Here is a 56,340-nt window from a genome sequence, read left to right on the forward strand (position 1 = left end):
GACCTGTGGACTCGCCATGGCGGAAGCAGAGCGTTATCTTCCTTCTCTGGTCGATAAACTCGAAATAATGCTTGAAGAGCAGGGATTGCGGGATGAAGATATTATTATCCGCATGACGGGCTGTCCAAATGGCTGTGCCCGTTCAGCGCTTGGAGAAATTGGCTTTATCGGAAAAGCACCTGGAAAATACAATATGTATTTAGGCGCAAGCTTTACCGGAGACCGCCTGAGTAAGCTTTACAGGGAAAACATTGGGGAAGAGGAAATTTTAAGTGAACTTGAACCGATGATTGCCCGTTTTGCGAAGGAGCGTTACGAGGGAGAGCATTTCGGGGACTTTGTTATCCGCGCAGACTACGTTAAAGCAACTACAGATGGAACAAATTTTCACGACTGATAACAACGGGGGCACGCATAAGCGGCTCCCGTTTTTCTATGAATTTAAAAGGGATATTTTTTCCTAGGTGCTTTTGCTTTCAGGGTTGTATCCTGTTTCTATGTGCCATATGATGAAATATAGTGCGATAAAACAATTATAAGCAAGGTAATAGAACTATGCAGGAGGCCATCATGAGTATAAGAATACGAACCGTAGAAGCAGAAGATATCCCCAGTCTCGCAGAAGCTATGCAGACATATATTGTGGATCATTACGAGCATCCGGATCCCGGCATCGGCAAATTAAAAACGTTAATTAAAAAGCTTCTCGCGCAGCCGGAAATCGGTATCCAGTTTATTGTGGAGCATTACGGCGACTTGATCGGCTTTGCTACCTTGTATCAGACATTCAGCACCCTTCAGGTTAAAAAAACAGCGATCTTAAACGATCTGTATATTTATCCCGAATTCCAGGGCCAGCATTACGGGAAAGAACTTCTCGAATTTGTCCTTTCTTACGTGCAGTCTGAGGATTTTGCCGGCATGGTGCTTGAAACAGATCGGACCAATAAAAAAGCGCGCAGACTTTATGAATCTCTCGGCGGGGCTAAAAGCGCATGGACTCATTACGAATGGGAATTTTAAATGAAGCAAAACATTTTACTCTGATAAAGTTTGAGCAGACTAAAGGATCTATGCTAAAATCTTCTTTGTGCGTTTAATTTACATAGTTGTACGTAAACGATAAAAGAAGAGAAACGAGGGAAACAAAGTGGAGTACGCAGTTATAGTTTCAGTCCTGGTGTTGATTGTGCTCAGCCTTTTCCGGCTGAATGTCATTCTGGCACTGATGGGAGCAGCAGTGACGGCAGGACTGCTGGCCGGCCTGTCATTCACCGATACCATTGAAATGCTCGTATCCGGTATGGGCGGGAGGGCTGATACCGCACTCAGCTACATTCTGCTTGGTGTTTTTGCAGTTATGATTGGTTATTCGGGTATTACAGGATTTTTAGTGACGAATCTGGTGAAGCTGTTAAAAAATAAACGGGCGGCTTTGCTTCTGACAATTGCGGGAGTGGCCTGTTTATCACAGAACCTTATTCCGGTACATATTGCTTTTATTCCAATACTTATACCGCCGCTTCTGCATTTGTTTGATCATATGAAAATCAACCGGAGAGCTGTGGCCGTGAGTTTGACCTTCGGTTTAAAAGCGCCGTATATCCTGATTCCTGCAGGCTATGGGTTAATTTTTCACAATATTATTTTTGAAAGCATGAACGAAAATGGCATGGATATTGATTTCGGTCAGATCTGGCAGGCAATGATTATTCCAGTAGGCGGGATGGTGGTCGGTCTGCTGATAGCTGTATTCGTGACGTACCGAAAGGACAAAGAAATGGACACCGGAAGCGTAGATATTACCGAAGCAGAGGCTTCCCTGAAGGATACGAAAAAATTTCAGCTGTCGCACTTGTTAACGCTGATAGCGATTGTATTGGCGCTGCTGGTACAGGTATGGACAGAATCCCTGGTGATTGGTGCATTGATGGGTATTGCAGCTATGTTTATCTTCCGGATCGTTCCGGTGAAAGAGGCCGATCAGACGGTGAACGATGGAGTTCGCATGATGGGAATGATCGCCTTTGTAATGCTGCTTGCCTCCGGGTATGCAACTGTGCTGCAGGACACCGGAGCAGTAGAGCAGTTAGTAACAGTTACATCGGATGTTCTTGGAGGAAGCCAAATGCTCGGGGCTTTGGTGATGCTTTTAACAGGACTGCTGATTACCATGGGTATTGGCTCTTCATTCGGGACGATTCCAATTCTTGCGGCGTTGTTTGTACCGCTGAGTGCCACACTCGGCTTCTCCCCGCTCGCCACTGCAGCTTTAATCGGCACCGCGGGGGCGATTGGGGATGCAGGTTCTCCGGCTTCTGACAGCACGCTTGGTCCAACTGCAGGCTTAAATGCTGATGGACGCCATGATCATATATGGGACACATGTGTACCGACATTTCTACACTTCAATATTCCGCTGTTTATCTGCGGACTGGCTGCAGCGTTTCTTCTGTAGGAGTCCTGCAGCAAATGGATTGCAAAATTAGTCCAAAACAGGTAAAGTAAAACATGAATAAACAATGTATGTTTTATACGAACGATAGAAATTTTTAGACAATAGGGCTGAAAATAAGTCGTTACACTGACAGGAAATGAAACCCCGGGAGTCGTCTCAGGCGGCTCCCTGTAAAATTTAATAAACAGTAAATGATGCAGGATCGTTAGACAGTTGAGCTAAACGGTAAGCTACAAAGGATATTTTTCCTCTGTGGCTTTTTTTATGCTTTTATAAGCCTGCGTTTCTTCAGTGAAGACCGTGATAGGGCGAAGGCAAAACAAAATGATGTTTGGAAGAAAAGGAGAAGAATGTGATGTCAGAAGTAAAGGAAGTACAATCAGCGATAGCTGGATATATTGGAAAGGTTTTGAGGGAAAGCTTTGGAAAAGGTCCGATCTCTGTACATACTACGTGGGCTCCGCCTTATTTTTGTGTCCATATCCGTGATTTTTTAGTGCCAATGGAACAAATTTTAATTCAAAAAAACGAAGGCAGGAAAGTGGAAGAATTAAGAGAGATGCTGATGAGCGTTCTCTATGCAGATATAAAATCAGAACTCGAAGCGGTTACTGGAAAGGAAATACTCGATATTTATACAAACTGGAACCTCGATCAACGTTCCGGGATAATTTTCGGTACAGTTGACGCGCCTGCGGATTCTGGCACTGTGGAAAAGTGGCAGGAGGATTTAAACAGCGTCGTTAAAAAAGCAGGAGAAAACAAAGAAGGTCTGTCTGCTTCGGTAAATACAAAACCTTTAAATCACCGCGTAGTGCTGATTGAACGAACGAATGTATTGACTCCGGTAGAACGCCAGCTTCTTGAAGAAGGATATGCAGAGAAAGTTGAAGCAGCAAAAACGTCCCTCGTAAAAGGCATTATCGAAGAAACAGATTTACTGGCACGGATGCCGCGGGAAGTGATCGATCCATTTATTATCTGGGACGTGGATAAGGACATTAATTATTTAATATTTGTCTGCAGCAGCAAGGAGCCTGAGACAAAATAAAGCCGCTCTTTTGATTAAAAGAGCGGCACCGGTATTAAAGGGAAGTAGGCTTTACGACAATTTCGTCTTTTTGGGCAGCGTATTCATGATACAAATGCTTCAAAGGATGTTTAGTGTTTGGCTGCCAGGGTTTTTCCGGACCGGTAAAATGAATAACCGCCGGCTTTTCGGCAGCGCTCATCACCTTTTCCCCCTGACGGGTATCAGGCACAGCCTTCAAAAACATATCGGTCATTGTATTCCATTTAGGATGAAGCTCGAACCAATGGTTGTAAAGCACAGCGTTTAAGCCGTCCTGATCGTGATAAAGCATCCGGCTCTCATGCTTTTGGATAAACTGGACGACCTGGTCAGTCACCTGTTGTTTTTTCCAATTCGGTACCTGAATCATCATAACGCCGGAATTGAAATACTTAGCATCCGGCGGCATGAATAAATCGTCGTTGCGGTAAAATCCGCCGAAGTTTTCTACTGCGGCAATAACCTGGCGCCGCAAAGGAATCTTCCATAAAATTGTAATGTCTTCCTGAAGGATAGTATCACAGTCGATATACAATACTTTGTCTACATCCGTAAACAAGTACGGAATGGACAACCGGTAATAAGCAGCATTGGTAATATGATAGGAATATTTGTGATTTGCCTGAAAAAGATTTTTATATTTGTTTGTGTCGATGGCGTGAAAAACGACACGGGATTTAAAATGGGCTCCGAGCTGCTCGAGCATTTGCTTTTGATAGCTGCTCCACCCGGTTTCAATAACATGAAATTCGATTCTTTCCGGCCTGGCTGTGTTCGTAAGCAGCGAAGTCAGGGAAACGGCTGTATGCTCCGCATAATTGGCGTCAGCTACAGTCGTAACAATATAGGGAGAAGAATAAGACATAACAAGCACTCCTTCGTGGGGTAATAGTAATAATCTGTTTTAGTCACAGAAGCACCCGATGCATGCCTGGAACTAAAAAGAATCAGCTGGCAGGCTTTTTCTTTTCAGCTTATGATTAGCTCCCAATGGTCTAACTCATTGCTGCTGAAGCGGATTTTATTCACTTTAAAAAACAGCATAAAAATATGCAGGTAACTATACATATATCCTTCATGCATCTTTTTAAAACAAAATAACAGCGAATGAACAAAAAATAAGCTTTTGGAACTAGGGTGAAAGCAGGTTGAATGGAAGTTGCCTAAAAGAAGATGGCAAAAATCATGTATCAGGGGAATGGCTGCATGTTAAAGTGAAGGAGAACAGAATAAGGAAGGGGACAAAATAATGGAAATGAGTGAAGTCACCGCTAAGCTGATAGAAGCAAAAAACAGGAAGCGAGCTACTTATCAGGATCTAGCGGAAGCCGTAGGCCGCAATAAAACCTGGGTTGCTGCTGTAATTCAGGGCCAGGCATCAATGGACGAAAAAGAAGCAGACGCGCTCATTAACTACCTCGAAGTTCCTTTTGAAGAAATTAAGCATGAACTGATGGCTGTACCGTACAAAGGTTCTCTAAGCGAAGGCGTTCCGACAGATCCGCTTATTTACCGTTTTCATGAGATTACTCAGGTATACGGAACGACACTAAAGGAAATCATTCATGAGGAATTTGGTGATGGTATTATGAGCGCCATTGACTTTAAAATGGATGTAGAACGTGAGGAAGACCCAAAAGGGGACCGGGTAGTTGTCACGTTGAACGGCAAATTTCTTCCATATACTAAGTGGTAAACGAGTAAATACAATAGAGCCGCCTTTCCAATTTGATGGAGAGGCGGCTCTATATTTATAAAAGCTTATAAGTAGATTAATCTACTACGGTTACTTCCACGCTTCGACGGCCGAAGGAATAAGCTTCGGACTTACTTGGAACGTGAACGTCAATACGGTTTCCGTGTATCGCTCCGCCGGTATCCGCTGCCGTATAAGTACCCATACCTTCAATTTGTACTTCAGAGCCAAGTGGAATAACGTCAGGGTCTACAGCTATTACTTTCGCATAACGGTTGGTATTTAAATTTACACCGGTAGCTGTAATGCCGCTGCAGCCTGCGCAGTCTGCCGTATAAGCAGTGGCTTCGACTGTCATGGACTCTCCGCCGGAGGTATCTTCAGAGCTGCTGCTTTCGGAAGTGGAGGCAGATTCTACAGCTTCATTATCACTGTCGTCCGCTTCAGAGCTTTCTTCAGTACCGTTATCACTGGAGCTGCTGGAGCTTTCTCCGTACAGCGCTGCTTTTGTATTCGGGCCAATAATGCCGTCGACCGTAAGGCCTTCATCAGCCTGGAAATCCCGGACAGCTGCTGCCGTAATCGAACCAAAAATCCCGTCTACTTCATAATCATAATATCCTTTATCATCGAGTACAGATTGGGCTTCGGATACAGAGTCATTGGAGTCTCCCTGGACCAGCAGACTGTCTGATGCATCACTTACCGCTGGTGCTGCAAAAGCTAAAGCTGTACCAAGAACTGCGCCGCCGATCCAATGTGAAGCTTTCGTAGATTTCATCATGGTTGAAAAATTCCTCCTCGGAGAGTATAAAAATTTTTTTATTTAGTTAGCATTAAGGGCGAATAAACGTAAACAAATTAGTATTGGATGCGTATGTGAAAACAACCTATCGCACGTTTGTAAATTTAACTTGAAGAAGAAGAACTTTCAAGCGAATAGGACGAATGTAATGCAAACGTAACAAGATTAAGCTTTGTGAAATATATGAGAAATTATGTGTAATATTTATAAAATCCCTTTAAATTAAGGTTTTAAGGCGATTTAATTTAAGATTTCAATGAAAAAACGAACGTAATATTACAAGTGAAAAACGTGAGAAAAATAACCTAATTTTGATGTTTCGTGAGGAATGAACTAATCTATAAAAATCAGTAAAGCCATAATATGCTGCAGAAGAAAAAGGGGAACAGGGCGGGGAGAAAACACTCCGCAGTACAACAAAAAACCCCCTGAATTATCAGGAGGCTCTTAGAAAGCTATGTGGAATACAATAAATCGTGAGATATTAGTTGTGCGTCAGTCGTTGCTTAAATGCTGATAAAGGGTGATTTTAAGTAAATCTGTCAGGACAGTTAGAGGAATATTGGACATCGACCATCCTTTTTCTATGGCTTTTTCCTTTGTTTTGTTCCAAATATTGTCGTCTTCGGCAACGTCAATGAAATCATGGCCGGCAAATGTAATTTTAATATTATGGTAGCTTGTCACCTGCTTACTCAAGGTTTTATGTCGGGTAGCCTCGATCAGGCCTCCGTCGGTGAGCAGATACATGTAGTAATCGGTTTCTTCGTTTTTAGATGTGAGGCTGAAGCCGGGCTTTTGCTCTTTCAGGTCAATCAAAAGCTTCCTGATTGATTCCATGTCTCGTTCCATAACCATTTTATCTTCCACCTTTTTTATACTTACTGAAATTATAATATTGGGACTGGCTTAAATGCCAGAAAAGATTTACCTGCTCTGGTGTTTTGATAAGGAGTATTCTCGTACGCCCCTGTTAAAAAAGAAGCCGGGAAACGCCGGCTTCTTTTTCCGAATGCTTATTTCCAGACGTCTTCGGCAAGAGAAACGACGTGGCGCACTTTCGCCCATTGCTCTTCTTCAGTGAGAATATTGCCTTCTTCGGTAGAAGCAAAGCCGCATTGAGGGCTTAAACCAAGTTGTTCAAGTGGTACATATTTTTCCGCTTCCTGCAGCCTGGATTTAATTAAATCCGTATCTTCAAGTTCAGGGAATTTCGAAGTGATTAAACCGAGAACCACCTGCAGATCGCTGCGGTTCACATACTTTAATGGTTCAAAGCCTCCGGAGCGCTCGTCATCAAATTCCAGCAGGAGGGCGTCGACGTTTAATTTGCTGAACATATATTCTGAAACGGCGTCGTAGCTGCCGCTGGATGCATAGGTGGACTTGTAGTTGCCGCGGCAGACATGCATATAGATCCGCATATCTTCAGGTTTATCAGCGATCGCTTCATTGACGGTGTTTACAAACATGTCCAGCGTTTCTTTCGGGTCCAGGCCGCGTGCTTCAAGCAGGCCGCCGGAAAGTACGAGGTCCTTGTCCTTTTCAGCGCCGAGAAATAAAGACCAGGTCGTATCATCAAACTGAAGATGGCGGCAGCCAGCCTTATAAAGAGCCTGTATCGTATCCTTATACACCTGCACGAGATCTGAAAACAGCTCAGCTTCCGACTGATAAACATTTTTTTCTTCTTCGGTTACAGTCCGGAAAATAAACATGCTTGGACTTGGAACTGTCACGCGGGCGGCGTGCCCCCCTTTCAGGCTGTGCAGGAATTCGTACTCACGGACAACAGGGTGGTCGCGAAAAGCTAATTTATTAACAACTTTAACCCCTTCGGCTTTTGTTTCTGTATTATCGCTGAATACAAGGCCGTGGTCCAATTTAATAAATTCTGCCCCTTCGACCTCCTGCATAAAATCGAGATGGAACCATGCTCGGCGGAATTCACCATCTGTAACAACCGGGAGACCAGCTTCTTTTTGCTTTTCAACAAGAGCAGTAATTTCTTCATTTTCAATGTCCCATAGCGCCTCAGCGCTTAATTCTCTCTTTGTATACTGCTGCCGGGCTTTTTTGAGTCGCTCCGGACGAAGAAAGCTTCCTACGTGTTCTGCGCGAAACGGTGCTTTTGTCAAACCATCCACTCCTCTGTAATATGTAATGATTCAAAAATACCTGTATGTTTTTCCTACTAATAGTATATGGAAGCCGATGACGGTTTGTCTACAGAAACCATCAGAAGCAGGACGTATCCCCAGGAAAATGAAAAGCGGATGGGGGCTTCTTTCGTACACGGTCCATTAAAGGCGCCGCTGAAAGACAATTACCGGCTCCCCGAGGTCATTTGTATGATAAACAGCATTGTAAGCGGAAAATAAACGGTAAAGGCCGTTAAAGCCTTTCAATTTGATGACAAATGCAATGTCTTTCATACTCAGTTTTTCCCCGGTGAGGGCATAAATCGTTTTTTTGGGACGGAAGCTGTTGTCCATTTTGTCAGCAGTCTGCTTATCGATTTGCTGAAAAACGAGAATAGCTTTAAGCTGACGGGCAAACTCGCCTTCTGCCTTCATGGCGGGGGCTTTTTTCTTTCTCGCCCGGTTTAGCGCAGACGGTTTTTCTACGGGGGTCATTATAAAATTCCTCCTGACAATAGTTTGGCTGCTTTTCTCTCCATACCCCGGAAGCTGTATCATTCAACCCGACTGTTTAAAACACTTTGGAGGAAGTTTATGAAAAAAGAAAACCGTGAATAAAATAATCATCTCCCGCAGAAAGAAGGAACGGCCTTTGATTGAAATTTTGATTGAACATGTACCGAGTACACTACTGCACCTGCTAACCGGTGCAGCAGTAATGTATATATTTTACGGAAGTCGGAATTTAACTGTTTCGCGGCGCTTGAAGGTGATGGCGTTCGGTGTGATGGTGCTTGTACCGGATATCCCGAAGCTGTTTGGCAACTATATTTTTCATACGCTGCTGACAATGCCATTTATTGCGGCAGCGTTCGCCCCGGTTGTCCACCGCGTGCTCGGGGGAGGATTCCCAAAGGCCTGGGCAGCTGCATTTTTTACGCTGGCCATCGGCTCTATGCTGATTGATTTTCTGGGAAACGGTACCCAGTTTTTATTCCCATTAACCTCAAAGAATTTTTCGTACCCTCTGCTTTATCAGGAGTGGTGGGCGATTGTGCCGCTTGCGGGTGTCCTGGGAGCGCTGGCTTTGTGTGGAAGAAAAAATATTTCGCCCCGTCAGTCATAGAAAATGCATGAAAACCTCTTCAATTCCAATGAATATATTAGTAAACTTATAGTATATTTAGACTAGGAATTCTATTTAAAAGAAAAGAGGACGTCATGCGAAAACTTTATTATGGATTAGCGTGCGGGGTTTTCCTTTTGAGTGGCTGCAGCAGTGCCGGGGAATCAACCGGGGAAAATGAAAATTCTGGGACACAGAATGAAAACTCAGAGGCGCAGAATGAAAATTCAGAAGCACAGACAAAAGAAGATTCTGAAAATCAGAAGCAGGAAGATGAAAGCGTTACGATTGGCGCGGCCGGAGACGTTTTGCTGCACGGGCGTGTATATAAAAGAATGGAAGAAGACGGGGAGTACGATTTCACCCCGGCGCTGAAGGCAGTTGCTCCGATGCTTGAAGAACCGGATTACACGATTGTGAACCAGGAATCAATACCCGGCGGCGAAGAGCTTGGTTTATCAGCTTATCCTTCCTTTAACAGTCCATATGCAATCGTAGACGACCTTCAGGATGCCGGAGTGGACATGCTCTCCGGGGCCAATAACCATACGCTTGACCGCGGAATGGATGCTGTAAACAATGCGATTAATCATTATGAACAGACAGGTATGGATTACGTAGGGGTTTATAAGGACGAAGAAGATGCAGAGCGGCAGCGTATTGTGGATGTGAAAGACGTGGATGTAGGCTTCCTCTCTTATACTTACGGCCTGAACGGCATCGAGGTGCCGGAGGGGCATGAATATGTCGTGCAGGAAATTGACAAGGAACAAATACAGGAAGACGTCGAAGCGATGAGAGATGAAGCGGACGCCGTGGTCGTAAATATGCACTGGGGGGATGAATACGAACGCCTTCCGAATGAAGAACAGAAAGAATTGGCCCAATTTCTTGCAGACCTGGAAGTGGACGTAGTCATCGGTCATCATCCTCACGTGCTTCAGCCGATGGAATGGGTGGAGGGTGAAGGAGGAAATGAAACGCTTGTTTATTATTCTCTCGGTAATTTCTATTCCGGGCAGGATCAAGAACATACCGATACAGGCGGCATTGCTACATTCGATGTGGAAAAAGACGGAGAAGACGTGAAGATTACAAAGCCTAACGTTGATTTTACCCAGGTCGTTCCAGGTCCTGAAGACCAGTATACTGTAAAGCCGATGGCCGAAGCAGACCATCCGGCTGAAGGCGGTGAAACCGAAGAGGAGCTGCGCGAGCATGTGTACCAATGGATCGAAGAAAACGATTAAGGTACTAACCGTCTGAAGCCCGGCGGGAAGCCTTAATAATTTCAATTACTTTATCAAGATACTAAAAGACCTCTGATTTTAAACAGAGGTCTTTTTACTTATTATGCGCCGAACCCATTAATGAACGGATTGGAGTCCATTTCGGCTCCAATATCGGTGAAGGGGCCGTGGCCGCAGGCTACTACCGTATTTTCCGGGAGCTCAAGCAGCTGCTCGTGAATGGAGGTTAACAGCGTATCCATGTTGCCTCCGTAGAGATCGGTACGGCCGACACCGCCTGAAAACAATACATCGCCGGAGAAGACTGTATTGGTTTCTTTATGCCAGTAGGAAACACTTCCCGGCGAATGGCCCGGCGTATGAAGCCATTGGAATTCAAAGGCGCCGAATTGAAGCGTTCCTTCAGACTGCAGCAGATGATCCGCGGGCTTAGCAGTAAACGCAGCCTCCGGCATCATGCGTCCGGATCCATTTTTTTGGGCATCCCCAGGCCAGTCACTTTCCTGCTCATGAAGATAAACAGGGATATCGTAGGCTTCCCGCACGGCATCAAGCGCACCGATATGATCAAAATGGGCATGGGTTAACAGAATGACGACAGGACGCATCTCGTTTTCCTGAAGATAGGTGATCAGTTTATCGGCATCTCCGGCCGGGTCAATAATCACGGCGTTTTTATCATTATCGTACAGAACATAGCAGTTTGTCTGCAGTGGTCCCAGTGGAAGCTGTTTCCAGTTCATAGTTTCCCTCCAATTTTTATGCTGATTTTAGTATAAACAATATTTCAGTGAGAAGAAATAACCGATCCAAAGTGATGAACGAATGATAATGGGGAAATTTTCAGGAATGTTCGGATTAATTTTTTTCAGCATTGGTTTTTAACTGAATTAGTGATAGAATATGAGCAAATAAAGGTGTACATATAATGCGCGGATGATGGTAAGGGGAGAGACTGCCAGGCAGCGCCGAAGGAGCAAGCCGTAACAGGTGAATCTCTCAGGCAAACAGACTCTTACTGGACGCTCCTCTGGAGAGCGCTTCTTTTAGAAGCCACCCACGAAGACACTCTTTCCGTACGAGGGAAAGGAGAAACTTTCTGGTTATAGGACAGAGCTTCCATAGTTTATGGAGTTCTGTCTTTTTTATGCTTTTTCCTGTTTTGATTTTTCAGAAAATAATGAATGAGGTGATTTTCTTGGCAGAATTAAAACGAACTCCCCTGTACCCTGTGTATGAGAAATACGGAGCAAAAACCGTCGATTTTGGCGGGTGGGAGATGGCTGTTCAGTTTTCTGGCATCAAAAACGAACACGAGGCGGTTCGTACTAAGGCTGGTCTGTTCGACGTTTCCCATATGGGCGAGGCGATCGTAGAAGGAAAGGGTGCTGCTGAATTTCTGCAGTATATGCTCACAAACAACATAAAAAATGCAGAACCCGGAAAGGCGCTTTATACCGCCATGTGCTATGAAGATGGGGGTACGGTTGATGATCTGCTCGTGTACCAGCTCGAAAAGGAAAAATACATGCTCGTTTTAAACGCATCCAATATTAAAAAAGATTTGGAATGGCTCCGCCGCCACGTAACGAAAAATGTAAGTATTACTGATATTTCGGAGGATACAGCGTTAATTGCTGTACAGGGTCCGGCGGCAGAAACGACGCTGCAGAAAGTAACCGATGCTTCTCTTGCAGAGATTCTGCCATTTCGTTTTGCTGCCGGTGCTTCAGTCGGAAAAGCGGAAAACATTATCATCTCAAGAACCGGCTATACCGGAGAAGACGGCTTTGAATTATATTGCCGGGCTGAAGAGGCCATCCGCTGCTGGGAGACAATTATAGAAGCAGGAGAAGCAGAAGGACTCATTCCGTGCGGTCTTGGCGCGCGGGATACCTTGAGGTTTGAAGCAAAGCTGCCGCTTTACGGTCAGGAGCTGAGCGCAGATATTACACCGCTTGAAGCAGGCATCGGATTTTGCGTAAAGCTGAAGCAGGAGGACGATTTTATTGGTAAAGAAGCTTTAAAAAAACAAAAAGAAACGGGCTTAAAACGTAAGCTTGTCGGGATCGAAATGGTGGATAAAGCCATACCCCGCCCAGGTTATATGGTACACAATGATGATGGGGAGGAAATCGGCTGGGTAACTACAGGTACTCAGTCGCCGACGCTGAAAACAAACGTGGGACTTGCACTTCTGAATATTGAATGGACGAATCTCGGTCAAGCTGTCGAAGTGGATGTGCGGGGCAAAGCCAAGCGGGCAAAAGTGGCAGCTGTACCTTTTTATAAAAGGGAAAAATAAACAGAGGAGGCATCAGGTATGGATTATCGCTATCTGCCGGTAACAGGCGAGGATAAAAAAGAAATGCTTAAAACAATTGGCGTGGAGTCGGTCGGTGAACTGTTTGAGGACGTGCCGGAAAATATACGCTTTTCCGGAGAAATGAACCTGCCGAAAGCTCTTGGGGAAACGGACCTTCTAAAGGAAATGAAGCGCCTCAGCGACAGAAATACTAATGTACAGGAGTGCGTCTCCTATCTAGGGGCAGGTGTGTACGAGCATTATATACCGACAGTCGTCGATCACGTGCTCCGGCGCTCGGAATTTTACACGGCGTATACTCCGTACCAGCCGGAAATTTCGCAGGGCGAGCTGCAGGCAATCTTTGAATTTCAAACGATGATCAGTGAACTTACAGGAATGGATATCGCTAATTCGTCTATGTATGACGGGCCGACAGCGCTCGCAGAAGCAGCGCTGATGGCCGCAAGTGAAAACAGGGGAAAGCGCCGTACCATCGTCGTTTCTGGAACCGTTCACCCTGAAGCGCTCGATGTATTGAAAACATACGCTGCTGGTCCCGGACTTACAGTGAAAATCGTTCCCGAAAAGGAGGGGCGTACCGACATAGGTAAGCTTGAAGACATGATTGATGCTGATACCGCAGGAGTGATCGTGCAGTACCCAAACTTTTACGGAACTATTGAAGATTTAGCTGCTGTAAGGCAGGCAGCCGATAAGGAAAACTCGCTGATGATTGTGTCGGCAAACCCCCTCGCGCTCGGCGTCCTGACGCCGCCGGGACGTTTCGGGGCGGATATTGTGGCAGGAGACGCTCAGCCGCTTGGTATTCCAATGCAGTTTGGCGGACCTCACTGCGGATTTTTTGCCACCACTAAAAAGCATATTCGGAAGGTTCCCGGGCGTCTTGTCGGACAGACGGAGGATGAAGATGGAAGCCGGGGTTATGTACTGACGCTGCAGGCAAGAGAGCAGCATATCCGACGGGACAAAGCGACATCCAACATTTGTTCAAACCAGGCTCTGAACGCGCTGGCTGCTTCTGTCGCAATGACGGCTCTCGGTAAAAAAGGGCTGAAAGAAACGGCCGAACAAAATGTTAAAAGTGCTCATTTCTTTAAACAGCTGCTCAAACAAAAAGGCATCGAGCTTGTCCATGAGTCACCATCGTTTAATGAGTTTGTAGTTGATCTCGGTCGTCCCGTGGCAGAAGTGAATGAACAGCTATTCAGACAGGGGATCATCGGCGGGTATGATTTAAGCGAGGTTTCAGCGGATAAAAACGGGCAGATGCTCGTATGTGTGACCGAACTTCGCACAAGAGAACAGCTGGAAAACTTTGCCAAACATTTGGAGGTGCTTGTACATGAAACAGCCTAACCAGCCGTTAATTTTCGAACAAAGCAAACCAGGTAGGGTGGCGTATTCCCTTCCTGAGACAAATATACCTGAACAAAGCCTGAGTGACATTTTGCCCGGGGCTAATATCCGGGAAGAAGAGCCGGCGCTGCCGGAAGTATCTGAACTGCAGTTGATGCGCCACTATACGGCGCTTTCGAATCGAAATTACGGAGTGGATTCAGGCTTTTACCCCCTCGGGTCCTGCACGATGAAATACAATCCGAAAATCAATGAAGAAACGGCTCGCATGGCCGGTTTTGCCGCGACGCATCCGTACCAGCCGGAAGCACAGGTGCAGGGGAATCTCGAAATGATGTACGACCTTCAGCAGGCGCTTGCTGAAATAACCGGTATGGATGAAGTGACGCTGCAGCCGGCGGCCGGTGCCCAGGGAGAGTGGACCGGCTTGATGCTGATACGGGCGCTTCACGAAGCGAATGGAGAAACGGAACGTACGGAGGTGATCGTGCCCGACTCTGCGCACGGAACAAACCCTGCTTCGGCAACAGTGGCAGGATTCGATCATGTAACGGTCCGGACCGATGCACGCGGGCTGGTGGACCTTGAGCATCTAAAAGAAGTAACGGGCGAAAAAACGGCTGCCCTTATGCTCACGAATCCGAACACCCTCGGTTTGTTTGAGGAAGATATTATGGAAATGGCCGATACAATCCATCAGGCTGGCGGCCGGCTCTATTATGACGGGGCAAATTCCAATGCCATTATGGGCATCACAAGACCTGGGGACATGGGATTTGATGTCGTTCACCTGAACCTGCATAAAACTTTCACCGGCCCTCACGGAGGCGGAGGACCCGGCAGTGGACCGGTTGGCGTGAAAAAAGAGCTGATTCCTTATCTGCCTGGGCCGGTGCTTGCAAAAGAAAATGATAAGTACTACTGGGATAAAGACCGGCCGTATTCCATCGGCCGCGTGAAGCCGTATTACGGTAATTTTGGCATCAACGTGCGTGCCTACACGTATATCCGTACGATGGGTGCAGAGGGACTTAAAAAAGTATCAGAGTATGCTGTATTAAACGCCAATTATCTAATGAGACGGCTTGAGCCGTATTTTGACCTCCCCTACGGCCGTCACTGCAAGCACGAATTTGTGATTTCGGGCCGCCGCCAGAAGAAGCTCGGCGTACGTACGCTCGATATGGCTAAACGCCTGCTTGATTATGGTTACCATCCGCCGACCATTTATTTTCCGATCAACGTCGAAGAGTGCATGATGATCGAACCGACAGAAACCGAAGCGAAAGAAACGCTTGATGCGTTCGCAGACGCCATGATCGGAATTGCCAAAGAAGCAGAAGAAGATCCGGAAATGGTGCAGGAAGCGCCTCACACTACTGTAGTCGGAAGGCTGGATGAGACGCTGGCGGCACGTAAACCTGTGCTGACATATAATACTGAAACGTCGCTCAAGTCCATGAAATAAATAAGCCAATGAGGTCTTCGGGCTTCAAAAATTACAAAAAAGGAAGAGCATCTTCGCTCTTCCTTTTAATTATGCGCTTTTTTTCTTTTTGCTGATCTTACCTGTCCAGCGCTTGAAGCCGCCTTTGAGGTGATAAATATCACGGTTTCCCTTATGCTTTTTGATCAATTTTGCAGCTTGCTTTGAACGCATGCCGGATTGGCAGTATAAATAAACAGGCTGGTCTTCCCGGATCTCCACCATCCGCTGCTTCATCTGGGAAACAGGAATGTTCCGGGCCCCGAGGATGTGGCCGCCGTCATATTCCTTCGGCTCACGCACATCGATGAGCTGGGCTTTGCGATAGCCTTTAATAAAATCTTCCTGTGGTAATGCAGTTAAGTCCTTCGGGCCGACAAATCGGCGTACAATAAGAAAAACTAATACCGCAATAAGCACTACCCATAACCATTCAAATATCATATATATTATTTCACCTCTTTCCAGGTCGATTGCAAATTAATTATAACGCATAACCCTGTTGTTTTGCTAGATTTCTAATTAACGGGCGGTCATTTTTATATATGGAAAGCAGCGATCTCTGCTACAATGGAAAGGGAAAAATCGAGAAAGAGAGATGAGCATTAATGGCAAAAGATACTTGGCTTTTTATAGATTCAGGCAACCAATCCCCGGCCTATAATATGGCGCTCGATGAAAAACTGCTGCAATGGCACAGTGAAGGACAGATTCCGCCGGTGATCAGATTTTACGGATGGAATCCGCCGACGCTGTCGGTCGGTTACTTCCAAAAGGCGAAGAAAGATATTGATATGGACGCAGTGGAAAAGCACGGCGTAGGTTTTGTGCGCCGGCCGACGGGAGGCCGGGCCGTTCTGCATGATCAGGAGCTGACCTACAGCATCATCGTGTCAGAAGATCATCCGGAAATGCCGGAAACGGTGACGGATGCCTACCGCGTGCTGTCAGAAGGGATTCTGCAGGGATTTTTAAAGCTCGGTCTGGATGCTTATTTTTCCGTGCCGAAAACGAAGGAAGAAGAAGATTCTTTGAAAAATCCCCGTTCGGCTAACTGTTTTGATGCCTCGTCGTGGTATGAGCTGGTGGTGGAGGACCGGAAAATTGCCGGAAGTGCCCAGACGAGACAGCGCGGCGTTATCCTGCAGCACGGTTCGATTATACTGGATCTTGATGAGGATAAATTGTTCGATTTGTTTAAATATCCGAGCGAGCGCGTGCGGGAGAGAATGCAGAAAACATTTAAAAACAAAGCTGTAGCAATTAATGAGCTGACGGATAAACCATTTACCCTTGGCGATCTTCGCGAAGCATTTAAGGAAGGGTTTGCCGAAGGTCTGAATGCCGGCCTTGAAGAATATGAGCTGACCACTGCGCAGGAACAAGAGGTGCAGAAGCTGGCCGCAGAGCGCTACCAGTCAGAGGAATGGAATTTCAGGCGATGATAAAGTGCATAAATAACGGCATCAAAATACAAAAGACCGCTCCGGAGCGGTCTTTTGTTGATTACGCATATAAATACTCAATTATAGGTGACAAGCGGCTGTGTGTCCCCTGCTTCGAATAGTTCGACCTCCCGGCGGAATTCTCCAAGCAGCTCTCTTGTTACTGGAGAATTTCCATACCTGGCTTCAAATGAGCCCTGAATGGATCGCACAGGCACAATTTCAATCGAAGTGCTTGTCATAAACATTTCGTCAGCCTCCTGGGCCTCCCCGATAGTAAACGGACGTTGTTCAACGGGGATATTCAGCTGCTTTGCAAGCTGAAGCACATAGCGTTTAGTGATACCTTCGAGAATATAATTGCTCTGCGGATGGGTAATAATCGTTTCATTCTTAACAATAAAGGCGTTAGTAGAAGAGCCTTCCGTAATAACGTCCCCGCGGTGTTGGAGGGCCTCTGCGCAGTGGTGGTCTTCCGCGGCCCGTTTAGCGAGCACGTTTCCGAGCAGGTTAATAGTTTTTATGTCACAGCGAAGCCAGCGGATGTCTTCAGCGGCATACACATTAATACCGTCGGCCTGCTTAGCAAACGGCACCTCAGCCGCTTTTGTAAAACCAGTTAATACAGGCGCATTGCCGCGTTCATACAAATGATCCCGGGCCTGGATACCTCTGGTGAGCTGAAAGTAAATGTAGCCCGTGGTGAGCCCGTTTTTATCAATCAACCGGCGGAGAAGCGATTTTATAGTATCGGGAGAATACGGAACTGTCAGGTCAAGTTTAGAAGCACTGTCCTGAAAACGCTCAAGATGACCTTCCTGGAGGAATAATTTTCCGTTGTATACCCGGATCACTTCATAAATACCGTCACCGAAATAATAACCGCGGTCTTCAAATGAAATAGCGGCTTCCTCTTTTGGGATGATGGATTCGTTATACATCACATAGCTCATGAATGCTGCCTCCTTCAATACTTTATATTGTACAAGATTGCAGATGCGAAAAAAAGAAAAGCTCTTCAAATGGGAAAGAATTATTCAGAAAACAAAAAAGTTTCCCAGAGGCAATTTTAAAATAGGGGTTAATAATAAGAAAAAGAAGGTTTGTTTTTTAGAAATAGTTTCGTTAAAATGAAGAAAGCCAATTTTTTTGTGTGACGGTTTTTATCATATTTATTGGAGGGTCTCGATGCCGACTCCTAGTATGGAAGATTATTTAGAGCGGATTTATCAACTAATTGAATCAAAAGGATACGCGCGGGTCTCGGACATTGCAGAGACGCTGGAAGTGCATCCTTCCTCAGTAACAAAAATGGTCCAAAAACTCGATAAAATGGAATATCTGATTTATGAACGGTATCGGGGACTTGTGCTGACTTCAAAAGGAAATAAAATAGGAAAGCGTCTGGTTTACAGGCATGAGCTGCTTGAGAAGTTTTTACATATTATCGGTGTGGAAGAGGACAAAATATATGCCGATGTGGAAGGGATTGAACATCATCTCAGCTGGGATGCGATTGACCGTATTGGAGATGTTCTTCAGTATTTTGAAGAGGATGATGAACGTGTGCAGGCGCTGCGCGACATTCAGCGTTCGTACGAATAAAAAAGATCGGGCGTTTATTTTACGCCCGATCTTTTTTTCGGTTTTTGTTCCCCTGAATTACTTTCAGGTTTGCATCGTTCCGTCGTTTACTGGAGTTTTTAGCGGATTTTTTCTTCTGCTGCTTCTGGGCCTGTTTAAAATTTTTCGCCTGAGTTCCTTTCGTTGCCCCGGGTCGTCCCGAAGCAGCATTAGAGCCGGCTTGGTATTGGTTCATCATCGCACGTTTCATGATAACTTTTGTGAAAAGGAAATATAATCCAACAGCGATAGCTGCACCAATAACAAGATAGAGAAGCAGACCGAGCGGGTCTGTTACGAGCCGGTAACCCACCCCTAAAATGGCAAGTCCCAGCACAACAGTGGCAATGGGATTTTTCAGCGCTTGCTGCATGGAACACACCTCTCGTTTCGTTAAAATTTTCATGCGTTATCAGCGGGCAGGGACAGTTTTATCGAAAATTGATCAAATAGTATAGTGGATTAAATAGTAAAAATTACAAATACCCTGATATCCTTCTTAGCGGAGCGAACAGCTTCCTGTGAGAAGATTTACTTCCATACCCGCTGGGTGAGGCGGTAAAACTTTCTGCAGAGGCATAAGGTGTTAGGGGATAGAGTGTTAATAGAAATAGTACTTAAATTTTACAATAAAGATTTGAAATGCGCTACTTTTAAACATTCTCTCACGGTAATATTAATATTCCCATATTCTAACGAAAATACACGTGATATATAAATGAAGCTCTTCACCCTCCTAATGCCTGTTTCCCTTCCGGGCGTTGTGTTACGATAAACAGGGAAGCAAAGTTAATCGAAAAAGAGGTGTCGGTAATGCAAGAGATCACAGCACGTATTCGGGAAGACCTTGAACATAAAAAGCTCGACGCTCTAGTGATCCAAAGCCCTTACAATCGCCGTTATGTGAGTGGTTTTACCGGTTCGGCCGGTACGCTGGTTATCACAAAAAAATCGGCCCGGCTGATCACGGATTTTCGTTATGTGGAGCAGGCTAATGATGAAGCTCTTGATTTCGAGGTGGTCGAGCAGAAGGGCTCGGCATGGGATATGGTCGAAGAGATCGCCCAAAGTGAAGAAGTGACCTCCATCGGATTTGAAAAACAGCATGTAACCTATGAACAGTTTGAAGATATGAGAGAAAAATTAAGCGTATCCCTTTCTCCGGTATCGGGAATCGTGGAAAAGCAGCGGGCGTACAAATCTAAAGAAGAAGTGGAAAAGCTGCAGACAGCGGTCAATATTGCTGAGGATGCGTTTGAACACATTAAATCGATTATCGCCCCGAACATGACCGAGCTCGATGTAAGTAACGAGCTGGAATTTTACATGAGAAAAAACGGGGCCTCGGGATCTTCATTTGATATTATCGTTGCTTCGGGGTGGAGAGGCGCTCTTCCTCACGGTATCGCTTCCGATAAAGTGATAGAGGATGGGGAGCTGGTGACGCTTGATTTTGGGGCTTACGTGGACGGATACTGCTCGGATATTACAAGAACCCTCGCTGTCGGTGAACCGAATGACGACCTGAAAAAAATATATCAAACTGTATATGAAGCCCAGGTGAAAGCCGTGGAGCAGATTGGGCCGGGGATGACGGGAAAAGAAGCAGATGCGATCGCGCGGGAGCATATTAATAAAGAAGGGTTCGGCGAGCGCTTTGGCCATAGCCTCGGGCATGGACTCGGTATGGAAGTGCATGAACAGCCGGGAGTTTCTCCGAAAAGCGATGTGCAGCTCGAGCCGGGCATGGTGATTACCATTGAACCGGGGATTTATGTACCGGAGCTTGGCGGCGTTCGAATAGAAGATGACGTTCTTATTACCGAATCAGGCGTCCGGAAGCTCAGCTACTCCGCAAAAGAGCTGACGATTGTCGGCAATTAACCGGGAGCGCGTATAAAAAAACGCACAGCTGTGATATAGTAATAATCGATCAATTGAAGAGTGGAGGAACGTTTATGGTTTCAGTTAACGATTTTAAAACAGGACTCACCATTGAAACAGACGGCGATATCTGGACAGTGGTCGAATTCCAGCACGTAAAGCCTGGAAAAGGGGCAGCATTTGTCCGCTCCAAACTCCGCAGTCTGCGTACGGGTAACATTCAGGAAAAAACATTCCGAGCTGGTGAAAAAGTAAATAATGCCCATATCGAACGCCGGAAAATGCAGTATTTGTATGCGAGCGGTGATGTGCATACATTTATGGACATGGAGACGTTTGACCAAATGGAATTGACGAGCGACCAGCTGAAGTATGAATTAAACTTTCTGAAAGAAAACATGGAAGTGTCCATCACCAGTTACGGGACAGAAACACTTGGTGTGGAAGTGCCTAACACGGTAGAGCTTGAAGTCAAAGAAACAGACCCAAGTATTAAAGGTAACACTCAGTCCGGAGGATCCAAGCCGGCAGTGGTGGAGACCGGCTATCGTCTGCAGGTCCCTATTTTCATCGAAGAAGGCGAACGGATCGTCGTCGATACAAGGACCGGCGCATACGCTTCCCGTGCCTAAAATAAACGGCCTGCCATAGGGGAGGCCGTTTTTTCTTGAACAAATAGACGCAGGCGGCTTCGGACCGGTGAAATTGCAGAATCACCGTGATATAATGGAATGGAATTTTGAGCGGTAATACGGAAAGAGAGGCTATTATATGGAATGGAATGATTTAACGGAAGGCGCAAAAGCGGTACTCGAACAGACCCGCAATATGAAAAGTGACCAAATACAGATCGTGGAATTTGAAATAGGGTTTGAGCACCAGTACGGAGAACCCGGCCATGAATATACGGTATCGATTCAGGAAGAAGATTACCAAAGCATTAAACAGTTTGCTGAAGAAAACGAGTACGGAGAAAAGTATCATATGGCCCGGAATAAGGATATTGTCAAATTGATTCTGCTTGAAAAAGGAAAAATCCCTGATAATCTTTCTGAATATCCTGTATTCCGCCAATATAAATACGAATACGTACAAAAGCAGAAAGAAGCGGAAGAAAAAGAAAGAGCAGAAGCAGAGGCGGAGCAGGACGAATAAAATCATGCTGCATAGAAAGCGGGGAGCGCTGTGAGCGAATACACGCTGCTTACGATAGGTGAAGAAAAAGAAAGCCTGGGAAATATTGAGATCGCCCGGGACGTGATTGAAGTAGTGGCAAGCATTGCCGCGCTCGAAGTCGAAGGGGTATACGACCTGCAGGGCAGCATCGCAGATGATGTAGCCGAGCGTCTCGGTCGGAAATCATACGGCAAAGGTGTGAAGATAGACTTGACCGAAAACGGTGCGGTGGTAACGATCAGTATGCTGATTCATTACGGAAGCTCTGTGCCCGTCACGGCTAAGCAGGTACAGGAAAACATACAGCAGACCGTACGGGGGATGACAGATATTCACATCGATGCGGTGAACGTACACATTATCGGCCTGCAGTTCCCTGAAGCAGAGCAGCCGTTACAGGAACAGGAAAAATGAACAGGGGGGCTCTCCCGCAACCGTTTTTCGGGGCAGCCGTCCTTCTTTCATTTACGAATACGGCTCCGGGTACATAGGAGAAAAGGAGAACACGAAATGAATCGACGTTTAGCCAGGCTTCGGTCCGTACAAGCACTGTACCAGATGGATATTACAGATGTTGATGCGGACCAGGCAATAAAAAATTCCATGCTCGAGGATGAAGAAGCAGATGAATTTCTGATTTCTGCGGTGCATGGCGTATGGGAACACCTAGTAGAAATTGATGAACGGCTCGTAGATCAGCTTGAACACTGGACTCTTGAACGGGTTGGAAATGTGGACCGGGCTATTTTAAGAGAGTGCGTTCATGAGATGTTATATGTGCCTGATATTCCGCTGCATGTCAGCGTCAATGAAGCCATTGAACTGGCCAAGGCATTCGGTGGTGTAGAGGCAGGGAAATTTGTCAACGGCGTGTTGTCGAATATTTTAAGCGATTGTGAGCGGGAAGGGAGAGAGAGCGAATGAGTGCCCAGCTGATCAGCGGCAAAGAAGTAGCAGCTTCATTGCGTGAGGAAATCAAGCAGGAGATCGCCTCCTGGAATAACGGAGAGCAAATACCGGGACTTGCCGTGGTTTTAGTAGGAGATAATCCGGCTTCGAGATCGTACGTCAAAGGAAAGCAGAAGGCATCTAAAGAAGTCGGTATCCATTCAGAATTAAAAGAACTGCCGGAATCGGTTACTGAAGAAGAACTTTTACAGATTGTAAAAGATTATAACGACAATGAAGATATCCACGGAATTTTGGTGCAGCTGCCGCTGCCGGATCACATTTCGGATAAAAAAGTGATTGAAACCATTTCGCCTGATAAAGATGTAGATGGCTTTCATCCCATCAACATCGGCCGGATGATGACCGGTCAGGAGGCGTTTCTCCCTTGTACTCCGTATGGCATTATTAAAATGCTTGAATACACCGGGGTTTCAATTGAAGGCAAACATGCTGTCGTTCTCGGACGAAGCAATATCGTCGGCAAACCGATGGGTCAGCTGCTTTTAAATAAAAATGCTACGGTTACCCACTGCCACTCACGCACGAAAGACCTGGCGTCGTACATGCAGTCGGCAGATATTTTGATCGCGGCCATAGGCCGGCAGGAATTCGTAAAAGGGAAAAATGTTAAACCGGGAGCTGTTGTGATAGACGTCGGGATGAACCGCAAGGATGACGGTAAGCTGTGCGGAGACGTTGATTTTGAAGAAGTGAGCGAGAAAGCCTCGTACCTCACGCCGGTACCGGGAGGCGTCGGTCCGATGACGATTACGATGCTCCTGTACAACACACTGCAATCTGCTAAACGTTTTCACCGGCAGGAGGCATGAGGGCATGCAGTCACCTGCAGATAAATGGCTCTCCGTTTCCCAGCTGACGGGTGCGATCAAGCGTTCTATCGAACAGAACCCGGGGCTTCAGAAAGTATGGCTGCGCGGAGAAATCTCGAACTTTAAAAAGCACAGCAGAGGGCACATGTATTTCACCCTGAAAGACGAGCAGGCGAGAATATCGGCGGTTATGTTTGCCGGAAAAAACAAAAACCTGTCTTTTATTCCGGAAAACGGCATGAAGGTTCTCGTAACAGGCAGCGTCTCTGTGTATGAGCCTTTTGGGCAGTACCAGATGTATGTGAACGCGATGGAGCCTGATGGTATCGGACAGCTGTACGTGCGCTTTGAACAGCTGAAAAAACAACTGGAGGCAGAAGGGCTGTTTGCACCAGAGCATAAGCGTGCGCTCCCGCCTATTCCAAGGCATATTGTCGTAATTACTTCGCCTACCGGTGCGGCCATACGGGACATTGTATCCACCCTGAAGCGGCGTTTTCCCCCGGTGAAAATCACATTGTTCCCTGTGCTGGTGCAGGGGGAACAAGCACCGGGATCGGTCACCCGGGCTCTTGAGAGAGTCGAAAAAATGACCAGCGCAGATGTAGTCATCGTTGGACGCGGAGGCGGCTCTATCGAAGACCTGTGGGCGTTTAACGAAGAAGTGGTGGCACGCGCCATCCGGAACGTAAGCGTGCCGGTGATTTCCGCGGTGGGACACGAAACAGATGTTACGATTGCCGACTTTACTGCGGATGTGCGGGCAGCGACGCCGACAGCGGCTGCTGAGATAGCTGTCCCGATGATCAGCGAACTCGAGGAAAAAGTCCGGCAGCTGCAGAATCGCCTGCACCGGCAGATGAACTATAAAATACAGGAGCAGCGCACCCGGCTTGCTAAGCTACGTCGTTCGTATGCATTTAAATATCCGGCCCGCCTGTTTGAACAAAAAGAACAGGATCTTGACCGATTGATGGAACGGCTTGAAAAGCAGGCGCTGCAGACGGTGAAAACAAGCAGGCAGAAGCTTGAAGAAACAGAAAAGCGGCTTATGCGCCAGCACCCCGAGCGCTTAATCGAACTTGAAAGCGAACGGATGTACGAGAAGCGGGCTCGGCTGCAAAAAGCGATGAATCAGCAGGTGGAGCGGAAAAAAGCCACTTTTGCAAAATCGCTGCAGGCGCTTGAACTGCTGAATCCGCTGGCTATTCTACAGCGCGGCTACAATGTTGCTTACGACGAAAATGATAAGGTGCTGTCTTCGATTGCCCAGGCAGACGAAGGAAGCAGCCTGCGAATGTATATGACGGATGGGTATCTGCAATGTGAAGTTAAAGAAAAAGGGGAAGATGGCTTTGAAGCACTTTCCCGTCCGGAAAAGGAGCGGTAATCTTGGCAGAACAAGAACAAACTTTTGAACAGGCGATGGAAAAGCTCGAGCAGATCGTAGAACGGCTCGAGGAAGGCGAAGTGCCTCTGGAAAAAGCGATCACGATGTATCAGGAGGGCATGACGCTTTCCAACACGTGCCATGAAAAGCTGCAGAAGGTTGAAAAACAGATGGACGAAATTGTGGATGAGAACGGAGAGGTAACACCGCTTGAAAACGAGGAACCGGGCGAATGAGTGGAGACCTCCAGCATTTTTTCGATACATACCGGCCGTCTGTCGACCGAGCTCTGACTGACCGGGTTCATGCATTAAAAACGCCGGAAACGCTGAAAGAAGCGATGCTTTATTCTCTCGAAGCAGGAGGGAAACGCGTGCGTCCGCTGCTTTCGCTGGCTGTGCTGCAATGCTACCGCCCGGTGGAAGAAGAGGACCTTCCGGCCGCGTCTGCCGTGGAGCTGATTCATACGTATTCGCTCGTTCACGATGATCTGCCGTCGATGGACGATGATGACTGGCGCCGGGGACAGCCGACGAATCATAAAAAATTCGGGGAAGCCGCTGCCATTTTAGCGGGGGATGCTCTGCAGACGACAGCCTTTTCCTGGATTGTAGAATCGGCACGGCCGACTTCTGCCGCTGCCAGGCTGCAGCTGGTGCAGGAGCTGGCTGAGGCCTCCGGAAGCGAAGGCATGGTCGGCGGTCAGATGGCTGACCTCGAAGGGGAGAAGCAGTCTCTCACCCTGGAGGAGCTCGAATACATTCATCATCATAAAACGGGAGATCTGCTGACCTACGCAGTAGTTTCCGGATCGCTGATAGCAGAAGCTGCAGACGAAGATGTGGAAAACTGGCGTGCGTTTGGCCGTGAACTCGGTCTCGTTTTTCAAATTAAAGATGACATTCTGGATGTTGAAGGATCCCTCGAGGAAATGGGAAAGTCCTCCGGAAGCGATGAAACGAAAGAAAAAAGCACGTATCCAAAGCTTTTGACGCTTGAAGGGGCAAAAGAGAAACTTGCCCATCATATTGAACAGGCAGAAAAGCTGCTCGGGCGCATGGCAGTAGATACCTCCCTTTTAACGGCCTTTCTACAATATGTTGGCCAGCGCAATCACTAAAGCAGAACGAATTAGTTTTCAGAACAGACAAACCATGCTAAAATAATTTTGAAAAGTTGAATGGTGCAGTATCCTAGTCGGTTCTCCATTTTCGAAGGCGGGCCTAAAAATCCGCTGAAGGGCACATCGATGAAGTTCCTGGCGTCGGCTTGCGGCGCCCAGCCCTGGGTCGGTGCTGGGAGTTAAGGCGTAAGGGCGATCCACAATGGCATGTGGGCGCGAACCCTTTCGCCGTGGAGGCTGTGGTAATGCATCCGGGTCATCCTGGAAGACGGATACCGTCCCGGATGCATGCCGCGGTAAGACCTGTTGCAAAGGCCAAGGGAAGGCCTTTCAACAGCGTAGCCTGCCTTGAGTGGAACAGTGGGGAAGTTGTTCAATTGGTATCATACCGGTCGGCCAACTGTTATGGGACCCAACAACTGAAACTTGTTCTGCAAAAGAGGATAAGAAAGTGGCACGGAACTGCCGGGGAAAACTCCTAGGCTGTTTGACGCACGTCCGGAGTGGATTGCAGTGTGGTCTAAGTGGTAATTCAGTCGAACTGCCGGTGACGGCGTTCATCAGGCATTAAAGGGTAACCACCGATTCGGCGACGAATTGGCTGTCTGATGGGAAATCCTACTGGACCTAAGCCACAAGGTTTACGCTCCGGGCGACCATTCAACTTTATACATAAGTAGTTGAAGAAGCGCTGGCAGGCGCTTTTTTCTTTTACGTGAATGGTTGACGTTAAAGCAGGGGAAAAGCTTAAATATGTGTTATTTAGGGTATAAACAATCAGGCCATAGCATAAAATGATATTAAAAGAACAAGATGTACGTTATGATAAAAACAAAGAATTTGGTGATAAGTGAACATGAATAGTTTATGGAAGAAATCGCTCCGGTGGAGTACGTTGATAGGATTTGTTACTTTAGTACTCGCTGCTATCTTCTCGGTAGTCTCGACAGCGGTGCTCTCGGGAGTGGGCTGGGCGATCGGCATGGTAGTCGTGCTGATTATCGTATTTATCGGTGTGATCTTTGACGTGATCGGGGTCGCTGCTACAGCGGCAAAGCCGAGACCTTTTAATGCAATGGCTGCTAAAAAGGTTCCCGGTGCCTCCCATAGTGTATTTATTCAGCGAAATGCCGACCGGGTGGCAAACTTCTGCGCCGATGTAATCGGTGACATTAGCGGGGTTGTAAGCGGTACAGCAAGCTCGGCAGTTGTCGTACAGCTTGGCATGACAATAGGTACAAACAACAGCTCCAACGGCCAGCTGATTCTGAGCACTATATTTACAGCTATCGTGGCAGCGCTCACAGTCAGCGGGAAAGCACTTGGAAAAACATTTGCGATTAAGTATGCAAACAATATTGTTTTTCAGGTCGGAAGAATCTTGTATTTTATTGAAAATAAGTTAAAAATTAAGCTGATTCCAAAGAAAAGAAGATGGAAATCATCAACAGAAAAACATAGCAGGTAGGGGGATTTAAATGAACCTGGAAACTATCCAAGACCCTGGATTCATGAAGCAGTACAACGATAAAGAATTAAAAGCACTGGGTGAAGATATACGAGCTTTCCTCATTGAAAAATTATCCGTTACCGGCGGCCATCTCGGTCCCAATCTCGGAGTAGTGGAATTAACGCTCACCCTGCATCAGCTTTACAATACGCCAAAAGACAAACTCATCTGGGACGTCGGGCACCAGTCCTACGTGCACAAAATTTTAACTGGACGTGCTGATCGATTTGATTCGCTGCGCCAGTACCAGGGGCTTTGCGGCTTTCCTAAACGCTCAGAAAGTGAACATGATGTGTGGGAGACCGGCCACAGCTCGACATCGCTTTCTGCAGCAGAAGGAATGGCGCTTGCGAATCAGCTGAAGGGTGAAGATGCCAAAGTAGCAGCTATTATTGGTGATGGAGCCCTTACTGGCGGTATGGCTCTCGAAGCACTTAACCATATCGGACATGAACAGACGGACGTTACTATTATTCTGAACGACAATGAGATGTCGATTTCTCCAAACGTAGGGGCACTCCACAGCATGCTTGGCCGTATTCGGACAGCCGGTACTTACCGCAGAACGAAAGAAGACGTGGATCATATGCTGCGCAGAATTCCTGCGTTCGGGTCGAAGCTTGCTTCCTACGCCGACCGGATGAAAGACAGCATGAAGCAGATGGTTCTGTCCGGCATGTTTTTTGAGGAGCTTGGATTTACGTATCTCGGTCCAGTGGATGGTCATGATCTCGATGACCTGCACGCTAATATTAAATATGCCAGAGACACTAACGGACCGGTGATTGTGCATGTTCTCTCCAAAAAAGGCAAAGGCTACACACCGGCGGAGGAGGATGCCAAAGGGACCTGGCACGGTCTTGGGCCATATAAGATTGAATCCGGTGAAGTAATTAAAAAACCGGCAGCCGCGCCTGCCTACAGTGCCGTGTTCAGCAATACCCTGCAAAAAATAGCAGAACAGGATCCGCGTCTGGTCGCCATAACAGCGGCTATGGCCGGCGGTACAAAGCTTGACACGTTTGCGGACAAATTTCCGGATCGCATGTTTGACGTAGGCATCGCTGAACAGCACGCTACGACGATGTCAGGAGCGCTTGCCACGCAGGGAATGAAGCCGGTGTTCGGCGTGTACTCCACGTTTTTGCAGCGGGGCTATGACCAGCTTGTGCATGACGTCTGCCGTCAAAATTTGAATGTGCTCTTTGGCATCGACCGTGCAGGCTTGGTCGGCGCTGACGGAGAGACGCACCAGGGCGTGTTTGACATTGCATATCTGCGGCACCTGCCAAATATGAAAATATTGATGCCGAAGGATGAAAATGAACTGCAGCATATGCTGTATTCGGCTTTCCATAATGACGATGGTCCAACAGCCGTCCGCTACCCACGCGGTAACGGGCTCGGAGTGGAAATGGACGAAGAATTTCAAATGATTCCTTACGGCAAATGGGAGGTCGTGCGTGAAGGGACGGACTGTACGATCCTCTCGTTTGGAACAATGCTTCCAATCGTAGAGGAGGCAGCTGCCGTTTTAAGCGGACAGGGCACTAGTGTACGTATCGTTAACGCCCGTTCAGCCAAGCCGCTTGACGACGAAATGCTTGAAGAATTAGCTGAAGAAGGCAAACCGGTTTTGACAGTGGAAGAAGCAGCATTGAAGGGCAGCTTCGGAAGCGCTGTGCTTGAATATATGGCCGACCATGAGCATGACTCGCTTCCAATCCGCCGGATGGGCATTGCCGACTACTATGTAGAACATGGCAGTGTGCCGGAGCTTTATGAAGAACTGGGCCTCACTCCAGAGAAAGTAGCGGAAAAAGTGACGGCAATGACCAGTAAAGAAAGAACAAATATCCGCGGATGAATAAAGAACGCATTGATACGCTGGTAGTGCAGAAGGGGCTGTTTGATTCCCGGGAAAAAGCCAAACGGGCAATTATGGCAGGCCTTGTACTGGCAGATGATGAAGTAGTGGACAAGCCCGGCGCAAAAATCAGTGATGAGGCAGCTTTACGCCTGAAGGGGAAGCAGATGCCCTACGTCAGTCGGGGCGGATTAAAACTGGAAAAAGCTATTCAATCGTTTCAGCTGGATCTGCAGGATGCTGTGGTGCTCGATGTCGGAGCTTCTACCGGGGGGTTCACCGACTGTGCGCTGCAAAACGGAGCTTCTATGGTATATGCGCTGGATGTCGGCTACAATCAGCTCGCCTGGAAGCTGCGTCAGGACCCCCGGGTAGAGGTGATGGAGAGGGTTAATTTCAGATACCTCGATAAAAGTCAGCTGACGCGGGGGATTCCTGTACTGCTGATCGCTGACGTATCCTTTATTTCACTGGAAAAGCTTTTCCCTGTTATGCCGCAGGTGCTGGCCTCAGGTGCCGGCTTTTGCGTACTCATCAAGCCGCAGTTTGAAGCGGGACGGGAAAAGGTTGGCAGAAAAGGCATCGTCCGGGACCCTTCGGTGCACAGGGAAGTACTGAAAAAAACAGTTCAGTCAGCCGAAAGCTTTGGCTTAGTGCCGGAAGCGCTCGATTTTTCACCGATTACCGGGGGAGACGGCAATATCGAATACCTGCTGTATGGTTCGGTATTAAGCGATAAGCCGTCGCGTCCCGGTGAGGAGCGAATAGCAGAGGTAGTCCGGGACGCACATGAATCATTTAAGAAAAAACTGGAATCTTCGTAAACGCCGATCCTCTTCGGCGTTTTTTTGTTTAACCCATGGCTTTGAAAGAATTTTTAAATCATGGCATGCTATTTACTCATAAACTTGTATAATTATAATGAAATAGTTATGATAAAAGTAGTTTTGCACAGGAGGTTTCGGGATGAATAAGGGTCAAAGACACATAAAAATCAGGGAATTGATTTCAAATACAGACATAGAAACGCAGGATGATTTAGTAGCGAGGCTTCGGGGAGACGGCTACAATGTGACTCAGGCGACGGTGTCGCGGGATATTAAAGAGCTTCACCTTGTGAAGGTGCCGATGATTGACGGCAGATACAAATACAGTCTGCCTGCCGATCAACGCTTCAATCCTATGCAGAAATTAAAACGGGCACTCGTGGACAGCTTTGTAGGCATTGATCATTCGGAGAATTTAATTGTCATGAAAACACTGCCGGGCAACGCCAATGCTGTAGGTGCACTCATTGATAATCTGGACTGGGAAAATATTATGGGAACCATTTGCGGGGATGACACGATTCTCATTATATGTAAGCAGAAGGAAAATTCACCTGAGATTGTAAACCGATTTTTAGAAATGCTTTAACGCTAATTGGAAATGGGGTACAGAAATGCTTGAAGAAATTTCCATCAAGAATTTTGCCATTATCGAGGAGTTAACCGTTTCATTTGAAAATGGATTAACAGTATTAAGCGGTGAAACGGGTGCCGGAAAATCCATTATCATTGATGCGATCGGCCTGCTTATCGGTGGAAGGGGATCGGCTGAATATGTACGCCACGGAGAAAAACGGGCAGAAATGGAAGGGCTGTTCCGCCTGGAGGACAACCACCCCGCAGTTGAGAAATTAGAGGCCGCAGGCATTGATATTGAAGATGATATGGTCGTTTTGCGCCGGGATATTACTCATCAGGGCAAGAGCATCTGCCGTATCAACGGTAAATTGGTGACGCTTGCTGTATTGAGGGAGACCGGGCACAGCCTCGTGGATATCCATGGTCAGCATGAACATCAGGACCTGATGCATGCTGAACGTCATCAGCAGATGCTGGACCGGTTCGGGAAAACCGAGCTTGAAGAAGCGCTTGAAGACTATCAAACACGCTACTACCGTTTTGGACAACTGCAGTCCAAGTTAAAGCAGCTGAAGGAAAGTGACCAGGAAACAGCAAACCGGCTAGATTTCATTCAATACCAGCTTCAGGAAATTGAGGCCGCCGGCCTGCAGCCGGGGGAAGATGAAGATCTGGAAAAGGAGCGTCACATTCTGGCCAACAGCGAAAAGCTGTTCGAGGCAATCCGTGGAGCCTATGATCATCTGTACGGTGAAGGCAAGGCCCTCGACTGGGCGGGCATGGCCGTATCGAGCGTGGAAGAAGCTGCAGAAATCGATACAGATCTCGGAGAGCTTTCCGAATCAATCAGTTCGGCTTATTACATGATGGAAGAGGCAACGTTTACGCTTCGGGACAAAGCTGATTCCATGGCTTTTGATCCTGAGAGGTTAAACGAAGTGGAAAACCGGCTCGATGAGTTGAATAAGCTGAAAAGAAAATACGGAGATTCCGTTGAAGAAATTTTAGTATATGCTTCTAAAATCGAAGAGGAAATCGATTCACTCGCCAATAAAGAAGAGCGAATCGCCGAATATGAGCAGGCTCTTTCCCAGGCAGCGGAAGAGCTGATTGCCGAAGCAAAAACATTAACCGATCTTCGCCGCCAGGCGGGTCTTTCGCTTGCCGACAGCGTGCAGCAGGAGCTTCAGGCGCTGTACATGGAGAAGGCTACAATGGAAGTGCAGATTTCACCTCTCAACCGCGGGAAAACCTATCAGACGTCTGAGGGGGAGACGTGGGTATTTAATGAAAAGGGAGCGGACAAGATTGAGTTCCTTATTTCAGCCAATGCGGGTGAGCCATTAAAGCCGCTCGCAAAAGTAGCTTCCGGCGGGGAGATTTCCAGGATTATGCTGGCTTTGAAAACGATTCTTTCCGGCTTCCAGCACGTTACTTCCCTGATTTTTGACGAGGTTGATACGGGTGTGAGCGGCCGGGTTGCCCAGGCGATTGCGGAAAAAATCCATTTGGTTTCCAGAGGATCCCAGGTACTTTGCATAACCCATCTGCCACAGGTAGCTGCAATGGCAGACAGCCATTTGTATATTCAAAAAGAAGAAAAAGAAGAAAGAGTCCAAACGATCGTTACACCGTTAACGGCAGATTATAAAATCGATGAAATCGCCCGGATGATTTCGGGAGTCGAAGTGACGGCTCTGACAAGAGAAAATGCAACTGAGCTGCTGGAAATGGCCGAGAAAGCCAAAAGCAATGTGTAGCTCCAATAGAATATGTCCACCTGAAAAAGACAACTGCTGAAGTTGTCTTTTTCTATGCGACACGCTATGGTAAAATAATGTCGAAAGGAAAATGGAATGTGGCAGAAGCCTGCGGCAAAAGGAGTGGAAAGAAATGATACGGGTCGTAGTGGCCGACGATAACAAAGAACTCGTCGAAGTATTAATTGAACATATAGAAGAACAGGAAGACATGGAAATAGCAGGCACGGCCCATAACGGGGAAGAGGCGCTCGAGGTAGTGGAACAAAAACGACCGGAGGTCTTACTCCTTGATATCATAATGCCGCATCGGGACGGGCTTTCTGTATTAACGGCACTGAAAAATAAACATACTGTTAACACGAAAGTTATTATGTTAACTGCTTTCGGTCAGGAGGATGTAACAAAAAAAGCGGTGGAGCTCGGTGCTGCCTACTATGTTTTAAAGCCATTTGATATGGAGGCACTGATGGCAAATATTCGGGATGTGCACAGAGCAGGCCTGAATTCCCAGGTGCTGACTGAAGACATGCCGGAAAAAGCTGGGGGTCGTCAGTCGGTGGAAGAGCGTATTAAAGATATTATTCAATATGTTGGTATTCCCTCCCATATTAAAGGCTATGTATATATGCAGGAAGCAGTGAAACTTGTGGTGGATGATATGCAGATGATTAACGCAGTCACCAAGCAGCTGTATCCTGAAATTGCGCGGAAATTTCAGACGACGCCAAGCCGGGTCGAACGGGCGTTACGACATTCCATTGTTGTAGCCTGGGACCGTGGCCATACGCAGGCGATCTCCGATCTGTTCGGCTGGAGCCAGGACGGAGCTTTGCCCTATAAGCCTTCAAACAGTGAATTTATCGCAGTAGTAGCCGATCGGCTGCGCACGGAGCAGATATAAATTTGAATTTACAAAAAAAGGAGAACGAAAAATGGAATTGTTTGAACGTATGGAGCTGCACGATTATGAGCAGGTAGTGGTCTGCCAGGATCGTAATTCAGGATTAAAAGCAATTATTGCGATACATGATACGACACTCGGCCCTGCTCTGGGTGGCACAAGAATGTGGACGTATGAGAACGAAGAAGCAGCGTTTGAGGACGTGCTGCGTCTCGCCAAAGGGATGACATACAAAAATGCAGCAGCCGGACTGAATCTTGGCGGGGGAAAAGCTGTGATTATAGGAGATGCCCGCACAGATAAGAATGAAGAGATGTTTCGTGCATTCGGTCGTTATATTGAAGGACTTGCCGGCCGCTACATTACGGCAGAGGATGTTGGTACGACAGAGCATGATATGGATATTATCCATGAAGAAACAAATTTTGTGACCGGTATTTCACTGTCTTCTGCTTCCGGATCGAGTGGGAATCCTTCACCGGTCACCGCGCGGGGCGTGTATCAGGGCATGAAAGCAGCGGCGAAGGAAGCCTTCGATACCGACAGCCTTGCCGGCAGAACGATTGCAGTTCAGGGCGTAGGGCACGTATCGTTTGAAATGTGTAGATTTCTTCATGAAGAAGGAGCCTCATTAATTGTAACGGATATCCGGGACGCTTCAGTGGAGCGTGCTGTTCACACCTACGGAGCACAAGCGGTGGCGCCGGAAGAAATTTACGATGTTCCGTGCGATATTTTCAGCCCGTGTGCGCTGGGAGGCGGATTGAACGAACGCACCATCCCTCGTCTGCAGGCAAAAGTTGTAGCCGGAGCAGCGAACAATCAGCTGCAGACGGAAGAGGACGGCATCCGTTTAGAGGATCGTGGCATCGTTTATGCCCCGGATTACATTATCAATGCAGGGGGCGTAATTAACATCGCCGACGAGCTCTACGGGTACGACCGCGAGAGAGCCCTGAAAAAAGTCGACGGTATTTACGATAATATTGTTCGTGTATTTGAAATTGCGGGGCGTGACAGCATCCCATCGTTTCAGGCCGCCAACCGGATGGCCGAAGAGCGCATTGAATCCATCAAGCGTTCAAGGAAACAGTTTCTACCCCATTCGCGGCATATTTTAACGAACCGGTAAAGCAGCCTGAGCGCTGCTTTATTTATTTTAGCACCGGGATCTGTTTTACGGCTGAGCAAAGGGATGTGCTATAATAATCTCCAAATGCCAAAACTTCTCTTTACCAGATCTATTTTCGTGCTATGATGAAACGGAAAAATCCATTAAAATAAAGTAGAGATAAATGAATAAAATCCTGGGTGAAAGCCCGCAGGAGGAATTTTTATGGCTAAAGAATATGACCTGGTCATATTAGGAGCTGGTACCGGCGGATATGTGGCCGCTGTGCATGCAGCAAAAAGAGGATTATCGACGGCGGTGGTAGAAGCCCGGGATATCGGCGGCACCTGCCTGCACCGTGGATGCATCCCAAGTAAATCGTATTTAAAAAGCGCAGAGGTATATAAAATGGTGCAGGAAAGCCTGGACTACGGCATAGAAGCAGACAACGTGGGGCTGCAGTTCGGAAAGGTACGCGAAAAAAAGAATCAGACGGTACAACAATTACATAAAGGAGTCCAGCATCTGCTCTCAAGACACCAGGTGGATGTATATTACGGACACGGGCGCATCCTCGGGGCTTCCATATTTTCTCCAACGGCAAGCACCATTTCAGTGGAGACAGAAACCGAAGGAGAAAATATCATGCTGCAGCCCAAACAGATTATGCTCGCCACAGGCTCCAGTCCGGCGACTGTGCCAGGACTCGATATTGATGGCGAATACATTTTGTCCTCTGAGGAATTGCTCGAAGCAGAAAAGCTTCCTTCGTCGATCGTTATTGTTGGAGGAGGAGTTATTGGCGTGGAATGGGCTTCAATGCTTCAGGATTTTGGTGTAGAGGTACAGATGGTGGAGCTCGGCGATCGCCTGCTTCCGATGATGGACGAAGCCGTGTCAAAAGAGGCGGAAAAACGCCTGAAGAAAAAAGGGGTCCGTATTTATACAAATACACAGCTCGACTCTTCTTCACTTACGAAAAACGGAGAAATAGCGGTCCGTACAGTGGCCGGAGAAGCACTGGCGGCTGAGAAGATGCTCGTCGCTGTCGGAAGAAACGGCAACACGGGAGATCTGGGGCTCCACAACACAGAAGTCGAAGTCCGGAACAGCTTCATCGAGACGTCCGGCATGTACCAGACGAAGGAATCGCATATGTACGCTATCGGCGACGTTATCGGCGGCATGCAGCTCGCCCACGTGGCCTCACGTGAAGGCATCATTGCTGTAGAGCATATGCTTGGAAATCACCCCGAGCCTCTTAACTATAAGCACGTTCCTTCCTGTGTCTACTCGGATCCTGAAATGGCTTCCGTGGGCTGGACAGAGCGCGAGGCCAAAGACGTCGGCCTGGATATTAAAACAAGCACCGTGCCTTTTCAGGCGATAGGCAAGGCACTAATAGAAAGTGATCCGGAAGGATTTATGAAAATGATTGTAGATAAAGACACTGAAGACGTGCTCGGCGTTCATATTGTTGGAAAAAAAGCGACCGAATTGATCAACGAAGGAGCGCTCGCAGTCTATATGAATGCCTCGCATCTTGAAATACAGGGAGCCGTGCACGCGCATCCGACATTGGCAGAAATTTACGCTGAAGGTGCCCTGGCTGTAGACGGAAAAGCTATTCACCACGGGTGAAATAAAGAGGAGGAACAAAAATGATTCAAGAATACAGTACTCACCGGGAAGTAGGCTTAAGCGACGAAGAAGCGCTCACAATGTATGAAATTATGCTGCAGGCGAGACGTCTTGATGAACGGATGTGGCTGCTGAACCGTGCTGGCAAAATTTCTTTTGTTGTCTCCTGCCAGGGCCAGGAAGCGGCGCAGGCGGCTGCAGCTATGGCACTTGACCGCGATAAGGACTACCTGCTGCCGTATTACCGGGATTTTGGTCTCGTTATGGCATTTGGAATGACCGCAAAGGACTTAATGCTGGCAGCTTTTGCTAAACAGGGAGATCCCAACTCTGAATCCAGACAGATGCCGGGACACTTTGGCCAGCGGAAAAACCGTATTGTGACCCAGTCCTCTCCGGTAACCACTCAGATTCCCCATGCTGCCGGGTTCGGACTGGCAGCTAAAATGAAAAACAAGGATTTTGTTACGATGGTCACGTTTGGCGAAGGCTCCTCCAACCAGGGAGATTTTCATGAAGGCATGAACTTTGCCGGCGTTCATGATCTTCCGGTCGTGTTTTTCTGTGAAAACAATAAATACGCAATTAGCGTGCCACTCAGTAAACAGCTCGCCTGCGAGCATGTTGCTGACCGCGCAAAGGGCTACGGAATGCCGGGAGTAACCGTGGAGGGCACGCGGCCGTTTGAGGTGTATAAGGCGATGAAAGAAGCAGTGGACCGTGCGCGGGACGGTAAAGGCCCGAGCCTTGTGGAAGCGCTCGTGGCAAGACTTACGCCTCACTCAAGCGATGATAACGACAAGCTGTACCGTAGTGTCGAAGAAATGGATGAGGAAAAGCAGACCGATGCGGTTGTAGCTTTTGCGGATTACCTGCGGACCGAAGGGATACTTACCGAAGAAAAAGAGCAGGCAATGGAGCAGCGGATCCACGAGGAAGTGGATGCCGCAACGGATGCCGCTGAAGCAGCAGAATACCCGGCTGTTGAGACGCTTGGGCAGTATGTTTACGAGGAAGAAGGGGACTAATATGGCAGTCATGTCTTATATTCAGGCAATCAATACAGCGATGAAAGAAGAAATGGCGCGTGATGAAAATGTGTTCGTACTGGGCGAGGATGTCGGTCTGAAGGGCGGGGTGTTCCGTGCGACTGAAGAACTGCACAGCACCTACGGAGACCAGCGCGTCATTGACACTCCGCTCTCCGAATCAGCGATCGCAGGAGTGGGCATAGGAGCTGCGATGTACGGCCTCCGCCCGGTAGCGGAAATGCAGTTTGCGGACTTTATTATGCCGGCAGTCAACCAGATTGTATCTGAAGCGGCGAAAATCCGGTACCGCTCCAACAATGACTGGTACTGCCCGATTACGATCCGAGCACCTTTTGGCGGCGGTGTGCACGGTGCCCTGTATCATTCCCAGTCAGTGGAGGCACTGTTTGCCAATACGCCGGGGCTGAAAGTCGTGATTCCGTCCACGCCTTATGACGCGAAGGGACTGCTGAAGGCATCGATCCGGGATAACGACCCGGTGCTGTTTTTTGAGCATAAGCGTGCGTACCGGATGCTTAAAGACGAGGTACCGGAAGAAGACTACACGGTACCAATCGGAAAAGCGGCGGTCAAACGGGAAGGCACGGATATCACCGTTATTACATACGGACTGTGTGTGCATCTGGCCAATCAGGCAGCCGACACACTTGCTGCAGAAGGCATTGATGTGCATCTGGTAGATCTGAGAACCGTCTATCCAGTCGACCGGGAAGCGGTCAAAGAGGCAGCAGCGAAAACAGGAAAGGTGCTGCTTGTCACCGAGGATAATCTCGAAGGAAGCATCATGAGTGAAGTGTCGGCCATCATTTCCGAACACAATTTGTTTGATCTCGATGCCCCGGTTCGGAGACTGGCTGCCCCCGATGTGCCGGCCATGCCTTACGCTCCGACACTTGAAAAGGAATTTTTAATGAACACGGATAAAATCACGAAAGCGATACGAGATTTGGCGGAATTTTAGGAGGGTATCAAGGATGCGCAAAGAAGTAACAATGCCGCAGCTCGGGGAAAGTGTCACCGAAGGCACGCTATCCCAGTGGCTTGTAAAACCGGGCGATAAAGTAAAAAAATATGACCCCATCGCAGAAGTGCTGTCGGATAAAGTGAGTGCAGAGATCCCGAGCTCTTATACAGGCGAAATCAGCGAGCTCGTCGCTGAAGAAAACGAAACAGTGGCTGTAGGCACGCTCATATGCTATGTGGAAACAGAAGAAGCACAGCCGGCCGCGGCGGAGGAAGCTGAGAAGCCTTCTGCAAAAACGGAACAAACGGCCCCGGCACAACAAACAGCCGGGGAGGAAGAGAAGTCAATGAAAAAAAGGTATTCGCCGGTGGTATGGCGGCTCGCCCAGGAGAACGGTCTGGATCTTGAAGAGATTGAGGGCTCTGGCAGACAGGGACGCATTACGAAAAAAGATGTTGAAAAAGCGATCAGGGAAGGAGCAGAAAAAACCAAACAGGAAGAAGCTGCACCTTCGCCATTTCCCATCTATTCAACAAAGCCTTCTGAAAATCAGGAGGAGCGTGAAGGCGACACGATTATTCCGGTAACCGGAGCAAGGAAAGCAATTGCTGACAACATGGTGAAAAGCAAGCAGGAAATCCCCCACGCCTGGACGATGATTGAAGTAGACGTGACGGATTTAGTTGCATACCGGAACAGCGTGAAGGATGAGTTTAAACAAAAAGAAGGCTTTTCGCTGACGTATCTGCCGTTTTTCATGAAGGCTGTGTCCGAATCCCTTCAGCTGTTTCCGAGTCTTAATTCCACCTGGGACGGTGATCGGATTATTCAGCGCAAGGAAGTGAATCTGTCGATGGCTGTGGCCAGTGAGGAAGCTCTTTATGTCCCGGTCATCAAACGGGCAGACGAAAAAAATATCCGTGGTCTCGCCCGGGATATGCAGTCTCTTGCCACTAAAGTCCGCCAGGGGACCATTAAGGCAGAAGAAATGAGAAGCGGAACGTTCACGGTGAACAACACTGGTTCATTCGGTTCGGTGCAGTCCATGCCGATTATTAATCACCCGCAGGCAGCCATTCTTTCTGTGGAATCGATCGTAAAACGACCGGTCGTCATGCAGGGGGATATGATAGCGATACGCTATATGGTTAACCTGTGTCTTTCCCTGGATCACCGGATTTTGGACGGCCTGCTGTGCGGACGGTTTTTAGCTGATTTAAAGCAGCGGCTTGAAAATTATAAAGGCAATGAAAACATTTAAAAGAGGCTTCCCGTGGGAGCTCTCTTTTTTTGGCATAAAAAAGAATCGTTCTTATTTACAAACGGCTTCCCTTGCGCTAAAATCAATGTACATACAAAACGTAATCATTACGATAAAGAGGTGCAATGATGAAAAAATTATTTATTTTAGGGGCAGCCGGAGCAGCCTTTGTTTCTTTAAGCGCTTGCGGTTCAGCAGATAATCAGGAAGAACAGGGAAGCGAAAGTGAGGAAAAACTAGAAGTGTATACCACACTTTTTGCCTGGGAAGACTTCACAAAACAGATCGGCGGCGATCATGTGAATGTAGAAAACGTCGTACCGGCAGGGTCGGATGCTCATACATATGACCCAACGCCGCAGACACTTACAAATATTGCGGAGGGCGATGTATTTGTGATGACCGGAAACGGAATGGAAGGGTTTGCTGACGAAGTGGAGAGCACTATTGGCGACCAGGATGTACAGATAGCCAGGGTGGCAGAGGCTGCCGGCGGGGAAGAAGCCCATGATCATGAGGAGGGCGAATCTGAAGAAGAACATGCTGAGCATACTGAAGAAAGCCACAGCGGGGAAGAAGTCCACGATCATGAGGAGGGCGAATCTGAAGAAGAACACGCTGAGCATGCTGAAGAAAGCCACAGCGGGGAAGAGCACGACCATAGCGGCACGGATCCTCACGTATGGATTGACCCAGTTCAGGCGAAAGAAGCAGCCGGCGTGATTAAAGACCAGCTAATAGAGGCAGATCCGGATAACGAGCAGACCTATGAAAATAATTATGAAGAACTGGCGGCGGAACTCGATGAATTGGATGATCGGTTCGAGACCCTTGTGGATGAAAGCAGTAAAAATCAATTTATTGTTTCCCATGCAGCATACGGATACTGGGAAGAACGATACGGGCTGGAAGAAATCGCTGTTAACGGCGTAAACGCCCAGGATGAACCTTCCACGCAGGAAATCAATGATATTATCGATAAAGCAGAACAAAATGACCTGAACGCCATTATGGTGGAAGAAAACATCCCGTCTGATACGACAGACGTTCTCCAGGAAGAAATCGGAGCAGAGGTTTATACGCTAAATAACCTCGAATCAGCCAGCGAAGAAGAAATTGCTGATGGCGCGAGCTATGTATCATTGATGAATCAGAATATCGATAACCTTGAAAAAGCACTGAACGAATAACTTTTCAAGCTTCTTACTTGTGATTCCCTGTTCTTATCCGCTACAATATAGGTATTCGGTGAAGGAAAGGAAGGATTTTAATGAATTTTGATTTTTACGTCAATGATATAGTACAAGCTTCCCGAGATGAAATCGAAGAAGCGGGCTACCAGTCTCTTCGTACCCCGGAAGAAGTCGATGAAGTGTTGAACAAGGAAGGCACAACACTTGTGATGGTGAACTCTGTATGCGGCTGTGCTGGAGGCATTGCCCGTCCGGCGGCAGCTTATATGACGAATTATGACACGAAGCCGGACCGGCTTGTGACCGTATTTGCAGGTCAGGATAAAGAAGCGACCGAGCAGGCCCGTTCTTACTTTACAGGGTTCCCGCCGTCGTCTCCATCGTTTGGGCTCTTAAAAGATGGAGAATTGGTACGCATGGTTGAACGTCATGAAATTGAAGGCCATGAGCCGATTCAGGTTGTTCAAAAACTCGAAGAAGCTTTCGATCAATACTGCACAAAATAAAAAGTGCCCTCCGGGGCGCTTTTTTTTTGTAAAAAAAGAGCTCCTTCCTAAAGAAGGAGTCCATTGGATTTATTTTTCCAAATGATAGATGTTGCCGTCCTGCTCTACAGTAGTATCAACATCCGGAAATACAATTTCGCTTGTTTTCGGCTCGAATTCCTGGGAAGTTTCAAACCCTACCCGAAAGTCATTACTTTTTGTTGAAGGGCCTTCCTCCTTTGTCACACTATACCATAGTGTTTTGCCGTTAGAAGCGATTGTCGTCTGCGGTTCTCCTACATTAGCTTTAAATGTTACTTCTGCCATATGCTATCCCTCTTTCTTCGTGTAAGATCTATTAAGGATTCTTCCCTCCAGAGCTTTTGATTTAAACGTCAATTGCAAAAATAAGAAATGACACGGAAGTGCCTTGACGCTCAGCTTTACTTTCGTGGTATACTGATTCGGAATACATAAATGAAAAGGGCGGAGACAAATGATTCAGGCGCATTATGAAAAAATTCAGGAATACTTAAACATGGACGAAGAGATTTCGTACGAAGAGTTCCGTGATTACTACCAAAACGTCATCGATGAACTTGATGCAAACGCATCCAGATATGAAGAAGAGCAGGTATGGAAAGCCTTGTTTATTACCGAGAGCATCATGTCCAATGCGGAAGACCGCCAGAAGCGGACGAAAAAAAAGCAGGAGTCCAAGAAGTTCGGAAAGATGCAGGAACGTTCCAGAGTGTATTCCCAGCATTTTACTAAAAGGCTTCAGGAAGCAGGATACAGTGAAGAGGATATCAACGAACAGTTTGAAAAAATGCTCGAAGGGTCTCCTGGGGAAGCGTGATTAAAAAATGGGTTGACTTTCATATTCGTTCATTGGTATAGTATTCATTGTCTTGTTAAAACATATGACAAAAGCGCCTATGGTGAAAGGGATATCACTCGAGATTCCGGTTCTCGCATTCCAGGTTCGAGTCCTGGTAGGCGCACCAATGAATAAATGTGTAAGCAAAGGAGCTATTCCTTTGCTTTTTTATTTGTTTATTAAGCTGGTACGAATGCAGAAGAGGGCGCTGCCGGGATGAAGGACGCCAGTCAGTTTCCCTCTGCCTGTGTTTACGATATAATATAAGAACGAATGAATAAACTGAGAGGTTTTTTAGATGGGGAGATTCCGAATTGGATATCGGACGCTGAAAACAGCAGTAGGCACAGCTATATCCGTATACATTGCCCAGCTGCTGCAGCTGGATTATTACATATCAGCAGGTGTCATTACCATTCTTTGTATTACGACGACCAAAAGGGGCTCCCTGAGTGTCAGCATCGAACGACTCGTTTCCTGTGTGATTGGGCTCGGGGTCGCGAGTGTATTCTTTGAACTGATAGGCTATAATCCGGTGGCCATCGCTGCACTCTTTCTCATCAGTATTCCACTCAGCGTAGCAGCGAACGCTGCCCGGGGTATCGTCACAAGCAGTGTTATCGTCCTGCACCTTTATACAGAGGAACAGGTGAGCGCTGGTATCTGGATGAACGAGCTCGCGATTATTTTTATCGGTATTGGGGTAGCTTTAATTATGAACCTTTATATGCCGAGCAGTGAAAAAAGTCTGGCCCAGGACCAATTAAGCCTTGAAGACGCTTTTCGTAAAATTTGGGAGGAATACGCTAACTACCTTCGTTTTGGAGATAATGTCTGGGACGGGGCAGAATTTTCGGATGCAGCGAAGATCATTGATGAAGCTAAAGGGAAAGCCCTGAGGGATATAGACAACCACTTCCTCCGGGATGATGACTACTTTTATCACTATTTCCGCATGAGAGAAAAACAGTTCTCGGTACTCGAGAGTATCCTTCCGTTTATTTCTTCGATTGATCAGTCAGTGCCTCAGGGCCATAAAATGGCTGATTATATGGATGAATTAAGCGACGCTGTTTCCCCGGGCAATACTGCCGGTTATTTTTTATACCGTCTTGACGAAATGAAGTATGAAATTCAGCAGATGGAGCTGCCTAAAACAAGGCATGAATTCGAAATACGTTCCTCTCTATTTTATATCCTGTATGAAATTGAAGAATACCTGCTCATAAAAAAAATGTTTAAGCCTGACCCGAAGCGTACCCATACAATCTCGGGCAAACGATTAAACAGGCAGATGGCACGCAGAAACAAATAAAAGCAGAACAAGCGGGATGTAAACTCGCAAGTTCTGCTTTATCCGGTACATACAAGGATTGGCGTTTGTTTTAAAACATCGCCGCTCCGCCCATCAACAGGCTGCTGCCGACAAGCGCAAAAATCATAATGTAAATAATGACTTTCTGCATTCTAACCCCCGCTTTCAATAGAAACTGATGCTCAAATTATAACACAGCAGGCAAAAAAATATATAATAAACCTAAGCAACCCGCAAAGGAGTTATAATAGTGATGACAAATCAGGAACGTTTAATACAGGAATTTATCGAACTGGTGCAGATAGATTCGGAAACGAAGCATGAAGCCAAAATCGCGGATGTAATCAAACGCAAATTCCAGGAGCTTGGCCTCGAAACAAAAGAAGATAACGCCAAAGCCCTGACCGGACACGGGGCAGGAAATTTGGTCTGTACGTTAAAAGGCACAGACAGCACAAAGCCGGTAATTTATTTCACCTCTCACATGGATACAGTCGAACCGGGCAAAGGTATTGAACCCGAAGTGCAGGATGAGTATATCGTTTCAAGTGGTGAAACGATTCTCGGAGCTGATGACAAAGCAGGCATTGCGGCGATGCTCGAAATGGTAAAAGTACTTCAGGAAGAAGACGAGCCTTATGGTGATATTCAGTTTATCATCACAGTCGGGGAAGAGTCCGGCCTTATGGGCGCAAAGCATCTTGATACCGGACTCGTGCACGCCGATATGGGCTATGCGCTTGATAGTGACGGACCGGTAGGCACACTCGTTACTTCAGCGCCGTATCAAACGAAAATGCACGCGACTATTTACGGAAAGAAAGCGCACGCAGGTGTGGAGCCGGAAAAAGGCATTTCAGCCATCAGCGTTGCTTCTAAAGCAGTGACCAAGATGCCGCTTGGACGAATTGATGAAGAAACAACAGCCAACATCGGAAGCTTTGCCGGAGGCACTCAGACAAATGTCGTATGTGATGAAGTCGTGATTTCTGCTGAAGCACGCTCCTTTAAACCGGATAAGCTGAGCAGACAGATAGCTGCGATGCGCGAGGCATTCGAAGAAGCAGCGGAAGAAATGGGGGCCGAGGCATCTATTGACATACAGCCAATGTATGAAGGATACGTGCTGGCTGAATCAGATGATGTGGTGCAGCGTGCAGTGCAGGCCGCCAACCGGCTCGATGTGGAGCCGAGAACTGTCCAGAGCGGAGGCGGCAGCGATGCCAACGTGATTTCCGGCTACGGCATACCTACCATCAATCTGGGCGTCGGATATGAAAATATCCACACGACGGAAGAACGGCTGCTTATAAAAGAATTTGTGAAAGTACCAGCGTTTATGGCGGCCATTGTAACCGGGCCAGCAGAAGACGCGTAAAGGAGGACAATATACGCGTGGATATTCATCGTCTTCAGGGAAATATTAAATCACCGCTCCCCAATGTAAAGGAGAGAAAAGCCGAAAAGAATCCGTTCTCGGAAATAATGCAGACCGAACAGTCCAAAACATTCAACCGGCAGATGGGTATCATGCTCGAACAGCTCGATCAGCAGGGAAGGCGTTTGATGGAGAACCAGACCATTCCGGAGTTAAAAGAGTATAAACGCCTTGTAAGAGAAATTATTACAGAACTTAAGGACCACGGATTGAATCTGCATGAAGAAAGGTCATTTGGCAGCGACGGACGGCTCAAAACCCATCAGCTGATTGAAAAGATTGATAAAAAATTAGTGGAAATGACAGACCAGATGCTGCAGCAGGAACAGGAGCCCCTCTCCCTTCTTGATATGACCGGGGAAATAAAAGGCATGATTATACATCTCTACGGATAAAGGAGGGTATCTATGAGTATAAAGGTTTTATTCATCTGTTTAGGAAACATTTGCCGTTCGCCAATGGCAGAAGCACTTTTGCAAAAGCATCTGCAGGAAGCGGGAGTAGAAAATAAAATCAGTGTGGATTCAGCCGGTCTCGGTGATTGGCATGCAGGCTCGCCTCCGCACAAAGGAACGATTGGTGTACTCGAACAGCATGGTATTCATTCCGGTCCGGGAACAGCCCGGGTCGTGCAGTCCGGAGAAGAAGCCGATTATATTGTAGCTATGGATGAACAGAACCTGGAGATGCTTCAGAACTTTCACGTTTCCGCTAAAGACGGCAGGGTGTGGAAACTGCTGGACTTTCACCCTGAGCGCCGGAGTGAAGACGTCCCTGACCCTTACTTCGACAATAATTTTGGTCACGTGTTTGAACTGGTTAATACGAGTACCTTTCATTTATTACAATGGATTAGAGAGCAGGAGAATGTATAATGGAGCATATTCAAAAAGCGATACGATACGTGGATCCGCAGGCAGAAGTAACCAATATAGCAAGCCTCTCCGGAGGAAGCATCAGCTCTGCCTACCGGGTGGATACAAACAAGCGCTCCTATTTTTTGAAATGGAATGAAGAGGCACCGTATGATTTTTTCCGCCAGGAAAAACGCGGGCTCGAATTTTTGCGTGAATCGGAAGCGGTGCACGTGCCTGATGTACTGCACTGGTCGAAAAAATTTATCATTATGGATATTATTCAGGGAAGCGGGGACAGCCGCACGGATGAATGGCTGGGAATCGATCTGGCCAATCTCCATCAATCCTCCGGGTATTATTTCGGCCTTGAGGAGGATAACTTTATCGGGGAGCTGCCACAGGAGAATTCCTGGGAAACAAGCTGGGTGCGTTTTGTAAGGGACCACCGCCTGCGGCCGCAGATGGAAATCGCCAGATCCCTGGGCAAATTGACTGACGAACGGTCCCGCCGCCTGCGATATATTCTGGACCATCTCGGAGAATGGATACCCGACGACCGGCAGCCGGTGAAGCTGCACGGAGATCTTTGGGCCGGCAATTGGCTCACAGGAGAAGAGGGGCGTCCATATTTGATTGACCCTGCCTGCTGGTACGGAGACTATGAATTTGATCTTGCCTTTACCCGGCTGTTTGGAGGATTTTCCGAACGAACGTATGAAGCGTATGAAACCATCCAGCCGGTGGAAGCTGAATTTGAAGAACGGATGCCTCTCTATCAGTTATATTATTTGCTCGTCCATTTAAATGTGTTCGGGGAAATGTACGGGGCGCAGGTGGACCGGGTGCTTGCATCATACAGCAGAAGCAGTTGAACGGGACCTTTCTTTCTGAAAGGTCTTTTTTATGCTTTTATAATGTCTATTTTCCCGGGCTTTTGGGCAGGTTGAGAATGCGAAAAAACGGGAATAAAACTTTGGACATGCACATAAGGTTTTGACAGAGAGGGGCTTTTTGGAGTGAGAGAGACACGAATTGCGGTGATTGGAGCGGGCCCCGGAGGACTTACCGCTGCCATGCTGCTGCAGAGTCAGGGTTTTCAGGTAAGTGTGTTCGAAAAGGATGATAAACCAGGTGGACGCACGTCCCACGTGGACGTTGACGGCTACCGCTTTGATAAAGGCCCGACATTTTTAAGTATGCCCCATATTGTTGAGGAAATTTTTTCAGCAACCGGGAGGGATCTGGCTCACTATATTTCGTGGAACTACCTGGATCCGATGTATGAATTATTTTTCGAAGATTCAAGCTTCCGTCCGACTTCCGATAAGCAGGAAATGAAACGAAGGATCGCTTCTTCCTTTCCGGGCGATGAAAAGGGGTACGACCGTTTCATGCATGATCTGGGTAAACGTTGGGATGCGCTTCTGCCGGTACTTGAGCATGAGCATGGGTCGCTGCTTGACTATATGAAGCCCCGAACGCTTAAAGCCCTGCCGCACCTTGCGCTCGGGAAATCTGTGTATGACGTGCTGAGCCAGTATTTTTCCGATGAACGGCTGAAGCTTTCTTTTACCTTTCAGTCCAAATATTTAGGAATGTCACCGTGGGACTGCCCGGGGGCCTTCAGCATTCTTTCCTACATGGAGCATGAATACGGTATTGTTCACCCTACCGGAGGATTGAACCAGATACCAAAAGCAATGGCTAAAGCATTTGAAGAAGACGGCGGCCATCTTTACCTCAACACACCAGTTAAAAAAATCCGTACGAAAAAACAGCAGGCCGTGGGCGTAGAGCTTGAAAACGGGGAAGTGTTTGGAGCAGATGAGGTAGTGGTGAATGCAGATTTCGCCTATGCAGCTACCGAATTGTTCGATGAACCGTTGAAGAAGTGGAAAAAAGAAAAGGTGGCTAAAAAAGACTATTCCTGCTCGGCTTTTATGCTTTATGCCGGCGTTGACACTACCTATCCGGATGCGGCCCACCATTCTATCGTCTTTTCCAATGATTATAAAAAAAATGTGGAAGAAATGATTCATGAAAAAATTGTTTCAGACGATCCGTCCATCTATATTCATAACCCGGCTGTGACCGATGACACGCTGGCGCCAGCCGGGAAATCGCCAATTTATATGCTTGCCCCGGTTCCGAACAACCAGAGCGGTATCGACTGGGAGAATAACAAAGACAGCTTCCGGGATCTGGTGCTTGATCAGGTGGAAAGCCGTTCGCCGTTTAAAGGACTCCGGAACCATATTGAGGTGGAAAAAATTTATACGCCTACAGACTGGCAGCTCGACAGTAACGTATACGAAGGGGCTGTATTCAATTTGTCCCACCGCTTAAATCAAATGATGTATTTCCGTCCGCATAACAAGTTCGAAGATGTCGGAAGCTGTTGGCTGGTGGGCGGAGGTACGCATCCCGGAAGCGGTCTGCCGACGATTATCGTATCCGGCAGAATTACTGCCCAGGCACTGACGGCCAAATATTCCAGGGAGCGGGCGCAATGAAAAATATTATCGTGGGAAGCGGCATTGGCGGTCTTGTGACAGCGCTCTACAGAACACAGGCAGGCGAAGAAGTAACAATAGTGGAAAAAGATAAAGAAGCCGGCGGAAGAATTAAATGGGTGAAGCAGGACGGGTTTAAAGTCGATGAAGGACCGACGATTGTTCTTTTGCCCGGAACAATTAAAGCGATACTTGCTGAAGCAGGGATGGATCCGGAAGTGCTTAATATGGAGCGGATTGACCCTTTGTACCGGATGGTTTTCGCCGATGGCACAGAATTTTACAAATGGAGTGATCCTGAAAAACAAAAAGAAGAGCTGGCACGGGCTTTTCCGGGGGAAGAAGAAAATTTTGAAAGGTTTATGCGCGATATGAAGAGAAATTTTCTTCAGGGAGAGAAGGATTTTTTATCCCGGTCATTTATGCGCAAACGGGAATTTTTTACGGCGGCTAATATTCGTTCCCTGTGGCAGATGAAAGCTTATCAGTCGGTTAGAACCCAGGTAGCCGATTACTTTACAGATCCCCGGCTCCGGGACGCGTATTCACTGCAGACGCTCTACATTGGCGGCAATCCTGCCACTACTCCCGGTATTTACTCCCTGGTCTCCTTCAGCGAGCAGTATCACGGTATCTGGTATATCCACGGAGGCTATGCGATGCTGATCGAAAAAATTAAAGAAGAGTTGGATCGTCGCGGCGTGATCTTTCGGTTTGAAGAAACAGCATTAAGCATTCAGGCGAAGGGAAAGACTTTTACTGCTCTGAAAACGGATAAGCGGGTAGAGCCGGCAGAACGGCTCATTTGCAACTGCGAGCTTCCGATAGCAGAACAGCTGGTGGAAAATAAATCACAAAAAAAATACACTTCTTCATCAGGATGCTTGCTAATTTACTTAGGATTAGACAAAATATATACAAAGGCATCTATCCACCAGTTTTTTATGGGCAGCAATTTTGACCACCAAATGAAGCAGGTTTTTGAGACTAAGGAATTACCAGAAGAGCCGAGTATTTATGCATTCCACCCGTCTTTAATAGACTCTGCCCTCGCCCCGGAAGGTAAGAGTGTACTGTATCTGCTCGTTCCCGTACCATCAGGAGATAACATCGACTGGGAGGTGCAGGAAGAGTTTATTCAGTCTATTTTAGAGACGGTCGAGAAAAAAGGATTCCCGCACCTACGTTCTTCGATTCAGTGGATGCAGGTCCGGACGCCTCAGGACGCCGGCAGATACGGATTGTATGAAGGAGGCAGCTTTGGTATAGCTCCGAGCTTTGCCCAGTCAGGTGCATTCCGGCCGCAGCTTAAGCCGTTCTCCTACAGCAACGTATACGCAGTGGGTGCTTCTACACATCCCGGTGGCGGTGTCCCAATTGTCATGCAGGGAGCAAAACTGTTAGCGGAGCATCTCGGGACAGCAAGAAAGCAGGACATGTTCTGATATACAACCGGCAGGGGACCAACCATCGCTTGGCTTCTGAAACGCGGGAGAGGGGATGAGAAGTATGAAATCAACGTTAGAAGAAGCATACGAAGAGTGTCATCGTATTATTGCAATGCACAGTAAAACTTTTTCGAAGGCATTTGATATTCTGCCGCTTGAAAAAAGACAGGGCGTTTGGGCTGTCTATGCTTTTTGCCGGACCGTCGATGATATTGTGGATGAAGGAGAAAATCCGGAGCAGGAATTAAAGGAATTTGAAACGATGTTTCATCAGTTTCTCCGCGATCCATTTTATCAGCCGTCCCTGCAATGGATTGCCCTGAGGGATACTTTCGAACGTTTCGATATGGAAGTACAGCCTTTTATAGATATGATTCAGGGCCAGTATATGGATTTGGAAAAAATTTTTTATTACACATTGGAAGAAGTTGAAGGGTATTCCTATTATGTAGCAGGAACAGTAGGGCTGATGCTTCTTCCTATCCTTTCCCCGGAGCGTTTTGAACACCTGAAGCCGGGCGCCATCGCCCTTGGAAAGGCGATGCAGCTGACAAACATTCTTCGCGATGTAGGTGAAGACCTGGAGCGTGGGCGCATTTATTTTCCGGTTGAAATACTCGAAAAGCATGGCTATACCACCAGGGATCTTTACCAGCACCGCCTTGATTCCTCATTTGTACAGGCGTGGGAGGATATTGCCGCACGGGCAGAAGAGCTGTATACAGAGGCACTTGAATCTATTGAACAGTATCCAAAGGATGCAAGGTATCCCGTCAAAGGCGCTGCTTATATGTATCAGGCGATTTTGGAATCAGTACGGAAAAACAATTATCAGGTGTTTAAGGAGCGGGCCTACGTTTCCAAACGGGATAAATGGAGTATTTTAAAAAGATTATCCTCCTAAAGAATGCTAAGCAGGACGGGGAGTATGCCGAAAAGTATTCAGGCAGAAACTCTGCCTGTTTTTTCTTTGGGTGAAAAACGAAGCCTTAAAATGGTATTTTATGTATGGAAAAATAAGTATGAATACATAAGGCTGGAACCGCGGGATGTTACTATATCCGGTGGTTTTATTATGTTTATGTACAGTTGCAGCAGGGGGATTTTTATGAAAAGACGTGTCACGTTGCTGACAGCCGGGATCATCATTTTCATCACATTGCTCAGTATTTATGCAGTTTACCCATGGCTTGAAGAAATGGAAAAACAGATAGCGGTAGCATAGCAGGAAGAAAATAACTCGGAAAAAGAGGAAGACCAAAAACGGCCATGGACAAGAGCCATTTGGTGTTACGCATGTAGATAACGGAAAGTATGCAGAAAAAACTGATATATGAGCGGGGCATAAAAATAACCCACCAGGGTCGTAACTGGTGAGTTAACTCGTTTTAGAAAATCTTTTGTTTTCTCCGCGGAGAAAAGCTTAGCTATTGTCTTTGCTGTTTGGGCCACGCTGGTTTTTTCCTTCTTCCTGCGGTTCAATATCAGCCTGGTTATCTTTGCGTTTAATTTCTTCTTCCGGAGACTCCTGGATATTTTGGTTGGCACTGGTTTCAGAAGAAGAGGCGCTGGAATTGTCAGAGGAAGAATCAGAAGAAGAAACCTGCTCTGCGCCCTGTTTAGCCTGATCCTTTACTCCTTCGAGCTCCTGCTCGGCTTCTTTAGCTGTATCAGCTACATCCTTCAGCTCATCACCGGCTTCTTTAGCTGTGGATACTACGCCTTCGGAGTCTTTTTTCACCTGCTGGATCTGTTCAATGATGTCTTTTCCGTAATCATTGTATATCTCCTGCAGCTGGGTCGTTGCCTGCTTGGCAAGCTCTACTGTTCGCTGGAAGCGGCTTTTCAGTTCATCCGTATCGACTTCCTGATTAGCTTTATTTACTTTATCCTTGATTCCTTCGCTGCTGCTACTTTCACTGTTGCTGGTGCTACCGGAGCTTTTCGTATACCAGTATACGCCTCCCCCAATAGCAGCGGCTGAAAGTGCAATAATCGGCAGTGTTTTTCTGGTTGATGTGTTACTCATTATATCTACTCCTTTTAGTTTAAAATATGGAAGCAATGGTTCAGGAAATTAAAAAAAGAGTCAGCAAAGAAAAAGCTTTCTTCTGCTGGCTCATGGTTTAGCTTATTATCCAACCATTACCGCCGTGCTCAATATGCAAAGTGAAAATGAACTATAAATATATATCCTTTATGCTTCTTCAGTAAACATCCTGTTGAATTTTTGCGTAGACGTTGTTGTTAACAAAATTTCTGATGATAGCGTTCACTTCTTCAGCAGCTCTCGTAGGGAGCTGGTGTACCTTCCCCTGAATATGAACGTTTTGCACATGGGGAAGCCTGGATTTAAAATCCTGCTGATGCTTTTTTACAAACACATCGTTACTGCCAAATATCGTAAGCGCGGGGCAGGTAATATAAGGAAGAAGGCTGGTGCTGTCGTAATGCCTGCCATTCAAATACATTTGCTCCATAATGCCGGGATCGCTGTTTTCAATATTTTTTTCGATGCGTGCCTGCTGGTCCTGCTTTTTGGTATGAGAAAAGGCAAGGCCTTTGCCAAGTGTACCAAGCAGATTTTCATACGTACTCCAGATGCCAAGGCGGAATTTTCCGGCTAGCAGAAACGTTCTTACTTTGGGAAAGCTGCTGATTAATACGAGCGCTTTCGTCTTTTCGGGATATTTGTAAGCAAATTCCTGGGCTGGCAGGCCGCCAAAGGAATAGCCGCAAAGAATAACCTGGTCAGTCCCAAGATGAGATACGAGGGCGTAGATATCCTCCGTCCACTGTCTGATGGTGCCGTCAGCGGCTTCACTGCGTTCGCTTCTGCCGTTTCCCCGTGGATCAAAGGTAACGACCCGAAACTGGTCTTCGAGCGGGTGCTGCTGCTCAAAGGCCGCGCAGCCGAGACCGGGAGGGGAAATAAATAAGAGTACAGGCCCCTGGCCTCGCTGTTCATAATAGAGTGATGTGTTTTTTGAAATGAAATATGGCATAAACAGGCTCCTTCAGCTTTGTCAGCAATAAAATTAAAAAATTTATTCTTTCTATCTTTTTACCTTCAATCTATATAGCTAAACTTCAAAACTGGAAGAGGCCCATTAAAAAAGCCCCTGTAAGCTTTCACCTGCTTAAAGGGAGCTGAATTCGTGTGTAAAGCTATGCTTCGTTAATGATTAACGTTCCTCCACTGTTTCACCTGCTGATTTCGGGCTGGATAAAAACCAGCCGCTGACCACGATCACAACGAGGACAATATAGAAGGAAGCCTTCCACATCGGTGAATGGGAAAATGCTTCAGGAATGATGTGCAGCGCCGGGTGACTCAAAGCATAAACGGCTAGTTTGACACCGACCCATCCAACGATAACAAAGGCAGTTATTTCAAGGCCTGGACGTTTTTCGAGCAGGGTAACAAATTTACCGGCAGCAAAACGCATAATAACAACCCCAATTAATCCGCCGAATAAAATCACCGCAAAGATTCCGCCGTCAAGGCCGCCAATTGCCGGAAGACCGGAGGCTGGAAGAGTAATAGCGAGAGCAACACCCGCAAGAATCGAATCGACGGCAAACGCAATGTCTGCAAGCTCTACTTTAAAAACAGTTTTCCAGAAGCCGGGCGATTTAGTTTCCTGTGCAGCAGCAGTCACGTTTTGCTGCTGGCGGTGGTGGGCCATATGCCTGATAATATGATTAATAGCTATATAGAGAAGGTAGGCCGCGCCGATAGCCTGCACCTGCCATACACCTGCCAGAAAACTGATGATAAACAGCGATCCAAATCGGAAAAGAAAAGCGCCAAACAACCCGTAAAAAAGAGCTTTTTTTCGCTGTTTTTCAGGCAGATCCTTAACCATTACCGCCAAAACCATCGCGTTATCAGCTGCCAGCACACCCTCAAGCAGGACCAGAATAATCAAAACCCAGCTGTATTCCATCAACAAACCTACATCCATTTCTTTTCTCCCCTTATGAGAAAAGGCATGAAAAAAGCCTTTCCCCTGAATGATTCGAAGGAAAAGGCATCAAAAAAACCTTTTCCTCCCCCAAAATTGCTGCGGAGAAGAAAAGGTCTCGCTTATAGTCTGGTAACTACCATCAGCACCGGGGTCAAAGCCCGTCATGACGATGCAGATGCAGGAAAGCTACTCCCCTTTTATTCTATATTAAGCATATTCTGAAGTGCAGATAAAGTCAATCTTTATTTAAAAGGGAAGCAGGAATGAAAGGGGGGTTGAACGGCCCGGCATACTGTACTAAAAACCTTTTTGAAATCGAGTGACAGAGCCTATATACTATTAATACCGTACTTATTTCACGCAAAGATAAAGGAGAAAAGTATGCCGGAATCAAGAAAAAACCTACGCTACTATTTCGAAGATCAGCCACTCCACGGAACCTTCTTCATTTACCGGATGGACAATACTATCGTGAACAGCGCGGCAGGTGAAATGATCATCCATGACCTCTCCGGCGGGGGCATGCGTTTCTTTTCCCGTTTGAATCTGCCGGTCACAGAGCGGGTGCTTTTGACTTTTTCCTTTCGCTTGCTTCATAAAAACTTTATCCTTCACGGCTATATAAAACGAAAGGAAAAACAAAGCGGCGGCAGCATATACGGTGTCTTTTTCCCGGACGAAGTTAACGATCAAAAAAATGACCTGGTGCGCACGGTGCACCAATTAAACATCGAACGAAAAGAACGCCAGAGTTAAGACGGCACGGAGAATTTCTGTTTTTCCAACGCGTAGAGACAAGAGGAGGGGCTGTATGGATAACGATTTACTAAAAGAGCTGCTGCTGATTGCCCGTATTGCTGCTAAAGAACAGGGGACGATTACCCCGGATGATTCCAATGAAGAAGCGCATTTTGATTACTTGATCAAAGAAGCGATGCTCGAAGCAGAAAAAAAGATAGACGAAGAGGAAAAGGTCGAATATGTGGACCCGGTGGTGACGGAAAAGGGCAGCCGCTTTATTGATCTATAATTTCCCGCTGCCTCTTGGAAGCGGGAAATTATCTAAATGCCAATAATAATAAACAAGCCCTCCGGCTTAAGTGTCGGAGGGCTTGATGTATAGGTGAAGCCATTTGACCTGCGATTGATATAAACAGAAAAAGCACGTGCCTGGCACATGCTTCGTAAGATCAGTGGTTCGTATTAACGGTGTGGGGAAGGTAATCCAGAGGCTGCTCCTGTGGCTTAGCGAAATAATATCCCTGAAACAGCTCATAGCCCATTTCGACTAAGTAATCGGCATCTTCTTTATGTTCGACTCCTTCAGCAAGTGGCTGAGAGCCGGTGTGGGCAGCGACCTGCAGCAGCGAAGCCGCGACTTTTCGTTTTTCGGGGTCCCGGCTTACGCCGTCGGAATATTCTCTGGCCAGTTTAACAATATCCGGCTCAAGGTAAGATAGCTTTTTGAGGTCATTAGCCCCGGTGCCTACGTCGTCTAAAGCATATTTAAAACCATGATTCCGGTAATAATCGAGGATGCTTTTTAAATGATCAATATCCTGCACCTCATCGCTTTCCACAACTTCAAAAACTACGTTTCCCGGTGAGATGCCCATTTCATTTATCAGGGAAATAGTGGTCGATAAACAGTGCTCAGGCACATAAATAGCGGTCGGAATAAAATTGATAAAGATGAGCTTGTCTTTAATAACGGCTGCATTTCTGACAGAAGCCATCCGGCAGGCACGGTCAAGCGCAAACAGCCGGTGGCGGGCGCGCGCTGCCTCGAGCAAAAAGAATGGGGCAATCGTGCTTCCGTCGGATGCTTTTCCACGGGAGAGCATCTCGTGCCCGACAATAGTATAGCTTCCGTTATCTGGCCGAACGATAGGCTGGTAATGCGACTGTATCTGCTCCTGATCGATAATGTCATCGATCCATCCTGCTTCTTTGTAAGCGTGGAGGGAGCGAAGCGGCTGTCTGTTAGCTTCGTCTTCCAAAGGATTATTCTTTTTTGCCGGGAAAATAAAAATTTCTTCAGGATTATAGTGAACTTCCAGGTAGTCCAGCAAATCAAAAGCAATGGTTTTATCCATCCATACCATACGATTGTTTACTTCCTGCCACTGGTTTTCGCTGTATTCACTAAAATAAGGGGCGAGCAAGGCAGGAGACTGGTCGTTTTCAAAAATGAACGTATAGCCCTGGTGGCCGGGCATGCAAATGTCGCAACCGTTCTTCATAGATGACCTCCAAATGATGTCGTTTTAATAATAATATCGGCTGAAGAACTATGTATTCAAGTGTTTCAAGAGAAATTTTGGATAAAAAGTGATACCGGGCTACAAACAAAATCTATTTAAACATTGATGTTTAAATCTTACTGTGAAAGGTAACTAAAATAGAGTGATCGTTGGCAGAAACCTGAATCGTTACAGGTGAGATACGTTGGATCAGCCATTTAAATGTAAAAAATGGCTTCACCTTATATAAAGGAGGAAAAAATTTATGATTAATTTGAAGCAGGAAGGAAAACTTGGCTTTGGCACAGCGCCGCTTGGGAATATGTACCGTGATATTCCGGAAGAGGAAGCTTTAAAAACAATTGAAACAGCCTGGGAAC

General features: G+C 47.0%; 61 protein-coding genes, 1 tRNA gene and 2 riboswitches (2 of these 64 running past the window's edge). Of the genes, 47 read left to right on the plus strand and 15 right to left on the minus strand.

Annotated elements, in window-relative coordinates; all coding sequences use genetic code 11:
• The 4 genes from cysI to Q9M42_RS07150 all read left to right on the plus strand — a co-directional run.
• Window positions 1–397, plus strand: partial view of an assimilatory sulfite reductase (NADPH) hemoprotein subunit gene (cysI, locus tag Q9M42_RS07135; protein WP_322525800.1) — the end only. It extends 1,322 nt beyond the left edge of the window; 397 of the gene's 1,719 nt are visible here — the last part of the coding sequence; its start codon lies off the left edge, out of view; it ends in the stop codon at window positions 395–397.
• A gap of 173 nt (window positions 398–570) precedes the next feature.
• Window positions 571–1,023, plus strand: a complete 453-nt coding sequence (locus Q9M42_RS07140; protein WP_322525801.1) for a GNAT family N-acetyltransferase — start codon at window positions 571–573, stop codon at window positions 1,021–1,023.
• A 127-nt stretch (window positions 1,024–1,150) separates the two neighbouring features.
• Window positions 1,151–2,458 carry a Na+/H+ antiporter family protein gene (locus tag Q9M42_RS07145; protein WP_322525802.1) on the plus strand — a complete coding sequence of 436 codons (1,308 nt, stop codon included), beginning with the start codon at window positions 1,151–1,153 and terminating at the stop codon, window positions 2,456–2,458.
• Window positions 2,459–2,813: 355 nt separating this feature from the next.
• On the plus strand, window positions 2,814–3,509 hold the full coding sequence (locus Q9M42_RS07150; RefSeq protein ID WP_322525803.1) for a Na-translocating system protein MpsC family protein: 696 nt from the start codon (window positions 2,814–2,816) through the stop codon (window positions 3,507–3,509).
• Between the two features lie 34 nt (window positions 3,510–3,543).
• On the opposite strand, the gene Q9M42_RS07155 is transcribed toward Q9M42_RS07150, so the two are convergent.
• Window positions 3,544–4,395 carry a glycosyltransferase family 8 protein gene (locus tag Q9M42_RS07155; protein WP_322525804.1) on the minus strand — a complete coding sequence of 284 codons (852 nt, stop codon included), beginning with the start codon at window positions 4,393–4,395 and terminating at the stop codon, window positions 3,544–3,546.
• 384 nt (window positions 4,396–4,779) lie between these two features.
• Between Q9M42_RS07155 and cynS the strand changes: the two genes are divergently transcribed.
• On the plus strand, window positions 4,780–5,226 hold the full coding sequence (gene cynS / locus Q9M42_RS07160) for a cyanase (protein WP_322525805.1): 447 nt from the start codon (window positions 4,780–4,782) through the stop codon (window positions 5,224–5,226).
• A 76-nt stretch (window positions 5,227–5,302) separates the two neighbouring features.
• Here cynS and Q9M42_RS07165 read toward each other — a convergent pair whose 3' ends face one another.
• From Q9M42_RS07165 to Q9M42_RS07180, 4 genes are all read right to left on the minus strand, one after another.
• Window positions 5,303–6,010, minus strand: a complete 708-nt coding sequence (locus tag Q9M42_RS07165) for a 3D domain-containing protein (protein ID WP_322525806.1) — start codon at window positions 6,008–6,010, stop codon at window positions 5,303–5,305.
• Between the two features lie 516 nt (window positions 6,011–6,526).
• On the minus strand, window positions 6,527–6,889 hold the full coding sequence (locus Q9M42_RS07170) for a DUF2513 domain-containing protein (RefSeq protein WP_322525807.1): 363 nt from the start codon (window positions 6,887–6,889) through the stop codon (window positions 6,527–6,529).
• A 158-nt stretch (window positions 6,890–7,047) separates the two neighbouring features.
• A complete protein-coding gene (locus Q9M42_RS07175) occupies window positions 7,048–8,178 on the minus strand; it encodes a 5-methyltetrahydropteroyltriglutamate--homocysteine S-methyltransferase (protein ID WP_322525808.1) in 1,131 nt (376 codons plus the stop codon).
• Between the two features lie 156 nt (window positions 8,179–8,334).
• Window positions 8,335–8,667: a hypothetical protein gene (locus Q9M42_RS07180; RefSeq protein WP_322525809.1), complete on the minus strand. Its 333-nt coding sequence runs from the start codon at window positions 8,665–8,667 to the stop codon at window positions 8,335–8,337.
• A 157-nt stretch (window positions 8,668–8,824) separates the two neighbouring features.
• Between Q9M42_RS07180 and Q9M42_RS07185 the strand changes: the two genes are divergently transcribed.
• Together Q9M42_RS07185 and Q9M42_RS07190 are read left to right on the plus strand one after the other, a co-directional pair.
• Window positions 8,825–9,298 carry a hypothetical protein gene (locus Q9M42_RS07185; RefSeq protein ID WP_322525810.1) on the plus strand — a complete coding sequence of 158 codons (474 nt, stop codon included), beginning with the start codon at window positions 8,825–8,827 and terminating at the stop codon, window positions 9,296–9,298.
• Between the two features lie 95 nt (window positions 9,299–9,393).
• Window positions 9,394–10,548 (plus strand): CapA family protein, encoded by a 1,155-nt coding sequence (locus Q9M42_RS07190; RefSeq protein WP_322525811.1) that lies wholly within the window; start codon window positions 9,394–9,396, stop codon window positions 10,546–10,548.
• Between the two features lie 101 nt (window positions 10,549–10,649).
• Here the strand turns inward: Q9M42_RS07190 and Q9M42_RS07195 are convergent, their stop codons facing one another.
• The gene (locus Q9M42_RS07195; protein WP_322525812.1) at window positions 10,650–11,291 is read right to left on the minus strand and encodes an MBL fold metallo-hydrolase; all 642 of its coding nucleotides are present in this window, start codon (window positions 11,289–11,291) and stop codon (window positions 10,650–10,652) included.
• 193 nt (window positions 11,292–11,484) lie between these two features.
• Window positions 11,485–11,573: riboswitch (glycine riboswitch) on the plus strand.
• A 3-nt stretch (window positions 11,574–11,576) separates the two neighbouring features.
• Window positions 11,577–11,664: riboswitch (glycine riboswitch) on the plus strand.
• Window positions 11,665–11,746: 82 nt separating this feature from the next.
• On the opposite strand from Q9M42_RS07195, the gene gcvT reads away from it, so the two are divergent.
• The 3 genes from gcvT to gcvPB are packed head-to-tail and all read left to right on the plus strand — an operon-like array spanning window position 11,747 to window position 15,701.
• The gene (gene gcvT, locus Q9M42_RS07200) at window positions 11,747–12,853 is read left to right on the plus strand and encodes a glycine cleavage system aminomethyltransferase GcvT (protein WP_322525813.1); all 1,107 of its coding nucleotides are present in this window, start codon (window positions 11,747–11,749) and stop codon (window positions 12,851–12,853) included.
• Window positions 12,854–12,871: 18 nt separating this feature from the next.
• Window positions 12,872–14,233, plus strand: a complete 1,362-nt coding sequence (gcvPA, locus tag Q9M42_RS07205; protein WP_322525814.1) for an aminomethyl-transferring glycine dehydrogenase subunit GcvPA — start codon at window positions 12,872–12,874, stop codon at window positions 14,231–14,233.
• Entirely contained in the window at window positions 14,220–15,701 is a 1,482-nt protein-coding gene (gcvPB, locus tag Q9M42_RS07210) for an aminomethyl-transferring glycine dehydrogenase subunit GcvPB (RefSeq protein WP_322525815.1), read from the plus strand. Before gcvPA ends, gcvPB begins: the two co-directional genes overlap by 14 nt.
• A 69-nt stretch (window positions 15,702–15,770) precedes the next feature.
• Here the strand turns inward: gcvPB and Q9M42_RS07215 are convergent, their stop codons facing one another.
• On the minus strand, window positions 15,771–16,163 hold the full coding sequence (locus tag Q9M42_RS07215; protein ID WP_022793593.1) for a rhodanese-like domain-containing protein: 393 nt from the start codon (window positions 16,161–16,163) through the stop codon (window positions 15,771–15,773).
• A gap of 164 nt (window positions 16,164–16,327) precedes the next feature.
• Between Q9M42_RS07215 and Q9M42_RS07220 the strand changes: the two genes are divergently transcribed.
• Complete coding sequence (locus Q9M42_RS07220; protein WP_322525816.1) at window positions 16,328–17,164, plus strand: lipoate--protein ligase family protein; 837 nt, start codon at window positions 16,328–16,330, stop codon at window positions 17,162–17,164.
• Between the two features lie 77 nt (window positions 17,165–17,241).
• Here Q9M42_RS07220 and dat read toward each other — a convergent pair whose 3' ends face one another.
• On the minus strand, window positions 17,242–18,117 hold the full coding sequence (gene dat / locus Q9M42_RS07225; protein WP_322525817.1) for a D-amino-acid transaminase: 876 nt from the start codon (window positions 18,115–18,117) through the stop codon (window positions 17,242–17,244).
• Window positions 18,118–18,352: 235 nt separating this feature from the next.
• Here dat and mntR point away from each other — a divergent pair, with 235 nt between their 5' ends.
• Window positions 18,353–18,769 carry a transcriptional regulator MntR gene (mntR, locus tag Q9M42_RS07230; RefSeq protein WP_322525818.1) on the plus strand — a complete coding sequence of 139 codons (417 nt, stop codon included), beginning with the start codon at window positions 18,353–18,355 and terminating at the stop codon, window positions 18,767–18,769.
• Window positions 18,770–18,788: 19 nt separating this feature from the next.
• Here mntR and Q9M42_RS07235 read toward each other — a convergent pair whose 3' ends face one another.
• Complete coding sequence (locus Q9M42_RS07235) at window positions 18,789–19,160, minus strand: hypothetical protein (protein WP_322525819.1); 372 nt, start codon at window positions 19,158–19,160, stop codon at window positions 18,789–18,791.
• Window positions 19,161–19,600: 440 nt separating this feature from the next.
• Between Q9M42_RS07235 and Q9M42_RS07240 the strand changes: the two genes are divergently transcribed.
• The 22 genes from Q9M42_RS07240 (at window position 19,601) to Q9M42_RS07345 (ending at window position 41,316) form a co-directional block, all read left to right on the plus strand.
• Window positions 19,601–20,671 (plus strand): M24 family metallopeptidase, encoded by a 1,071-nt coding sequence (locus tag Q9M42_RS07240; protein ID WP_322525820.1) that lies wholly within the window; start codon window positions 19,601–19,603, stop codon window positions 20,669–20,671.
• Between the two features lie 74 nt (window positions 20,672–20,745).
• Window positions 20,746–21,303 carry an elongation factor P gene (gene efp, locus Q9M42_RS07245; protein WP_322525821.1) on the plus strand — a complete coding sequence of 186 codons (558 nt, stop codon included), beginning with the start codon at window positions 20,746–20,748 and terminating at the stop codon, window positions 21,301–21,303.
• Window positions 21,304–21,442: 139 nt separating this feature from the next.
• A complete protein-coding gene (locus Q9M42_RS07250) occupies window positions 21,443–21,826 on the plus strand; it encodes a hypothetical protein (RefSeq protein ID WP_322525822.1) in 384 nt (127 codons plus the stop codon).
• Window positions 21,827–21,856: 30 nt separating this feature from the next.
• Complete coding sequence (locus Q9M42_RS07255) at window positions 21,857–22,261, plus strand: Asp23/Gls24 family envelope stress response protein (protein WP_322525823.1); 405 nt, start codon at window positions 21,857–21,859, stop codon at window positions 22,259–22,261.
• Window positions 22,262–22,357: 96 nt separating this feature from the next.
• Complete coding sequence (nusB, locus tag Q9M42_RS07260; RefSeq protein WP_022793584.1) at window positions 22,358–22,771, plus strand: transcription antitermination factor NusB; 414 nt, start codon at window positions 22,358–22,360, stop codon at window positions 22,769–22,771.
• The gene (gene folD, locus Q9M42_RS07265) at window positions 22,768–23,628 is read left to right on the plus strand and encodes a bifunctional methylenetetrahydrofolate dehydrogenase/methenyltetrahydrofolate cyclohydrolase FolD (protein ID WP_322525824.1); all 861 of its coding nucleotides are present in this window, start codon (window positions 22,768–22,770) and stop codon (window positions 23,626–23,628) included. Before nusB ends, folD begins: the two co-directional genes overlap by 4 nt.
• A gap of 4 nt (window positions 23,629–23,632) precedes the next feature.
• On the plus strand, window positions 23,633–25,018 hold the full coding sequence (gene xseA, locus Q9M42_RS07270; RefSeq protein ID WP_322525825.1) for an exodeoxyribonuclease VII large subunit: 1,386 nt from the start codon (window positions 23,633–23,635) through the stop codon (window positions 25,016–25,018).
• Complete coding sequence (gene xseB, locus Q9M42_RS07275; RefSeq protein WP_322525944.1) at window positions 25,018–25,254, plus strand: exodeoxyribonuclease VII small subunit; 237 nt, start codon at window positions 25,018–25,020, stop codon at window positions 25,252–25,254. Before xseA ends, xseB begins: the two co-directional genes overlap by 1 nt.
• Window positions 25,251–26,138, plus strand: coding sequence for a polyprenyl synthetase family protein (locus tag Q9M42_RS07280; protein ID WP_322525826.1), 888 nt, complete (start codon window positions 25,251–25,253; stop codon window positions 26,136–26,138). Before xseB ends, Q9M42_RS07280 begins: the two co-directional genes overlap by 4 nt.
• Before the next feature lie 859 nt (window positions 26,139–26,997).
• On the plus strand, window positions 26,998–27,609 hold the full coding sequence (locus Q9M42_RS07285) for a hypothetical protein (RefSeq protein ID WP_322525827.1): 612 nt from the start codon (window positions 26,998–27,000) through the stop codon (window positions 27,607–27,609).
• A 10-nt stretch (window positions 27,610–27,619) separates the two neighbouring features.
• Window positions 27,620–29,518 carry a 1-deoxy-D-xylulose-5-phosphate synthase gene (gene dxs, locus Q9M42_RS07290; protein WP_322525828.1) on the plus strand — a complete coding sequence of 633 codons (1,899 nt, stop codon included), beginning with the start codon at window positions 27,620–27,622 and terminating at the stop codon, window positions 29,516–29,518.
• Window positions 29,515–30,342 carry a TlyA family RNA methyltransferase gene (locus Q9M42_RS07295; protein WP_322525829.1) on the plus strand — a complete coding sequence of 276 codons (828 nt, stop codon included), beginning with the start codon at window positions 29,515–29,517 and terminating at the stop codon, window positions 30,340–30,342. The genes dxs and Q9M42_RS07295 overlap by 4 nt, the downstream gene beginning before the upstream one ends.
• A gap of 142 nt (window positions 30,343–30,484) precedes the next feature.
• Entirely contained in the window at window positions 30,485–30,934 is a 450-nt protein-coding gene (gene ahrC / locus Q9M42_RS07300; protein ID WP_079476774.1) for a transcriptional regulator AhrC/ArgR, read from the plus strand.
• A gap of 25 nt (window positions 30,935–30,959) precedes the next feature.
• Window positions 30,960–32,684: a DNA repair protein RecN gene (recN, locus tag Q9M42_RS07305; RefSeq protein ID WP_322525830.1), complete on the plus strand. Its 1,725-nt coding sequence runs from the start codon at window positions 30,960–30,962 to the stop codon at window positions 32,682–32,684.
• Window positions 32,685–32,817: 133 nt separating this feature from the next.
• Window positions 32,818–33,588, plus strand: coding sequence for a sporulation transcription factor Spo0A (gene spo0A, locus Q9M42_RS07310; protein ID WP_322525831.1), 771 nt, complete (start codon window positions 32,818–32,820; stop codon window positions 33,586–33,588).
• Between the two features lie 31 nt (window positions 33,589–33,619).
• The gene (locus Q9M42_RS07315) at window positions 33,620–34,720 is read left to right on the plus strand and encodes a Leu/Phe/Val dehydrogenase (RefSeq protein ID WP_322525832.1); all 1,101 of its coding nucleotides are present in this window, start codon (window positions 33,620–33,622) and stop codon (window positions 34,718–34,720) included.
• 204 nt (window positions 34,721–34,924) lie between these two features.
• Window positions 34,925–36,340, plus strand: a complete 1,416-nt coding sequence (gene lpdA, locus Q9M42_RS07320; RefSeq protein ID WP_322525833.1) for a dihydrolipoyl dehydrogenase — start codon at window positions 34,925–34,927, stop codon at window positions 36,338–36,340.
• A gap of 20 nt (window positions 36,341–36,360) precedes the next feature.
• Entirely contained in the window at window positions 36,361–37,368 is a 1,008-nt protein-coding gene (locus Q9M42_RS07325) for a thiamine pyrophosphate-dependent dehydrogenase E1 component subunit alpha (protein ID WP_322525834.1), read from the plus strand.
• 1 nt (window position 37,369) lies between these two features.
• The gene (locus Q9M42_RS07330) at window positions 37,370–38,353 is read left to right on the plus strand and encodes an alpha-ketoacid dehydrogenase subunit beta (protein WP_322525835.1); all 984 of its coding nucleotides are present in this window, start codon (window positions 37,370–37,372) and stop codon (window positions 38,351–38,353) included.
• Window positions 38,354–38,366: 13 nt separating this feature from the next.
• On the plus strand, window positions 38,367–39,617 hold the full coding sequence (locus tag Q9M42_RS07335) for a dihydrolipoamide acetyltransferase family protein (RefSeq protein WP_322525836.1): 1,251 nt from the start codon (window positions 38,367–38,369) through the stop codon (window positions 39,615–39,617).
• A gap of 128 nt (window positions 39,618–39,745) precedes the next feature.
• Window positions 39,746–40,807, plus strand: coding sequence for a metal ABC transporter solute-binding protein, Zn/Mn family (locus Q9M42_RS07340; RefSeq protein ID WP_322525837.1), 1,062 nt, complete (start codon window positions 39,746–39,748; stop codon window positions 40,805–40,807).
• Window positions 40,808–40,887: 80 nt separating this feature from the next.
• Window positions 40,888–41,316, plus strand: coding sequence for a BrxA/BrxB family bacilliredoxin (locus Q9M42_RS07345; protein ID WP_022793566.1), 429 nt, complete (start codon window positions 40,888–40,890; stop codon window positions 41,314–41,316).
• Window positions 41,317–41,385: 69 nt separating this feature from the next.
• On the opposite strand, the gene Q9M42_RS07350 is transcribed toward Q9M42_RS07345, so the two are convergent.
• Window positions 41,386–41,622, minus strand: coding sequence for a hypothetical protein (locus Q9M42_RS07350; RefSeq protein WP_022793565.1), 237 nt, complete (start codon window positions 41,620–41,622; stop codon window positions 41,386–41,388).
• Window positions 41,623–41,791: 169 nt separating this feature from the next.
• On the opposite strand from Q9M42_RS07350, the gene Q9M42_RS07355 reads away from it, so the two are divergent.
• From Q9M42_RS07355 to Q9M42_RS07365, 3 genes are all read left to right on the plus strand, one after another.
• On the plus strand, window positions 41,792–42,154 hold the full coding sequence (locus Q9M42_RS07355; RefSeq protein WP_322525838.1) for a hypothetical protein: 363 nt from the start codon (window positions 41,792–41,794) through the stop codon (window positions 42,152–42,154).
• 73 nt (window positions 42,155–42,227) lie between these two features.
• A tRNA-Arg gene (locus tag Q9M42_RS07360) sits at window positions 42,228–42,302 on the plus strand.
• A 171-nt stretch (window positions 42,303–42,473) separates the two neighbouring features.
• A complete protein-coding gene (locus tag Q9M42_RS07365) occupies window positions 42,474–43,490 on the plus strand; it encodes an aromatic acid exporter family protein (protein WP_322525839.1) in 1,017 nt (338 codons plus the stop codon).
• A 70-nt stretch (window positions 43,491–43,560) separates the two neighbouring features.
• On the opposite strand, the gene prli42 is transcribed toward Q9M42_RS07365, so the two are convergent.
• A complete protein-coding gene (gene prli42 / locus Q9M42_RS15540; RefSeq protein WP_369698793.1) occupies window positions 43,561–43,641 on the minus strand; it encodes a stressosome-associated protein Prli42 in 81 nt (26 codons plus the stop codon).
• Window positions 43,642–43,743: 102 nt separating this feature from the next.
• Here prli42 and Q9M42_RS07370 point away from each other — a divergent pair, with 102 nt between their 5' ends.
• The 7 genes from Q9M42_RS07370 (at window position 43,744) to Q9M42_RS07400 (ending at window position 50,650) form a co-directional block, all read left to right on the plus strand.
• Window positions 43,744–44,868 carry a M20/M25/M40 family metallo-hydrolase gene (locus Q9M42_RS07370; protein ID WP_322525945.1) on the plus strand — a complete coding sequence of 375 codons (1,125 nt, stop codon included), beginning with the start codon at window positions 43,744–43,746 and terminating at the stop codon, window positions 44,866–44,868.
• A gap of 17 nt (window positions 44,869–44,885) precedes the next feature.
• Window positions 44,886–45,323, plus strand: coding sequence for a YaaR family protein (locus Q9M42_RS07375; RefSeq protein WP_322525840.1), 438 nt, complete (start codon window positions 44,886–44,888; stop codon window positions 45,321–45,323).
• A gap of 12 nt (window positions 45,324–45,335) precedes the next feature.
• A complete protein-coding gene (locus Q9M42_RS07380) occupies window positions 45,336–45,803 on the plus strand; it encodes a low molecular weight protein-tyrosine-phosphatase (RefSeq protein ID WP_322525841.1) in 468 nt (155 codons plus the stop codon).
• On the plus strand, window positions 45,803–46,657 hold the full coding sequence (locus Q9M42_RS07385; protein ID WP_322525842.1) for a fructosamine kinase family protein: 855 nt from the start codon (window positions 45,803–45,805) through the stop codon (window positions 46,655–46,657). The genes Q9M42_RS07380 and Q9M42_RS07385 overlap by 1 nt, the downstream gene beginning before the upstream one ends.
• A 144-nt stretch (window positions 46,658–46,801) precedes the next feature.
• Window positions 46,802–48,298 (plus strand): phytoene desaturase family protein, encoded by a 1,497-nt coding sequence (locus Q9M42_RS07390; RefSeq protein ID WP_322525843.1) that lies wholly within the window; start codon window positions 46,802–46,804, stop codon window positions 48,296–48,298.
• Window positions 48,295–49,743, plus strand: a complete 1,449-nt coding sequence (locus Q9M42_RS07395) for a phytoene desaturase family protein (protein WP_322525844.1) — start codon at window positions 48,295–48,297, stop codon at window positions 49,741–49,743. The genes Q9M42_RS07390 and Q9M42_RS07395 overlap by 4 nt, the downstream gene beginning before the upstream one ends.
• Before the next feature lie 64 nt (window positions 49,744–49,807).
• On the plus strand, window positions 49,808–50,650 hold the full coding sequence (locus tag Q9M42_RS07400; RefSeq protein ID WP_322525845.1) for a phytoene/squalene synthase family protein: 843 nt from the start codon (window positions 49,808–49,810) through the stop codon (window positions 50,648–50,650).
• A gap of 519 nt (window positions 50,651–51,169) precedes the next feature.
• Here Q9M42_RS07400 and Q9M42_RS07405 read toward each other — a convergent pair.
• The 3 genes from Q9M42_RS07405 to Q9M42_RS07415 form a co-directional block, all read right to left on the minus strand.
• Window positions 51,170–51,775, minus strand: coding sequence for a hypothetical protein (locus tag Q9M42_RS07405; protein WP_322525846.1), 606 nt, complete (start codon window positions 51,773–51,775; stop codon window positions 51,170–51,172).
• 178 nt (window positions 51,776–51,953) lie between these two features.
• Window positions 51,954–52,751: an alpha/beta fold hydrolase gene (locus Q9M42_RS07410; protein WP_322525847.1), complete on the minus strand. Its 798-nt coding sequence runs from the start codon at window positions 52,749–52,751 to the stop codon at window positions 51,954–51,956.
• 180 nt (window positions 52,752–52,931) lie between these two features.
• Complete coding sequence (locus Q9M42_RS07415) at window positions 52,932–53,714, minus strand: TerC family protein (protein ID WP_322525848.1); 783 nt, start codon at window positions 53,712–53,714, stop codon at window positions 52,932–52,934.
• Between the two features lie 384 nt (window positions 53,715–54,098).
• On the opposite strand from Q9M42_RS07415, the gene Q9M42_RS07420 reads away from it, so the two are divergent.
• Complete coding sequence (locus tag Q9M42_RS07420) at window positions 54,099–54,473, plus strand: PilZ domain-containing protein (protein ID WP_322525849.1); 375 nt, start codon at window positions 54,099–54,101, stop codon at window positions 54,471–54,473.
• A gap of 55 nt (window positions 54,474–54,528) precedes the next feature.
• On the plus strand, window positions 54,529–54,747 hold the full coding sequence (locus Q9M42_RS07425) for a hypothetical protein (protein ID WP_322525850.1): 219 nt from the start codon (window positions 54,529–54,531) through the stop codon (window positions 54,745–54,747).
• Between the two features lie 160 nt (window positions 54,748–54,907).
• Here Q9M42_RS07425 and Q9M42_RS07430 read toward each other — a convergent pair whose 3' ends face one another.
• On the minus strand, window positions 54,908–55,960 hold the full coding sequence (locus tag Q9M42_RS07430; protein ID WP_322525851.1) for an EAL domain-containing protein: 1,053 nt from the start codon (window positions 55,958–55,960) through the stop codon (window positions 54,908–54,910).
• Between the two features lie 265 nt (window positions 55,961–56,225).
• Here Q9M42_RS07430 and Q9M42_RS07435 point away from each other — a divergent pair, with 265 nt between their 5' ends.
• Window positions 56,226–56,340, plus strand: the 5' end (the start) of a protein-coding gene (locus Q9M42_RS07435; protein WP_322525852.1) for an aldo/keto reductase. It continues 872 nt past the right edge of the window; only the first 115 of its 987 coding nucleotides appear in the window; the start codon lies at window positions 56,226–56,228; the stop codon falls past the right edge of the window.

It is taken from the genome of Marinococcus luteus (genome assembly GCF_034497705.1).
Taxonomy (GTDB): Bacteria; Bacillota; Bacilli; order Bacillales; family Marinococcaceae; genus Marinococcus; species Marinococcus luteus_A.

Bases quoted from the DNA above. Each gene is read 5' to 3' on its own strand.
- Q9M42_RS07140 (WP_322525801.1), top strand. From the start codon at position 571: ATGAGTATAAGAATACGAACCGTAGAAGCAGAAGATATCCCCAGTCTC.
- Q9M42_RS07150 (WP_322525803.1), top strand. From the start codon at position 2,814: ATGTCAGAAGTAAAGGAAGTACAATCAGCGATAGCTGGATATATTGGA.
- Q9M42_RS07155 (WP_322525804.1), bottom strand. From the start codon at position 4,395: ATGTCTTATTCTTCTCCCTATATTGTTACGACTGTAGCTGACGCCAAT.
- cynS (WP_322525805.1), top strand. From the start codon at position 4,780: ATGGAAATGAGTGAAGTCACCGCTAAGCTGATAGAAGCAAAAAACAGG.
- Q9M42_RS07165 (WP_322525806.1), bottom strand. From the start codon at position 6,010: ATGATGAAATCTACGAAAGCTTCACATTGGATCGGCGGCGCAGTTCTT.
- Q9M42_RS07170 (WP_322525807.1), bottom strand. From the start codon at position 6,889: ATGGTTATGGAACGAGACATGGAATCAATCAGGAAGCTTTTGATTGAC.
- Q9M42_RS07180 (WP_322525809.1), bottom strand. From the start codon at position 8,667: ATGACCCCCGTAGAAAAACCGTCTGCGCTAAACCGGGCGAGAAAGAAA.
- Q9M42_RS07190 (WP_322525811.1), top strand. From the start codon at position 9,394: ATGCGAAAACTTTATTATGGATTAGCGTGCGGGGTTTTCCTTTTGAGT.
- Q9M42_RS07195 (WP_322525812.1), bottom strand. From the start codon at position 11,291: ATGAACTGGAAACAGCTTCCACTGGGACCACTGCAGACAAACTGCTAT.
- gcvPA (WP_322525814.1), top strand. From the start codon at position 12,872: ATGGATTATCGCTATCTGCCGGTAACAGGCGAGGATAAAAAAGAAATG.
- gcvPB (WP_322525815.1), top strand. From the start codon at position 14,220: ATGAAACAGCCTAACCAGCCGTTAATTTTCGAACAAAGCAAACCAGGT.
- Q9M42_RS07215 (WP_022793593.1), bottom strand. From the start codon at position 16,163: ATGATATTTGAATGGTTATGGGTAGTGCTTATTGCGGTATTAGTTTTT.
- Q9M42_RS07220 (WP_322525816.1), top strand. From the start codon at position 16,328: ATGGCAAAAGATACTTGGCTTTTTATAGATTCAGGCAACCAATCCCCG.
- dat (WP_322525817.1), bottom strand. From the start codon at position 18,117: ATGAGCTATGTGATGTATAACGAATCCATCATCCCAAAAGAGGAAGCC.
- mntR (WP_322525818.1), top strand. From the start codon at position 18,353: ATGCCGACTCCTAGTATGGAAGATTATTTAGAGCGGATTTATCAACTA.
- Q9M42_RS07235 (WP_322525819.1), bottom strand. From the start codon at position 19,160: ATGCAGCAAGCGCTGAAAAATCCCATTGCCACTGTTGTGCTGGGACTT.
- Q9M42_RS07240 (WP_322525820.1), top strand. From the start codon at position 19,601: ATGCAAGAGATCACAGCACGTATTCGGGAAGACCTTGAACATAAAAAG.
- efp (WP_322525821.1), top strand. From the start codon at position 20,746: ATGGTTTCAGTTAACGATTTTAAAACAGGACTCACCATTGAAACAGAC.
- Q9M42_RS07250 (WP_322525822.1), top strand. From the start codon at position 21,443: ATGGAATGGAATGATTTAACGGAAGGCGCAAAAGCGGTACTCGAACAG.
- nusB (WP_022793584.1), top strand. From the start codon at position 22,358: ATGAATCGACGTTTAGCCAGGCTTCGGTCCGTACAAGCACTGTACCAG.
- folD (WP_322525824.1), top strand. From the start codon at position 22,768: ATGAGTGCCCAGCTGATCAGCGGCAAAGAAGTAGCAGCTTCATTGCGT.
- xseA (WP_322525825.1), top strand. From the start codon at position 23,633: ATGCAGTCACCTGCAGATAAATGGCTCTCCGTTTCCCAGCTGACGGGT.
- Q9M42_RS07280 (WP_322525826.1), top strand. From the start codon at position 25,251: ATGAGTGGAGACCTCCAGCATTTTTTCGATACATACCGGCCGTCTGTC.
- Q9M42_RS07285 (WP_322525827.1), top strand. From the start codon at position 26,998: ATGAATAGTTTATGGAAGAAATCGCTCCGGTGGAGTACGTTGATAGGA.
- dxs (WP_322525828.1), top strand. From the start codon at position 27,620: ATGAACCTGGAAACTATCCAAGACCCTGGATTCATGAAGCAGTACAAC.
- Q9M42_RS07295 (WP_322525829.1), top strand. From the start codon at position 29,515: ATGAATAAAGAACGCATTGATACGCTGGTAGTGCAGAAGGGGCTGTTT.
- ahrC (WP_079476774.1), top strand. From the start codon at position 30,485: ATGAATAAGGGTCAAAGACACATAAAAATCAGGGAATTGATTTCAAAT.
- recN (WP_322525830.1), top strand. From the start codon at position 30,960: ATGCTTGAAGAAATTTCCATCAAGAATTTTGCCATTATCGAGGAGTTA.
- spo0A (WP_322525831.1), top strand. From the start codon at position 32,818: ATGATACGGGTCGTAGTGGCCGACGATAACAAAGAACTCGTCGAAGTA.
- Q9M42_RS07315 (WP_322525832.1), top strand. From the start codon at position 33,620: ATGGAATTGTTTGAACGTATGGAGCTGCACGATTATGAGCAGGTAGTG.
- lpdA (WP_322525833.1), top strand. From the start codon at position 34,925: ATGGCTAAAGAATATGACCTGGTCATATTAGGAGCTGGTACCGGCGGA.
- Q9M42_RS07325 (WP_322525834.1), top strand. From the start codon at position 36,361: ATGATTCAAGAATACAGTACTCACCGGGAAGTAGGCTTAAGCGACGAA.
- Q9M42_RS07330 (WP_322525835.1), top strand. From the start codon at position 37,370: ATGGCAGTCATGTCTTATATTCAGGCAATCAATACAGCGATGAAAGAA.
- Q9M42_RS07335 (WP_322525836.1), top strand. From the start codon at position 38,367: ATGCGCAAAGAAGTAACAATGCCGCAGCTCGGGGAAAGTGTCACCGAA.
- Q9M42_RS07340 (WP_322525837.1), top strand. From the start codon at position 39,746: ATGAAAAAATTATTTATTTTAGGGGCAGCCGGAGCAGCCTTTGTTTCT.
- Q9M42_RS07345 (WP_022793566.1), top strand. From the start codon at position 40,888: ATGAATTTTGATTTTTACGTCAATGATATAGTACAAGCTTCCCGAGAT.
- Q9M42_RS07350 (WP_022793565.1), bottom strand. From the start codon at position 41,622: ATGGCAGAAGTAACATTTAAAGCTAATGTAGGAGAACCGCAGACGACA.
- Q9M42_RS07355 (WP_322525838.1), top strand. From the start codon at position 41,792: ATGATTCAGGCGCATTATGAAAAAATTCAGGAATACTTAAACATGGAC.
- Q9M42_RS07365 (WP_322525839.1), top strand. From the start codon at position 42,474: ATGGGGAGATTCCGAATTGGATATCGGACGCTGAAAACAGCAGTAGGC.
- prli42 (WP_369698793.1), bottom strand. From the start codon at position 43,641: ATGCAGAAAGTCATTATTTACATTATGATTTTTGCGCTTGTCGGCAGC.
- Q9M42_RS07370 (WP_322525945.1), top strand. From the start codon at position 43,744: ATGACAAATCAGGAACGTTTAATACAGGAATTTATCGAACTGGTGCAG.
- Q9M42_RS07380 (WP_322525841.1), top strand. From the start codon at position 45,336: ATGAGTATAAAGGTTTTATTCATCTGTTTAGGAAACATTTGCCGTTCG.
- Q9M42_RS07385 (WP_322525842.1), top strand. From the start codon at position 45,803: ATGGAGCATATTCAAAAAGCGATACGATACGTGGATCCGCAGGCAGAA.
- Q9M42_RS07395 (WP_322525844.1), top strand. From the start codon at position 48,295: ATGAAAAATATTATCGTGGGAAGCGGCATTGGCGGTCTTGTGACAGCG.
- Q9M42_RS07400 (WP_322525845.1), top strand. From the start codon at position 49,808: ATGAAATCAACGTTAGAAGAAGCATACGAAGAGTGTCATCGTATTATT.
- Q9M42_RS07405 (WP_322525846.1), bottom strand. From the start codon at position 51,775: ATGAGTAACACATCAACCAGAAAAACACTGCCGATTATTGCACTTTCA.
- Q9M42_RS07410 (WP_322525847.1), bottom strand. From the start codon at position 52,751: ATGCCATATTTCATTTCAAAAAACACATCACTCTATTATGAACAGCGA.
- Q9M42_RS07415 (WP_322525848.1), bottom strand. From the start codon at position 53,714: ATGGATGTAGGTTTGTTGATGGAATACAGCTGGGTTTTGATTATTCTG.
- Q9M42_RS07420 (WP_322525849.1), top strand. From the start codon at position 54,099: ATGCCGGAATCAAGAAAAAACCTACGCTACTATTTCGAAGATCAGCCA.
- Q9M42_RS07425 (WP_322525850.1), top strand. From the start codon at position 54,529: ATGGATAACGATTTACTAAAAGAGCTGCTGCTGATTGCCCGTATTGCT.
- Q9M42_RS07430 (WP_322525851.1), bottom strand. From the start codon at position 55,960: ATGAAGAACGGTTGCGACATTTGCATGCCCGGCCACCAGGGCTATACG.